Raw genomic sequence first — 57,671 nt, forward strand, 5'->3', positions numbered from 1 at the left:
TTGAGTTTAATGATGAAAACACCTAATTTTATACATGAAAAAACCAGCCAGGTAAGCCTGACTGGTTAATATATTTTTATTCTAAAATCTGTCAACCTATTTTAGGACGACTCAATCAGGACAAGTTTGAACTATTTCCGGTATGATTTTTTAGAGCTTCCGGAACATTGTTAAGGAGAGCAACTTAAATAAACAAAAAAAGCCCTAACTTTCGTTAGAGCTTTTCGTCGGGGTGGCAGGATTCGAACCTGCGACCTCCTGGTCCCAAACCAGGCGCGATGACCGGGCTACGCTACACCCCGTGTGTTCTGTAATTGTGGGTGCAAATATAGAACTTAATTTTAATTTCCAAAATCTTTTTTTGAAATAAATCATTTTTATTTTAGAATAGTTAAAACTAATCTGTTTTGTGTAAAACTTTTTTAATTAAAACTTACATTTGCTATCTAAAAAAAATAAAGCAAAGAATTATGTCAGATACCATCGAAAGAGTAAAATGTTTGATTATCGGTTCGGGACCTGCAGGGTATACTGCAGCTATTTATGCAGCCAGAGCAAACATGAATCCTGTTTTATACCAAGGGACACAACCCGGCGGACAATTAACAACAACGAATGAAGTAGAAAACTTTCCGGGTTATCCGGATGGGGTAACCGGACCGGAAATGATGGTGCAGTTACAGGAGCAGGCAAAACGTTTTGGAACAGATGTTCGTGACGGCTGGGCTACCAAAGTTGATTTTTCCGGACCTGTTCACAAAGTGTGGATTAACGATACCAAAGAAATTCACTGTGAAACGGTAATTATCAGTACCGGAGCTTCTGCAAAATATTTAGGATTGCCATCAGAACAAAAATATTTACAATTAGGAGGCGGTGTTTCTGCCTGCGCTGTTTGCGACGGATTCTTCTACAGAAACCAAGAAGTAATTATCGTTGGAGCAGGTGACAGTGCCTGTGAAGAAGCACACTATCTTTCCAAGTTATGTAAAAAAGTGACCATGTTAGTGAGAAGCGAGAAATTCAGAGCTTCCAAAATCATGGAAGACAGGGTTCGCAAAACGGAAAATATCGAAATCCTGTTGAATACGGAAACGGATGAGGTAATCGGAGACGGACAGGTGGTAACGGCTGTTCGTGTTAAAAACAGAACAACCGGAGAATTAAAAGAAATTCCGGTTACAGGGTTCTTCGTAGCGATTGGTCATCAGCCGAACACGGAAATCTTTAAAGAATATATCCGGTTGGATGAAACGGGTTACATCATCAACGAGCCGGGAACGTCCAAAACCAGCGTACCGGGAGTTTTTGTTGCCGGTGATGCTGCCGATCATGTGTACCGTCAGGCAATCACTGCTGCCGGAACAGGTTGTATGGCGGCACTTGATGCCGAAAGATATTTGGCTTCTCAAGAGTAAATACTCCCAATAAAGCATAAAAAAGCCCCGGATTTCCGGGGCTTTTTTGTTATTGTAATTTCTTGTATAATGTCGCGTTATCGGCAAAGTTTTTCATATCTACCTTAGGCGTTCCGAATAGTTGTATTTCCGATTTTCCTGTGGCAAAAATACTGATCGTTTTTAAAGCATTTACATAACTGCTGGTATACGATTCACTGATTAGCTCCATATCGGTAACAGCGAATTTTTTAGCATTTAAAACAGCATTATTGTCCAGTCTTATTTTAGAGATACCGGAATCACCTTCCAATGTGGCGGTAGCTTTCTGGTACAGGTCAATTTTAGATTCTGCTGCGGCAATTAAAGCTTTTAATTCGGCATTTTTGCTTAATTCAATCGTTGCCGATTCTGCTTTAATGTTTAGCTCTGCTTTACTTTTGTCATTCATGATCAGCGCAAAAACAGAAGACTTTACATTCAGGTATGACTTGGAATAATCAAAATTCTTAACGGTCACATTATCCAGCTGCAAATCTGCCAGGGCATTTAACTTGGTTTCATTTTTAGCAGAAATCATTTTAAGATTGTCGGTATAGGTAACGCGAACGCTTAGTTTTTTAGCATTGGTGATGTCTTTATCGGTATATATCCGTAAAGTACTGCCGTACATTTCGGCTTTAATCGCTTCGTGCAGGTTGTCATCGGCTTCAATTTCCAAAGCCTGTTTGTCGCCTTTTACAAGGAATACTTCAAGATTGTCTTCGAATTCCAGGCTTTCAAATTTATCAACGTCTTTTTGGGTAACCGTTACAATTTTAGAACCTTTTAGTTTTTCTTTTTTCTGAGCAAAAGAAAAGGCAGTAGTAAGCAGTAGGGCAAATAATAAAATCGTTTTTTTCATGAACTATAAATATTTGAAGCGCAAATTTAGGCAAAAAAATATCCGTTTCTAAATGTTTTGAAACGGATATTCGGAAGTTATTCGGTTACTGATTTGATATTATCATCCGGTATACGGTCTATCAGATAATTGTAAGGATCAATACCGGCCTGTGCAGGTATTTCTTTTGTTTTGAATGTGAAGGTGTTATCCTTTTTGGTAATCTTATAGCGTTTGTAGGCCAGCACTTTTCCGGTGGTGGCTTCTCCTTCCGGTTTGGCAAAAACAGCCACGTCGATATAATCGGCTATTGGCATTTTTGTTTCGATACCTAAGGAATCCGAACGGAATTTTTCGGAAGACGTTTTAAAGGTCACTTCATATTCTGCGCCCAGTTTTTTATACTTAGCTTCGGTCACCCTGTTTGAAAATAAAGTAATGTTTTCAAACATATCACGAATCAGGTATTTTAAACTGTCCGGTGTTACTTTCCGGAATTCGTTAACCGCATTGATGGAAGTCGGGTAAGGCGGATTTTTATAGGCATAGGATTTAATCAGGTTGGCTAAAGCTGTATTTACATTTTGCTCACCCACCATTTCCTTAAGGTAGTACATCACCACACTGGCTTTGTTGTAATGGATATACTGCTGGCTTTCTGTTTTCATCAAAGGACGTTCTGCTTCAAATTCGGAACTTCTGCCGCTTAAATAACGGTCCATTTCATATTTCAGGAATTTCTTCATTTTGTCTTTTCCATATTCTTTTTCCATCACCATTAAAGCCGAATACTGCGAGAATCCTTCGCTCATCATTTCGCTTCCCTGCATATTAGCTCCACAAACCTGGTGTGCCCAGTATTGGTGTCCCATTTCGTGTGCAACTACATAGAATACCTGGTCAATGTCGTCTTTGGTAACTTCTCTAAGATCAACAATAAAACCAATCCCTTCACTATAAGGCATCGTACCCGGAAATGCCTGCGCAAAACTGGCATATCGCGGGAATTCAATGATGCGGCATTGTTTGTGGTAATACGGACCAAAGTTTTGCGTGTAGTATTCCAGTGATTTTTTCATGCTCTTCATCATGTTCGGAACATTATAGGCATGTTGCTTGTCATAGTAAACTTCTAAATCGATACCGTTCCATTTTTCGCGGGCCACCTGGTATCGGGCAGAAATAAAGGAATAGAAATTTAAAGACTGTTTGTCCAGTTTGTAACGGAAATATTTTCTGCCGTTTGCATCCCAGCTTTTTAATAAGGTACCTGGTGCAATGGCAATCTGATCCGGTTCGGTGCTTAAAGTAGTGGTTACTTCAACCCAGTCCGAATCGTTGCTGATGTATGTATTACTTCTGGCCACCAGATCCGATTCGTTTAGTTTCGGCATTCTGTTGCGTTTCGGAAGTTTCAGTTTGACACGTTTGTTTTTATCGGAAATTTCATAACCGTTATTGTAGCCGAAAGTAGGCATGAAATCGCTGTTGTTAAAGAACGTTCCGTTTTGCGTTAGCTGGGTAAAGCTCACTTCGTTTTCAAAACCTTTGGTGATTTTAGATAACGCAATACTGATTTTTATCGAATCATTCGGAGCCAATGGTTTTTCCAGCGTATAAATCCGGTAGCTTAAATCGGTATCCTTTACTTTTAATTTCGCTCCCGGAATGCTTATGGTAATGCTGTCCGTTAGTTCCGGCATTGTAAAATGCAGTTCTTTAATTGGTGTATTCGATTTGTTTTTGGCCCAGGCTTCTACTTTTGCCGACATGCTGCGTTCTTTCGGTATAAGGTCGATGTTGTAATCAAATTTGTAAAAACGCGGCTGGATAAGGTGTTCGAATTTTTTGTATTTCTTTTCGTAGGCCACCTGTTTGTTTTCCATTTGTTTGGAAGAATCGTAAGTGTTCAGGACCTGGGTGTTGTAATACACAAAACCACCGCAAAGCAGGAACGCGAGTATGCTTAGTGAAAGCGGCAGTTTGCTTTCGCTAAAAGAAACTTTGGCCTTTTTCCAGCGGTATTTGAATTGTGATTCTTTGCCGCGAATGTAAAAAGCAGTAATGACAAAGCATAAAATAAGGCAGAACAATGTCCAGTAAATACGAAACCATGTTATGGAAGGAATAAAAGGTCCGTAGCCATTCATGTCAGAGTATTTAATATCCGGTGTTGCCCCAAACGATAACATGTTGCTGTCAATCTCCAGTAGGCCCCAGATAAAACTGTTTACGACTACAAAAGCCACAAAGGCAAAATAGGCAATATAACGGTTGTTAATCAGGTAGTGGAAGAAAAGGGATAGTACGATCATAAAGGTAAAACGGGATAATTTCAGGACTAATAAAGACTTGATATATACACCCGGTTCGTATTTGTAATACCCCTGGAAGGTTTGGGCAATGATCCCGATAACAATAGCACAGCACAGCACCAGCGCAAGCGAAAGAGTGATGGCTAGCAGTTTTGAAGAAAACAGGAAACCCGTTTTTACAGGAGTAGCATCCTGTATTTCGTTAATTTTGGCATCGCGTTCTTTCCACACCAAAACACCGGTATAGAACGTAATAAAACCGATAACAAAAATATCGAATGAACCGGAAATAGTATCGACCACATCATAGGTCACCGGATATTGTTTTACTCCATACAGGCTTGTAAAGCTCGTCAGACCTGCTACCAGGTTCGCAAGACCAATTACAACAATGATGATAAAAGTCGGGTTTTTAATGATCGCCTTTAACTCAAATACCGTCAGTTTCCAGAAGCTGCCCATCGAAAACCGGAATGTTTCCGGTGTTTTAAGAATAAAACTCGGATTTAATTTTGACAGCTCATTAGGTGTTTTTTCCTTTTCTTTTTTAGGCTTTTCCTTTTTGGTATTGAATGAAAAACGGAAATAGATAACAAACAGTATCGCAAGACTTATTCCCAGCCAGATCAAACGGTTTATTAAAACATCGCCTTCAAGTCCTATGGCATGCAGGTTTTTCTCGGCAACGGTCATGTATTTGGTCATGATGCCAAAAGGCTGCGTACCAAACGGATCCAGGATGTTTGCCAGCCATTCTTTTTGAATATCTCTGGTATAACCTTGTGAAACCCCGTAGAACACCAGGATCAGCATGGCGCCTATAAAAGAAATGATATTGCTTCTGAAAATAATAGCCAGTCCGTATAGCAATACTCCGGAGATGATAACATTCGGAATTCCGAAGACTAATAAGCCCTGAAGGTGTCCGTCCCAGATAATGGCACCGAAACGTTCCGGCGGACTCATGTCGAATACCTGTGCCAGTGGCGGAGCCAATAAAGCCCCGATGGAGACTCCAAGCATCGGAATAAGGGAAACAAGGGTTGCCCCGATGAATTTTCCAAAATAATAATCCCTTTTCTGAATCGGAGAAGAGAAAACAAACTGGTGCATGCCGTATTGAAAATCTCTGTTTGCAGTGGCATTCATAAAGGCTGTTGTCATTAGCAAACAGATGGTAGACATTACCGCATAATAGTTCTGGATAACAAAAGGAGAATTCTTTAAAACATTCCCTACACCGCCGCCAATACTGACATTGTCTGATGCAATGGCAAAAAATACCAATAGTGTATTGATAAAAAGAAAGATCCAGGTCATTGGCGATTTAAGCCAGTATTTTAATTCGTATCGTATAAATTTCCACATAATTTTACTGTTTAGTTTCGGTTAGGCAGTTAGACAAGCTCGTTTAATTTTGCAAAAAATACATCTTCAAGATTCTCTTCGGCTGCAACAAAACCGTCACCCGGTGTTGTTTCGGAAAATATGTGGATAAGGGGCTGACCGCCCACTAATTTGTTCGAGATTACTTTGTACTCATTCTGATAATCCTGTAACGTATGTTTGGCGATTTTGCGTTCCCATACTTTTCCTCTGATCTCCAATAAGGCATCATCGGTATCACCGCTAAACAGTACCTGACCTTTGTTCATGATCGCCATTTGGGTACACAATTCCCGTACGTCCTGTACAATGTGTGTGGAAAGGATAACGATGGTGTTTTCTCCAATTTCACTCAGAATGTTGTAAAAACGGTTTCTTTCTCCCGGATCCAGTCCGGCTGTTGGTTCGTCAACAATAACCAGCTGCGGATTACCGATCAGGCACTGTGCGATTCCAAAACGCTGGCGCATACCGCCGCTATAGCTGCTCACGGCATTTTTGCGGTGATCCCAAAGGTTTACATTCACTAATAATTGTTCAACGATTTCCTTACGGTCGGATTTATTGCTAAAGCCCTTCAATAGGGCAAGATGATCTAATAATTCTACAGCGGAAGTTCTGGGATAAACGCCAAACTCCTGCGGCAGGTAGCCCAATACTTTACGAACCGATTGTTTGTCGTTCAGTACGTCGATGTCGCCTAAGGTAACCGAACCGCTGTCGACATCCTGTAAAGTAGCCAGTGTTCGCATTAAGGAAGATTTCCCGGCACCGTTAGGGCCCAGTAATCCGAACATTCCTTTTTTGATGGTTAATGAAACATTATTTAAGGCATGTACACCATTGCTGTATTTTTTGTCTAAATCTTTAATAACTAATTCCATAATGATATATTGTTTTTTGATTGAGTGTATAAGGATAGGACTTGATTTTAACTTTTTTGTTACACTTATGTAAGTTAATATGTATTTTTTTATTTAGAAAATGTAATTATTCTGAGGAAAAGGTAAAAAAAAACATCCCTGAAGCAGAGATGTCTTTAGCTATTTAGGATGTGGCTTATTCCTGGGAAATACTGCCTCCTGAACTTAATTTTTTGATAAGGTTGTTGGGAGTTCCGATATAGTTTACAGAACTTCCGCTGGATGCTTCTGCTGTTAAACTCTGTGAGGTATTTAGCGTAATGCTGCTGCCGCTGGAGGATTCGGCTACGGCATCTTTTACAGTCAGTGCTTTGGCATCGATACTGCTTCCGCTGGAAGAGTCAGAGTCTAAACGGGAGGCTTTTCCGCTGATTTTGATACTGCTTCCGCTGCTGCTTTCACAGCTAACGGTTTCGGCTTCCACTTTAATGACAATCCGGCTGCCGCTGCTGGAAGAAAAAGCCATTGCATTATTTTTCAGTACATTTTTACTGCTCACGGAAGAACCGCTTGAAGCTTCAAAAGAATCTAATTTCGGAAGGCTTACATATACTTTTTTTGCTTTCTCATTTTTGATATTGGCATCGGAAGTTATTCGTAATTCGCCGTTTACAACTTCTGTTTTAATGTGGCTTTGCAGGTTTTCATCTGCTTCTACCGTCACTTTTGTATCCGGACTCTGTTCAAGGATCACTTCTAATCCGCGGCTGGCAGATATGGCAGTGAAATTGGACGGAACATTTCTTGTTTTAGTAACGACATTACCATTGCCTTCAACTTTGTTAAGTCCGCTGATGGAGAAGTTGTTACAGGAACTGAAAAGTAAAGCAACTATGGCTGCTACGATTACTTTGGTGATGTGAATGACTAATTTGACCATGACATTTGTTTTTTGATTGATTAATGATTCATTCCGGTATTCCTGATTTGTTTTGTGAAAAGAAAGCTATCCGCAGCAATTGTGTTTCGGGATAGCTGTCCTTTCAGGTAGTTATTCTTTATTTTGTATTGATAATGATTTTGTTGTCTTTGATCTCAACACCTTCAACACTTTTGGTCACTTCTTTTTTAGAAGCCTCTTTGATCTGAACGCCTTTTCCGTTAATGGTTACCGTCGTTGAGGTAGAAGTGCTGTCCGGGTTTTCTTCATCTGATTCCTCGCTGTTTTCTTCCGGCGGGCAGTTCAGGCATTTTAATTCTTCTTTTTCTATTCTGTAATAATACTGGTCACTGTCCTCGTTTAAATAATAGTTTGAATAATGGTTTTCCAGATAATTGTCTACATTTTCTGAAGGGTGGATAATGGCACCTTCCGGAAGATAAAGATAAATAAGGACTTTCTGGTGACGGTATTTATTAGCCATACCGGTTAATAAATAATTATCTAAAATTAAAGTATTTCCTTGATTTTCAAAATTATATTTTATTTTTTCAGCTCTTTGTCTGGCATCAGAAAGCGATTTTCCTTCCGATATTTTTTCAATCTGCATGTACGGTTCTTCCGAAGTCTTTAAGATATGGATCTCAATGTTGTTCGAATAGATCACATCATTCTGAGCAGAATCCTGTACAAAACGGAAGTCGGTATTACTGTCGGCTGTTTTAGAGAAATAATCATTAAAACGCATTTTGATATTTAAGGTATCGTTTGCAGCAATAGCTAAGTTTTCTTTTTGAACAACTTTACCTTCAAAGCCCACTTCGGTTGCCTGACGGATTCCTACATAGATGAACACCACTATCGAGATGATCCAAACACCTAGCAAGGTAAATTTCGCAATACTTCCGATGGATTTCAAATTGTTCACTAAAATCTTTAATCCCAATAAGAAGAAGAAGAAAAGTGGAATACCAATAGCCAGCAGCATCAGGATGCCTAAAAACCACATCGGCAGATCGGTATAGTTTGAAGCGTTCATATAACTAAACCAGGGTGTATCCGGCATTGTTGCCGTAAAGATCATCATTATGGAAGCAATAGCAACCCCGATTAAACTCATGAATGAGAAAAGCACAATGAAAGCGCCAATGGCTTTGGCAAAAACTCTAAAGATCGTCATGAAAACATCTTCAATGGTTGTTGCTACTTTCGTGGCTCCGGTTTTGGCATTATCGGCTATTTTCTGGTGATCCAGATTGTTGATTTTTTCGGAAATCTCGCCAAAACCTTCACGAACCTTCTTTTCGATATTCGAGATTGTGATCGGTTCACCGGTCATTTCTAATTTCTCAGAAGTTGTTTTGGCTTCCGGGATTAAAATCCATAGAATGATATAGGCAACGATACCTGTTCCGAATCCGGCGAAAACCAATACGATTAACAGGATTCGCAGCCAAAGCGGATCAATTCCCAAATAGTGGCCAAAACCTGCCGCTACACCACCTAATAATCCTTTTTCTTTGTCACGGTATAGTTTTTTGGAACCGGACGTACTGTTATAGGTCGTATAAGTTGTATTGGATTCGTTAGCGTCATCTTCAATTCTGTAATCTTCAGGTTGTCCCATTACAGTGATTACCTGATCAATTTCGGTTAAGCCTACAACCTGTTTCTCACTTGAAAGTTTTTCAGATAAAAGTTCGGCAACTCTACTTTCAATGTCATTCATGATTTCATCTCTGCCATCCGGAGAAAGCGAGCGCTTAATAGCATCGAAGTAGCGGTTTAATTTCTGATAGGCGTCTTCATCCATATAAAAGAAAAAACCTCCTAAATTTATACTTACTGTTTTGTTCATGACTATTAGTTTTGGCTAGTTATAATGTTTACTGCATCAGATAATTCTGTCCAGGTATTATTCAATTCTTTTAAAAATTCTTGTCCTTCTTCTGTCAGACTGTAATACTTTCTCGGCGGACCGGAAGTGGATTCTTCCCAACGATAATTAAGAAGACCGTCATTTTTTAATCGTGTCAGCAACGGATATACTGTTCCTTCAACTACTAAGAGTTTTGCGTTTTTTAGAGTGTCCAGAATTTCAGAAGTATAGGCATCTTTTTCTTTTATTACCGAAAGGATGCAAAACTCCAGAATTCCTTTACGCATCTGAGCTTTGGTGTTCTCAATGTTCATAGAATTTCTTTTTTTGGATTAAACTGTTCATTTTTTGATTGATGATTGATGTGATTGATGATTGTATTTTTATTTTAAAAAATTAATGGCTAACGGGTAGTGGTAGCGTTGTCCGTTGCTGCTTTTTACAGCGGCATAAATGACAAGGAAAAACTCCACTACTTTTAATACCCCGAATAGAATCGCCGCTGCTACTGCGATGATAACGATCCCGGTTATGTTCCCGGTTGAAATGTGATCCATTATAAAGTCACCGTTTTCAAAGCTGCTGAAGGATACATTTTTAAATACTACATAAATAAGTATCGGAACAGCAATTAATAATAAAACCAGTGAATATAATAACATGCTCAATTGAAAATTCAATGTTTGTTTTCCATTATAGTCTACAAAATCCGATTTGTCTTTTTTTAAAGCCCATATTAAAATAGGAAAGAAATAATTGCCAAACGGAATAAAATACTGAGTTAAAGTACTCAAGTGTAATATTGTAGCGGTGTTCTTTTCATTAGTTGTTGTCATAATAGTTCGTTTTTTGATTGATGATTGATGATTGATTGATGATGATTTCAAATAATACTATTGATTAGCTATTATTTTCTTATGCAAATATATGGCTAAAAGAAAGTATCTTGCAATGCATAGTACATTAATTTAACTTTTATTTAACATTTTTAAATTTTGTATGATTGCATAGTATTTTTTGTATTTTTATAGAAAAAACAACAGCTATGGAATTTACCCCGTCAAAATTAAATACCTTTTTATTCTTTAAATTACCATCGGCATTTTGGAGTGGTGTCAGGGTTAAAAAGATCTCGGCTGCTTCCTGTCAGGTTTCGGTAAAGCATCGCTGGATTAACCAGAATCCTTTTAACTCGATGTATTTTGCGGTTCAGGCCATGGCGGCCGAATTGACAACAGGTGCATTGGTGATGTACCAGATACAGCAAAGCGGCAAAAAAATATCCATGCTGGTGGCGAATAATAAAGGGAACTTTTCCAAAAAGGCAAAAGGGAGAATAACTTTTGTGTGCAATGACGGTCATTTAATTGAAGAAGCGATTAAGCAAACGGTCGCTACCGGTGAAGGGCAGACCTTCTGGATGAAATCGATCGGAACCGATGAAAAAGGGGATCAGGTTTCTGAAATGGATTTTGAATGGAGTGTGAGAATCAAGTAGGATTCTGCTGCTGATTTTATAAAGTTAAACCTAACTTAAATAGCTTTCATATTATTCTTATTGCATATAAATTTGTAATAAAAAGCTGAAAATGAAATGGATGAAGCAGTTTTGAAAGCAGGCTCGAATCATTTTATAATCAGTAAAAAGAAAGAGGAAATATGAAAGTTTTAATTACAGGAGCTACCGGTTTAGTAGGGAAAGAATTGGTTTCGTTGCTGTTACAAAACGGTGTAGCGATTCATTATCTTACCACTTCCAAAAAGAAAATTGAAGGAGAAGCGTTGTATCAGGGGTTTTTCTGGAACCCGGAACAGGGGCTAATCGATGAAAACTGCCTGCTGGGTGTGGATGTCATTATCCATCTGGCTGGAGCCTCGATATCCAAACGCTGGACAAGTTCCTATAAAGAAGAAATTATCGAAAGCCGGATCCTATCGGCTAATGTGCTGTATAAGGCACTTAAAAACAATCCCAATCAGGTTAAACAGATCATCAGTGCTTCGGCTGTCGGGATATACCCGGATAGTCTAACGGCAGTATATGGCGAAGAGGAAAAAGCGGTGAGCGATACTTTTCTGGGTAATGTGGTCCTGAAATGGGAAGAAGCGGCAGAGCAATTCAAAAGACTGGATATTGCGGTCTGTAAGCTGCGTTTCGGTCTGGTATTGTCCGGCCAGGGTGGTGCTTTACCCAGTATGGTAAGGCCGGTAAAAATGGGAATCGGTTCCGGTTTCGGCTCCGGCAAACAATATTTTTCCTGGATACATATACACGATCTGGCAGACATGATCTATTTCGCGGTTCAGAACAACTGGAGCGGTGTGTATAATGCTGTGGCGCCCAATCCGGTTACCAATAACGAATTGATGAAGGCGATAGCAAAAGCCCTTCAAAAAGATATCGTGCTGCCCAATACGCCGCGTTTGTTAATGAAACTGCTGCTGGGTGAAATGCATCTTTTGCTGTTTGAAAGTCAAAAGGTGAGTGCGCAGAAAGTTTTGGATAACGGCTTTCAGTTCAAATACAAAAACCTGGATAAGGCACTGGACAATCTGTTATAGCCGGAAACAAAAAAAGTGCTGAAATTTTCAGCACTTTAGTGGAATTATAATCGTAAGTAAGATGAAGTAATAAATTATTTTGTTGCTTTTACGCTAACTTTTAGTTCGATATCGTCATTGATAAATTTGTCACCTAAATTGTCAAAAACAGATTTAGAGCCATAATTTACATTCCATAATGTTCTGTTAATGGTAAAAGAATCACTGTCAATGCTGATGCCTTTATCGTCAACCGTAACGGTTGCAGGGAACTTAACGCTTTTGGTAATATCTTTTAAGGTTAAGTTACCTTCTATCATTTTCTTGCCGGCTTCGTCGGTTACTTTTGTAATCTCGAAAACACCTTCAGGGTATTTTTTTGTATTGAAGAAATGATCAACATCGCTTTCTTTTCCAAGACCTTTTAAATGTCCTTCCAGTGATGCTTTGTCATCACCTTTTAAATCGGTTACAGTAATGGAAGTCATGTCGATGAAAAACTTACCGGTTTCGATAATGCCGTCTTTGGCATACAATTCACCATTTTTCAAAGCGATGGTTCCGGTGTGCTTTCCTGTTGGTTTGGTTGCTACCCAGTTTATAGTAGAAGCTTTTGCGTCAACATTAAACTTTACGGCTTCGTTTGAAGTTACCGGTGCCTCAACAGTTTCTTTTATTTCTGCTTCATTAGCCTTGTCTTTTTTACAGGAAACAACGGATAATGTTGCCAAAACCAATAAACTTAAAATGCCTTTTTTCATAGAAATTAATTTTTTAGTTTCCACAAACTTATCGAAATCAAATTGAAAACTTCTTAAAATTATATTAAATTTCTTTTATAAAATACTATGAAAGCATACTTTTTTATCGTTTTTGAGTCGCTTTTACATTTTTTATAAAGGCTGCCGGAAGCAGGAATTACGCCAGATCCGGCCTGAAAAAACGGCTACTTATACTGCCTTAAACAATGGAAAATGAAAATAGTAGGTGACAAATTGACATTTTTAAATATTTGGCAATACTTTTGCAATCCGAAAATGACACGATTATAGCATAATGTTCAAGAAAATATTTAAAAATATGAGCCAGGAAAATACTGAAAACATAGAAAAAGAGCAATTACAAGGAGATAATGTTTCAGAAAACCAAGCAATTCCTCAGCCGGAACTTACCGTTGAGGAGCAGTTACAGGAAGAAGTAGCCAAAGAAAAAGACAAATTCCTGAGATTGTTTGCGGAATTTGAAAATTATAAAAAGCGTACTTCAAAAGAACGCCTGGAATTGTTTAAAACGGCCAATCAGGAAGTATTGCAGGCAATGCTGCCGGTAGTGGACGATTTTGACAGAGCCTTGCCGGAAATTGCAAAAACATTGGGTGATGAAAACCTGATGAAAGGCGTGAGTTTGATTTATGAAAAATTAAAATCCACTTTAGTTGCTAAAGGACTTGAGGAAGTAGCAGTAAAAGCAGGCGATGCTTTTAATGCAGACTTTGCTGAGGCAATTACATTAATCCCGGCACCTTCAGAAGACCTGAAAGGTAAAATAGTGGATGTAATTGAAAAAGGGTATAAACTTGGGGATAAGATTATCCGATTCCCTAAAGTAGTGGTAGGACAATAATAAAAGAATAGCAATAGAATTACAAAAAGCAAGCCGAAAGAGGGACTACCGACAGCGATTTGCTTTTTGTGATTTGATATTTACGAACGTAATCAGTTTATGAAAAAAGATTTTTACGAAATATTAGGAATAGATAAAAGCGCTACGGCAGAGCAGATCAAAAAAGCTTACCGTAAAAAAGCTATTGAATATCATCCTGATAAGAATCCGGGAGATAAAGAAGCGGAAGAAAAATTCAAAGTAGCAGCCGAAGCTTATGAAGTGCTGAGTGATCCTGACAAAAAAGCACGTTATGACCAGTATGGTCATGCAGCCTTTGACGGTGCAGGAGGATTTGGCGGCGGCCACATGAATATGGATGATATTTTCAGCCAGTTCGGAGATATTTTCGGAAGCGCTTTTGGCGGCGGATTCAGTGGATTCGGTGGCGGATTCGGCGGTGGCGGTGGTCAGCGTCGTATGAAAGGAAGCAATTTGCGTATTAAAGTAAAATTAACTTTGGAAGAAATTGCGAACGGTGTTGAGAAAAAAGTAAAAGTAAAAAGAAAAGTTCAGGCTCAGGGCGTTACTTATAAAACCTGTCCAACCTGTCACGGATCGGGTCAGGTAACCAAAATTACCAATACGATTTTAGGAAGAATGCAAACTGCTTCTCCGTGTCATACCTGTAGTGGTACCGGTCAGATTATTGACAGCAAACCTTCGCAGGCAGATGCTCAGGGAATGATTTTGGAAGACGAGACCGTATCGATCAAAATCCCGGCAGGTGTTGTGGATGGCATGCAGTTAAAAGTAGCCGGAAAAGGGAACGATGCTCCGGGAGCAAACAGCGTACCGGGTGATTTAATTGTTGCCATTGAAGAAGTAGAGCATGAAAAACTAAAGCGTGAAGGCGAAAATTTACATTATGACCTGTATATCAGTTTTGCGGAAGCAGCCTTAGGGACTTCCAAAGATATAGAAGCCGTAAACGGTAAAGTTCGTATCAAACTGGAAGAAGGAATTCAGTCCGGAAAAATATTACGTCTCAAAGGAAAAGGAATACCAAGCCTAAACAGCTACGGAAGCGGTGACTTACTGGTTCACGTTAACGTATGGACGCCAAAAACACTAAACAAAGAACAAAAACAGTTCTTCGAAAAGATGGTGGATGACGAGAATTTTATTCCAAATCCTGAGAAATCAGACAAATCATTTTTTGAAAAAGTTAAAGACATGTTTTCATAATGATTATAAAAGTTATACTTTTGAGAATCACTAGTTAAGGCTGGTGAATTCTTTTTCATAGCAATTTTTCCCATCCTTGCGAAAATCGAGGGTGGGTTTTTTGTAACAATTGGAGCCAGTGCGTGTCTAATTTATTACTTTTACAAAAATCTATTCTAACAAATGAGTTCAATCTTAGAGGTTAAAAATGTAGTAAAACAATATGGTGATTATACTGCATTAAATAATGTTTCCTTACAAGTACCCAAAGGAAGTATCTACGGACTTTTAGGCCCTAACGGAGCCGGAAAAACATCCCTGATTCGTATTATAAACCAAATTACACTGCCGGATAGCGGAGAGGTGATCCTTGACGGTGAAAAACTGTCGCCGCATCACGTACAGCATATCGGCTATATGCCGGAAGAAAGAGGACTGTATAAAACCATGAAAGTGGGAGAACAGGCCTTATACCTGGCACAATTGAAAGGATTGTCAAAAGAAGAAGCGAAAAAACAGCTGCAATACTGGTTTGAAAAATTAGAGATCCAGGGATGGTGGAATAAAAAAATCCAGGAACTTTCTAAAGGGATGGCACAAAAAATCCAGTTTGTGGTAACGGTATTGCACCAGCCAAAACTGTTGATTTTTGATGAACCGTTTTCGGGATTTGACCCGGTAAATGCCAACCTTATCAAAGACGAAATATTAGAATTAAAGAAAAAAGGGGCTACCATTATCTTTTCGACCCACCGTATGGAAAGCGTGGAAGAAATGTGTGACGATATTGCGCTGATCCACAAATCCAACAAACTGATTGAAGGCAAACTGGTGGACGTTAAAAAAGAACACAGAACCAATTCTTTCGAAGTAGGCGTATTGTCAGACAATGTAGAACGCTTAATGTATGAGCTAACGCAGCAGTTTACGCTACAGCAAACCAATTTTAAATCGTTAAACGACGAGTTGAAACTGGAAGTGCAAATCGGAAATCAGACGCCTAATGCGCTTTTAAACATACTGACGCAAAACGGGCAGGTAACCCATTTTGTGGAAAAAATTCCAAGTGTGAACGATATTTTTATTCAAACAGTAAGTCAGAAATAATGAGTGTTTTAGCCTTAATCATAAAGAGAGAATTTATCGCCAAAGTGCGTAATAAGTCATTTATTGTAATGACGTTCCTGAGTCCGTTATTAATTGTTGGGATGTCATTCTTAATCGGCTATCTGGCGAGTATGAATGATGATGAAGTGAAAAAAATTGCCATTCATGATGAAGCCGGAATTTTAAAACAGGACTTTAAGAATACCAAAAAAATAACTTACGTTGACCTGTCGGCTATGCCGCTGAAAACCGCTAAGGATACCGCCAGTAAAAATTATGAAGGAATGATCTACGTTCCGAAAGTGGCCGATCCGAAAGAATTACTGAACAAAGTGGAATACATTTCCGATGACAGCCCGAATATGGATTTCATTGTCGAGGTAGAAAAGGTTATCGATAATCAGCTGACAAGAGGAAACCTGAAAGCGCTGGGTTTTGACTATGATAAAATTGAAAAAGCCAAAACAAATGCCAACATCCATTTAACCAGCTTTAATGGAGAAGAGCGTTTTAAATGGCTGAATATCATGAAAGTTGTTATTGGCGGTGCTTTTGGTTACCTGATTATGATGTTCATTATCATCTACGGAAACTTTGTAATGCGCAGCGTTATTGAAGAAAAAACAAACCGTATTATCGAAATTATTATATCGTCTGTAAAACCTTTCCAGCTGATGATGGGTAAAATCATCGGGAACTCGCTGGCCGGTATTCTGCAGTTTGCAATATGGGCGATAGTGGGAGTGATCCTGTTGGTTGGGGTTTCCTCATTCTTTGGCATCCAGACCGGTACGCAGGCAACTGTGGATCCGGAAATGCTGAATGCAGCACAACAGGAAATGGGTGGAACGATCCAGGCATATATCAGAGAAATTTTCAACCTTCCTTTGGGAACACTGGTAAGCTGTTTTGTAATCTACTTTATTGGCGGTTACTTTTTATACAGCTCCCTTTATGCGGCAATCGGCGCTGCAGTAGATAGCGAAACCGATTCGCAACAATTTTTACTGCCTATCCTGATGCCGATGATGTTAGGGGTTTATGTTGGTTTTTTCACGGTGATGAACGATCCGCACGGAACCGTTGCAACGGTTTTCTCCATTATACCGTTAACCTCACCAATAGTTATGCTGATGCGGATTCCGTTTGGTGTGCCTTGGTGGCAATTAGTGCTTTCCATAGCATTGCTGTTCGGAACATTCCTGTTAGTGGTGTGGTTTGCATCAAAAATATACAGAGTCGGAATCCTGATGTACGGTAAAAAACCAACCTGGAAAGAATTATTCAAATGGTTAAAATATTAAACTAAGGAATGTTGGATGAATTAAAAGACATACTCGGATTTAAATTAATAGACACCAGGAATATCGATTTTTCGGTGGTGAATTTAATTGTCCTGGTGGTGGCTTTAATGATGACGGGAGTCGTTTTAAAATTCATCCTGAAAGTAATTACCCGGAAGATACCGGCAGAAGACAAAAACAAATTTGTAAGCGTATTCCAGTTTTTCAAATACATCGTTTACCTGTTCGTAGTCATGTTTACACTCCATTCATCCGGAGTGAACATGAATGTCTTTCTAACTGCTTCGGCGGCGCTTTTTGTAGGGATCGGACTGGCATTGCAAACCTTTTTTCAGGATATTATTTCCGGAATACTGATGATCCTGGACCAGTCGTTGCACATTGGCGATATTATTGAAGTAGACGGAAAAGTGGGACAGGTAACGGAAATCCGGTTGCGAACAACAAGAGCCGTAACCCGTAACGACAGGGTGATGATCATCCCGAATCATAAGTTTATGAGTGAAACCCTGTTTAACTGGACACAGAACAACAGTACAAACCGGGATCAGGTATCGGTGGGAGTGGCTTACGGAAGTGATGTGCGGCTGGTTAAAAAATTACTGGAAGACTGTGTGAGGGAAACCGAAGGCGTTTTAACAGACAAAGAGGTGATTGCGATCTTTGAAGATTTCGGAGATTCTGCCCTCAATTTTTCCGTTTTCTTTTATGTGGGCAACGGAATGAGAACACCGAGGGTTCAGAGTGAGATCCGCTTTAAAATAGAAGAGGCTTTTCGGCAACATAAAATTTCGATTCCTTTTCCGCAGAGTGAGGTTACCATTATAAACCGGCAAAATGAAGCCTGATGAAAGCAGTTTAGCATAAACTTCACAAACTTTATTTTGCTTTTTGCTATTTTAGCAAGAGATAAATATTCAAAAACGAATCATAAAATGCCTAAGATATTAATAATAGAAGACGAAGCAGCTATCCGGAGAGTATTGACAAAAATACTGTCTGAGGAGAATGATACCTATATCGTTGAAGAAGCGGAAGACGGACTTAAGGGATTGGAAAAGATTAAAAATGAAGATTACGATCTGGTACTTTGTGATATCAAGATGCCCAAGATGGATGGAGAAGAAGTGCTGGAAGCGGTAAAAAAGATAAAACCGGAAATTCCGATGGTGATGATCTCCGGACACGGCGATCTTGAAACAGCGGTTAATACCATGCGTTTGGGAGCATTTGACTATATTTCCAAACCGCCCGATTTAAACCGTTTGCTAAATACGGTCCGCAATGCCTTAGACAGAAAACAACTCGTTGTTGAAAATAAAATACTAAAGAAAAAAGTCAGTAAAAACTACGAGATGATCGGGAATAGCGAGCCTATTAACCACATCAAGGAGATTATTGACAAAGTAGCGCCCACAGAAGCGCGGGTACTGATAACCGGACCTAACGGAACCGGGAAAGAACTCGTTGCCCACCAGCTGCATGAAAAAAGCGAACGGGCTGCGGCACCGCTGATAGAAGTGAACTGTGCTGCGATTCCGTCCGAATTGATCGAAAGTGAATTATTCGGTCACGTAAAAGGAGCTTTTACTTCGGCTGTAAAGGATCGTGCCGGAAAGTTTGAAGCGGCCGATAAGGGAACCATCTTCCTGGATGAAATAGGCGATATGAGCCTTCCAGCCCAGGCAAAAGTACTGAGAGCTTTACAGGAAAACATGATTACCCGTGTAGGGGCGGATAAAGACATAAAAGTAGATGTCCGTATTGTGGCAGCAACCAATAAAGACCTTAAAAAAGAAATTGAAGAAGGACGCTTTAGAGAAGATTTATACCACCGTCTGGCGGTAATCTTAATTAAAGTACCGGCGCTAAACGACAGAAGAGACGATATCCCGTTGCTGGTAAAACACTTTGCCGAAAAAATTGCTTCCGAACAGGGAAATACGGCAAAGAAATTTTCGGCTGCCGCAGTAAAACTGTTACAGGAATACGACTGGACCGGAAATATCCGGGAACTGCGCAATGTGATTGAACGGTTAATCATTTTAGGCGGAGCGGAAATATCGGAGAATGACGTGAAAATGTTCGCGAGCAAATAGCAATAAGTAGTAAAAAATAAAAGACAGCAGCGCAAGCCTCTGTTCCTTTCTTTATACAGATGAAATTAAAAAAGATAAATGAAAAACTGGCATTAGCCTTGTCAGAAAACGGGATTCAAACGCCTAACGAAATACAGAAAGACTGCTTCGGAACCCTTAAAAGCGGAGCCGATGCGGTAATTATCATGCCGTCAAAAGGAGGTAAAACCACCACAATTGTTTATACCGTTATCCAGAAACTGGAAAAAGCCGAAGGCGAATCGACCAGAGCCCTGATCATGGTGAAAGACAAGGAAGAAGTGCTGAAAATGGTTGAACTGTTTAAAAAGTTTGGCAATTACCATGACCTTCGTGTTTTCGGAACACATGATAAAGGCGATATCGATTATGATAAAAACCACATTTCACTGGGAATTGACGTTCTTATCGGGACACCGACAAAAATCAATGCCATGTTCTCTTCGGCAGGATTCAACATGAACACGATTAAGATGTTTGTGATTGATGATTCCGATGAACTTTTCAAACTGCGTATGGATGCCATCGTATTGCGCCTGTCGAGCAGTATTGAAAAAACACAGCGTTTGTTCTTCTCGGAAAACCTGACCGAAAGAGTAGAAGTGCTGGCTGATAAAATCATGATCGAACCGTATCTGTTCGGTGTAGACGATTATGAAGAGGATGAAGACGAAAATTTATACATATAATTATGGGAATGATGAAAGTGTTTTCAGGGGGTGAAACTTTAGCACTCACTTTGCAAACAAAACTGGAAGAAGCCGGCGTGGATACCATTGTTAAAAACAATGTTCAAACGGCAAAAGTGAGCGGTGCCGGAGCAAAAGGCCTGGCGGTTGAAGTGTTTATCAATGAAGCTTATTTTGCAAAAGCAAATCCCGTTATTGAAGCCTTCAGGATGAGTCTTGGATAGCCAGAAGAATACAGTAGTACAACAAAAGCCGGTCGATAAAGCCGGCTTTCGTTTTTCAAACAGCCGGAAATTTCAGTAAAGAATAAAAAAGCTGTAAACTCTGCTGTTAAGAAACTGAATAACTGTTCAATAAAAACTATCTTTGCGCCTTTAAAAATAAAAAGCATAACACATTCATAAAACCATACAATGATTACAGTTAACGATATTTCGGTACAATTTGGAGGAACCACATTATTCAGTGATGTGACTTTCGCCATCAATGAAAATGATAAGATAGCTTTAATGGGTAAAAACGGAGCTGGAAAATCTACTTTACTTAAAATTATTGCAGGTGTGAACAAACCTTCAACAGGAAATATTTCTGCACCCAAAGAAGCCGTAATAGCCTATTTGCCACAGCATTTATTAACGAAAGATGATGCGACCGTTTTTGAAGAAACTTCCAAAGCATTTGCCACCATTTTCGAAATGAAAAATGAAATTGATGTCATTAACGAACAGTTAACCGTTCGTACGGATTATGAAAGTGACGAGTACATGAAATTAATTGAAAGAGTTTCCGAGTTAAGTGAGAAATTCTATTCGATTGAAGAAGTAAACTACGAAGCGGAAATCGAAAAAGTACTGAAAGGTTTGGGATTTGTAAGAGAAGATTTTACAAGACCTACTTCGGAGTTCAGTGGTGGATGGAGAATGAGAATCGAGCTGGCAAAAATCTTATTGCAGAAACCCGATTTGATTTTACTGGATGAGCCAACGAACCACATGGATATTGAAAGTATCCAGTGGCTGGAAGATTTCCTGATCAATTCTGCCAAAGCAGTAATGGTAATTTCCCACGACCGTGCTTTTGTTGATAACATTACCAATCGTACTATTGAAGTAACAATGGGACGTATCTATGATTATAAAGCCAAATATTCCGATTATCTGGAATTGCGTAAAGACCGTCGCGTGCACCAGCAAAAAGCATACGATGAACAGCAAAAAATGATCGCGGAAACACAGGAATTTATTGACCGTTTTAAAGGAACCTATTCCAAAACCTTACAGGTACAATCCCGTGTGAAGATGCTGGAAAAACTGGAAATTGTAGAGGTAGACGAAGTGGATACTTCGGCACTGCGTTTAAAATTCCCGCCCTCACCGCGTTCCGGGCAATATCCGGTAGTTGTGGAAGGATTGTCCAAAGCCTATGACAACCATGTGGTTTTTAACGATGCCAATATGGTTATTGAAAGAGGGGAGAAAGTAGCCTTTGTAGGGAAAAACGGAGAAGGAAAATCGACGATGATCAAAGCGATCATGAACGAAATTAACTTTGAAGGAAAACTGGAAGTGGGACACAATGTTAAGATCGGATACTTCGCACAGAACCAGGCGTCATTATTGGACGAGAACGTAACTGTTTTTGAAACAATCGACCATATTGCCGTGGGTGACATCCGTACCAAGATCAAGGATTTGTTAGGAGCATTTATGTTTAGCGGTGACAACACCACTAAAAAAGTAAAAGTATTGTCCGGAGGAGAAAAAACCCGTCTGGCAATGATCAAACTGTTGCTGGAGCCGGTTAATGTCCTGATTCTGGATGAGCCTACGAACCATCTGGATATGAAAACCAAGGATATTATCAAAGATGCGTTAAAAGATTTTGACGGAACGCTGATCCTGGTATCGCACGACCGTGACTTCCTGGACGGACTGGCGACAAAAGTATTCGAATTCGGAAACAAAAGAGTTAAAGAACACTTTGAAGATATTAAAGGATTCCTGGAATTAAAGAAAATGGAAAACCTGAGAGAGATTGAAAAATAAGCTATTCAGGGAATATAATAAAAAGGGCGGTTAATCTAATAACCGCCCTTTTTTATTCGTTTTTCAAAATGCTTTTTCGTTTGTAGTATAAGGCAATATAGGATGCAATCCCGCAAACGAGCCCGATGATAATCATGTTGCGCAGCGCACTAACCGTTTGGGATAACTCCCCGTTTTCGATAATCAGTATCCGGAAAGCCTTCAGGAAATGCGTCAGCGGAATCACATCGGCAACACATTGCACCCAAAACGGCATCTGGCTTAAAGGCCACGTAAAACCACTCAAAATAAAACTGGGTGTGGCAATTACCATTAAAATTTCGGTTGCTTTAAGCTGGTTCGGAACCAGTATGCTAACCAGTATGCCGATAAAGCAGACGGAAATCACAAAGATGCCGGCCACAAAAGTAAGCGGTAACAGGTTGTCAAAAAACGGAATCCGGAACCATAATGTAAACAGCCAGTACAGGATCCATAATCCGAAACTCATAAGCAGATACGGAATGATTTTAACAGCCATCAGCTTTAACAGGGACGGACATTTCTGAACCAGTTCCCGGAATGTTCCGTTTTCATACTCGGAGGCAAACGATAGCGCAAGCCCTAACAGTAAAACCTGCTGTAAAACGGTTGCCAGTACGCCCGGCCAGAGGAAATACATATAATTCGTGCTGCGGTTGTATTTTTTGATAAAAGTCGTTCTGAACGGTTCGTATTGCGTCATGACGAGGTTTTCGGGAGTACCTTGCTTGCGCAGGGTTTCAATCTGCACGCCGGCTTTTAAAGTACCCAGGCAGACCTGTAAAGCCGAAGAAGCATAATTGGCCGTCAGCACATTTGAAGTGTTGACGATCGTAATGATTTCCGGATACTTTTTAGTGAGTACCTTCTTTTCAAACCCTTTCGGGATCATGACCACACAGGCAGCTTCTTTGTCGATGGTGACTTTTGATAAATTGTTCTGATCATACAGCGTTGCGGCAACATTCAGGACCTCATTGTCTTCAAACATCTGAATGGCTTTCGCACTCATCTCGCTGCGGTCTTCATCTACCACTACAATCGGCAGGTCGGTTACCTTACCTTTACCGTAAACATAACCCAATAAGATACCGTATAAAAGCGGTGCTCCGATAAACAATAACCGAAGGACCTTATTTTGCCAGAAGAACCGGAACTCTCTTTTAAAAAGGGACCAAAAGTTTTCCATAATTATAAGGATAAGGTTACTGTGGTTTTGGTAATCAGCTCTTTTGACGCGTTAACGTCTACAGGCGTAATCCTGATTTCAAACAGGCTTTCCTGCATTTCATAATCCGGATAGGCGGTAGCGATATTGCCGTAGGCTCCCAATTGTTTTATGGTAGAAACCCTGCCTTTTATTTCTTTCTTTTTATACGGGACATATACGGACAGCTCCTGACCTTTTTTTACTTTATCCAGCTGGCTTTCCGGTAAGGTAAAACGGAAATAAGTAGTATTGTCCAGATAGCCGTTAAACAGGGTATAACCCGGTAAGGCTAATTCGCCTACATTGAGCGTAATGGTTTCAATGCTCATATCCTGCGGGGCGATGATATAGCGTTCCTTGTCGGCTGTTTCCACTTCCTGCAACGCGCCAAGTGCGCGGTCCTGTTGGCCTAAAGCCATTGTTTGCTGTTCAATTCGCGCCCCTCTTCGGGCATCGTCAAGTTCAGCCTGAACGGCAATGTACTGCGATTGGGCACCCTGATATTTGGCAAAAGCCTCGTCATAGGTTTGCTGCGACACCAATGAGTCTTTGAGCATATTACTCAACCGGCGGATGGATTTTTGTGCAAAATCATATTGTTCCTTTAAGGCTTTTTGTTTGGCTTCCAGCTGTTTGATCTGGTTGTCGGTAGCGCCTTTTACCGCCATTTTATATTGTGCTTTGGCGGAAACCACAGCACCTTCCGCCTGATTTTTTTTAGCGTCTACTTCCGGAATATCCAACAATGCCAGCGTATCGCCTTTTTTGACCAGATCGCCTTCTTTAACGAAGACCTTTAGTATTTTTCCAGGAATCTTGCTCACCACGGCAATTTGTTCTTTTTCGACTTTGCCCTGGATTTTTCCATCATTTTTTGATTGACCACATCCAATGATTAAGGCGGTTAGTGTCAGTAAAGTGATTAATTGTCTCATAGGTTCCTGATTTTATTTGGATAACTGTTTGGTTAGTTCCCCGGTTGCTATTATGGTTTCGATGGCGGCTAAACGCTGCTCGATTAAAGTGTTTACTTTGTTTAAAGAAGCTTTGTACAAATCGTTCTCGGCTTCCAGGCGTTCTGAAATATTGATTAAGCCTTCTTTATACTGTTTGACAGCCAGATTCAGGTTGTTGCCGGCTACCTTTTCCTGCTGGCTGGCGATTGCTGTTTTCTGATTCAGTACCGTGTAATTGACGAAATTGTTTTCCAGAAGCAGTTGCAGTTTTTCTTTGGTATCATCTATCTGGTTCTGTACCTGTTCAATATTGATCTTGGCTTCGTGTACTTTGTGTTTTCGTTCAAACCCGCTGAATAATTCCCATTTTAAGGCAGCACCGATAATCCAGTTCTGGCTGATGGTCAGCTCATTTAAACCCAGATTCAGCGGCTGGTTCAGCAACGGAAGCGGCGGCGTGGTCGCATTGGCGTCAAATAAACTGGAATAGGTCATCCCGCCAAAAGCACCCAAAGTGGGTAAATAGGTTCCTTTTTCTTTTTTCAGCGCATATTCATAAGCCGATTTGAACGATTGCAACGCTTTGATTTCCTGTTTGTTTTCGGTGCTCAGGTTTTCATCCTGGATGAGATAGGGAACCAGATTGTACTGAACGTTTTTGATCTCACTATCGGAATAACCGGTAAGGTAATTGATCTTTTTATAGACAACTTTTCGTTTTCCTTCCAGTTCTATCTTTTTCGAACTCAGTTCCAGTGTGGCCAGCTTGATTTTATCCCGGTCATACGGAATGGCAAGTCCCTGTTCGATTGCTCTGCTAACGCGCAGTGTTTCGGCATTGAGTCTTTTCTCGCTGTCGTTGATCAGTTGTTCCACTTCGTTTAAAAGTGCCAGCTGGTCGAAAGTATTGATTACATCTTTGATGATGCCGTCTTTTTCAGACTCCGTCAGGTAGGCAGTCCCGATGGCTTTCTGTTCGATGGCTTTGGCGCCGTTCGGAATTTGAAAACCGCTGAACAAAACCGTTTTTGCCATGATACCGCCGTGGAAAATATTGCCATAATTGTCAAAGGAAGTTTTGCCTTCCAGCAACGGATAATTGACAATGGGTACGTTTACGGTTGGAAAATCAACCGTCAGCCGGTTGTCAAAGTACATATAAAGTGCTGTGGCTTCAACGGTGGGAATGTATTTGTTCCAGACACTTTTTTTCTGAAGATTCAGCTTTTCAACTTCAAGATTTTTATTTTTTAGCGAACTGCTTTTTTCAATGGCTTTGGTAATGGCATCCTCCAGTGAAGTAGACACTTCAATCTGGGCATGAGCCTGGAAAAACAGGAATAGCGAAACGAAGGAAAGGAGTATGTTTTTTTTCATCTTATTTCTTTATTTCGAGGTTATCGTATATTTTTAAGAAAGTCTCCCGGACAATGCGGAGTTCATCCGGATCGATGCCCTTTACCGCTTCATTCACGGTAGCATCGACTACTTTCATAACCGTATTTTCAATAGATTTTCCTTTGTCGGTCAGGAAAATCAGGTTCAGGCGACGGTCTTTGGCGTCCGGTTTGCGGGTCACCAATCCTTCTTTTTCAAGATTGTCTACTAAACGGGTAATGCTTGGTTTATCCCTATAGGTTTCATCGGCAAGTACCTGCTGGGAACAACCGTCATTTTTCCAGAGTACTGCCAGTATGGACCATTTCTCTTTTGTTAAGCCAATATTGTTAGCCTTGAAATTATTCAGCAAAGCCCGGTTAAAAGCCGACTGTATTCTTCCGGATAATATATTGTATAAATTTTCTGTTGTAAAAATAGTTTCCATGACAATAGTTGTTTAAACAACTACAAAAATAGCAACTTTTACCGGCTAATTCCTTATTTTTCTTGTTATTAACATTTTTTTATAAGAAATACGTTCCTATAAATGTAAGATATATTTTTCTAAAAACGATTCCTGAGTTGTGATTTTTTGGTTAATAATCACAGATTTAATCGCATTTTGAATGGTATTGTTATAAAGATGCTGACTGTAACAGCAGATTAAAAAAAGGCATGAAGTTATCCTCCATGCCTTTTTTGATTTTGCGGGTGTGCCGGAATTTATTTTTTCAGGCTTAATTGGTAAATGTCTGCCTGTAGTTTGTCGGTGTCATTGTCTTCACATAGCAGGAAGGTAATATCATCAGCCGACTGGCGGTAAAGGGTTAAACCTTCAAACTTATGCGTATCGGTGATTTTTCGGGTAAAATCAACTTTCATCTTTTCAATATCAATACAGCCGATAACGCTTCCCAAAACGGCACCGTCATTATAGGTTGAGGTCGTGTTTTCGGCAGCTGCCAAAAAGTATAGCTTATCATTCACGTGTACAGCATCGGTAAACCCGGTACGGACACCTTTAATTTTTGGCAATTTCAATTCGCTGAAAATAATGCTGAAATCATCGATAAGGTTTTTGCCCTGGATGGTAAAAACGATATTTTTCCCGGAACTTCCGTTGCCGCGGTTAAAAAAGTACCAGCTTTCCCCGGTATAGGCAACTCCTTCAATGTTGAAATTTTCCGGACTGATGGCGGCAAAACTTTGCATAGCCAGGTACAGATCGGAAAGATCGGTTTCGGAAATGACTTCTTTTGTTTTAGCATTAACTTTTACCATTTTGTTTCGGTTTTGTGTCGAACCGGAACCAAAAAGATAAAGCGTGTCCGCATAGGACGCTATTGCTTCAAAATCTGGTTTGATTTTTTTAGCAATGTTCTCAGCCGGATTATCCGCTAACGGATGGCGTTTCAGTTCGGAAGATTTCAGTTGGTATTCATATAAATAAGAACTGTTGTCGCTAATGATGTTTAACGTATTGTCCTTAAAAAACAAACCGGATGCCGAACCTACTCCGATAATTTGAAAGAGTAATTCCAATGTGAATCTATTCATGATTTTGCTGTTGAATTTGCTGTGTTCAAAGTACTGCAATATTTCCAGAATAAGGAAAAAAGTCGCCTGAAATTACAGCAGTCGGATTAAAAATATTCTTATTTTTATAGAAATGTAAAAGTCCAGTGCTATGAAGAATATTAAATGTGATGATTTTAGAGTGGATAAAAAAATAAAATTATCCGATATACCCACGGTGTACAATGTTGATACTTCAGAGAAAAAGAAGTCGAAAGCATTGGAAAAAACAAGGGAAAAACTAAGCAGGCTTCAGGATAAAATGTATGCCCATAACCGTTATGGTGTGCTGATCTGTCTGCAGGGAATGGATACTTCGGGGAAAGACAGCCTGATCCGTGAGGTTTTTAAGGAATTTAATTCCCGCGGTGTAGTGGTGCATAGTTTTAAAACGCCAAATTCCACAGAACTGGAACACGATTATTTATGGCGCCATTATTTAGCGCTTCCGGAAAAAGGCAAGTTTTCGGTTTTTAACAGAACGCATTATGAAAATGTACTGGTTACAAGAGTGCATCCTGAATACATACTCAATGAAAATTTACCGGGTATTGAAAGGGTGGAAGACATCCCGGAAGATTTTTGGGAAGACCGCTATGAGCAGATCAATAATTTTGAAAAGCATATTACCCGGAACGGGATTATTGTCCTGAAATTCTACCTGCATCTGAGTAAGGAAGAACAGCGCCTGCGATTGTTAAGACGCCTGAATATTGAAGACCACAATTGGAAATTTTCCCCCGGAGATTTAAAAGAAAGGGCTTTGTGGGAGCAATATCAGGAATATTATGAAGAAGTTATCAATAATACTTCCAAAAAGCATGCGCCCTGGTATATAGTTCCTGCAGATAATAAAGAAACCTGCCGTTATATCGTTGCCAAAACAATATTGGATGAAATGGAGAAATATACCGATATCAAAGAACCGGAGCTGGATCCTGAAATTAAAAAGAATATAGCCGTTTATATTGAACAGCTGGGAAAAGAATAAGCATAAAAAACGCCTTACTTATAAGGCGTTTTTTTTATTTATTTTACGGCTTCAAACTTCGCCAGCGGTGCCATTCGGGCACGGTTGAGCTGCAGGGTTTTACCGTTATGATTGTAGTTGTCTACCGTTTGTAAGGCTTTTAAAAATTCACTTTCTGTTGTCATGTCTTCACAAGCCATAAGCGTACCCATTAAATGGGAAAGCGAGATACGGCTTCCTTCTTTCAATTCATAGGTTCCGCCAAAGCCATTACATCCGCTGAATCCGGAAACACGATGATCCTCTTTGTTCAGTTGCAGGTAAATGTCTTTACCGTTTTTTGTTGTGGTTACGGGTTTACCCATTAATTCGGTCAGTTTCCATTTCGTGCCTTCTAAGGCAACGGCTGTATCGGCTTTTTTATAAGAATTACATCCTACAGTGATAAAAGCGAAGGTTACTAAGGCTAATACTATTTTTTTCATATCTGTTACATTTGTTTGTTGAGAACATATTTTTTAGCTAATGCTCCCGTAATTTTGTTACCGTTCATATCCAGCATGATCAGTTGATTGGCGCTGACAAGGAACTGGCTCGGACCGTTTTTGATATTGTCTAACTTGATGGTGCTGCCATCACTGCTCCATGAAAAAGTACCTGTTATCTGAAAAATATCATTGCCCTTACCCAGGTATTTTGTTGACATCGCAAAAGTTTTGTCTTCATTTACAGTAATGGATGTTTCAATACCTTCACAATCGGCACAAGGAGTAACGCCTATATAGGTTCCGCTCCAGTCCAATAAATTCTCACTGCTTTTTTCCGGTACTGTCGTTCCTTTCATTTCTGTCTCTGCGCCAGTACTTTCCGCTTTGTTTTCCTTTTTACAGGATGTCATTGTCAATGCTATACATGCAACGGCAAGGATTACTTTTTTCATGGGAATTGATTTAAAGTTTATGACTATTTTTCAAGAAATACACTTTAAAGGTAGTGATATTTTTTTAACATTTTTTAAAAATCAGTTAAAAAAACATCACCTTTTTCCTATTATAATTTAAAACCATAGGCCAGTCGAAGCGAAAGCTGTCCTGTATTGAAATGGTTATAATCTTCGTATCGTAAGCTGATATCGATGTTTTTGGTGGCGATACCAACACCGGGAGCCCATAAAAAGGAAGTACCCATGCCATCGTTCACCCCGATTCCGGCACCCACTTCACCCAAAACATAAATCTGGTCCCCTAAAAAGGATTTGAATCCTAATTTTGCAGGAATAAAGCCCGCATCTTTTTCTTTATTGAACAAATGGGTGTACCCCGTAGTTGCTGCCAATGAAGTTTTTTGCGTCAAATCGTATTGCAGCCTTGCATCAGCCCCCAAACTGAAATCATACGCGCTGTTAATTGGAATACCTCCGTTTAACCCAAACCCAAGTCGCCATCCTTTTTCATACCCCTGAGTCTGTGCCTGGGAATCTGTGGAAAAGAATAGTGCTGCAGCTATCGCAGTCAGTCCTAAAAGCTTTTTTACATTTTTCATAATGAATACGTTTAATGTTTAACATTTGCTATTCAAACAATAATTGCGCCATTTTGTTTTGCCTCAAAAGATAATTTTATGTTAAATTAATATAAAAATACATCATAAATAGTGTTATCTGTTTGGTTGTTAGGTTTTTGTAATGTTTTTTGGAAAGGCTAAAAAATTAAGTTTTTTGTTTATTTTATGGAGAAGCAAGTTCTTACCTTTGCCGGAAATGTGGAGAAAATGAGATTGTCGGTATACACAAAAGAGTTCAGATATAATTTAAAATTAGCCTATCCTATTATTCTAGGAATGCTCGGGCACACACTTGTAGGAATTGTAGATAACATTATGGTTGGTAAATTAGGACCAACCGAATTGGCTGCCGTTTCTTTAGGAAATAGTTTTGTTTTTATCGCCATGTCTCTGGGAATCGGTTTTTCTACAGCGATTACACCGTTAATTGCAGAAGCCGATGGTGAAAAGAGTATTGAAAAGGGGAGAAGTGTATTTCATCACGGTTTGTTCCTGTGTACTATTCTGGGAATTTCGCTGTTTACCCTGATCTATTTTTCCAAACCGATCATCAGTTATATGGGACAGCCTGCCGAGGTTGTTGAAATGGCGAAACCGTTTTTAGATATTGTCGCTTTTTCATTGATTCCGTTAATCATCTTCCAGGGATACAAACAATTTGCCGATGGGAAATCGGAAACCAAATATGCCATGTGGGCCACCATTTTGTGTAATGTGGTACACTTGATTATCAATTATTTCCTGATTTACGGGATCTGGATTTTCCCCAAAATGGGAATTGTAGGCGCAGCGGTAGGTACTGTTTCCTCCCGGTTTGTGATGCTCATTTACATGCATTATGCTTTGAAAGCAAAAGAAAAATTCAAACCATATTTTGAAAACTTCAGCTTTGGAGAGATCCGGAAAACCATGATCAATAAGATTGTAGGATTGGGCTTGCCTTCTTCCATGCAGATGTTTTTTGAAGTAGCCTTGTTTACCGGTGCAATATGGCTTTCCGGCCGATTGGGGACAACCAGCCAGGCTGCAAACCAGATTGCGTTGAGTATGGCTTCCCTGACCTTTATGTTTGCATCCGGACTGAGTGTTGCCGGAATGGTGAGAGTCGGCAATCAGAAAGGTATGCAGGATTATAAAAAACTGCAGATTGTTGCCCGTTCCATATTCCTGCTGGCCGTGGTGATTGAAACGGTATTTGCCTTGTTGTTTATTGCACTGCATAAAGTTTTACCGGGTTTGTTTGTAAACGTGGAAAATGCCCTGCACCTGAAAGACACGGCTGAGGTTATCCTGATTGCTTCCCATTTGTTATTGGTGGCTGCGGTTTTCCAGATTTCCGATGGTGTACAGGTAGTGGTTCTGGGAGCTTTGCGAGGCATACAGGATGTTAAAATACCAATGTACATCACTTTTGTAGCCTATTGGGTTATTGGTTTCCCGATCTCTATTTATCTGGGATTGTACACCAAACTGGGCGGTGTGGGTATCTGGATCGGATTGTTAGCAGGTTTAACGATAGCCGCAATATTTTTGTATCTTCGTTTTAGCCGCCTGACGAACAAACTGCTTTTGGAAGATAAAGCAAGACAGGCAGAAATAGTTAATTAAAAAGACATAAATACGTATTGAACATGGAATTACCAAAATTTGTATTGGCCGATAACACTGATTTTCCGGATGATATTTTTATCATTCACCTGGAATATCCCCGTTTTTTGATCAACCTTAAAGATGATGAAATCGAGTTCCTGGAAGAACTGGATGAAGAAGAGGAAGATGAACTGGAAGCGGAAATGGAGAAATTAATCACTCTTGCCGGAGAATTTTACGACAGAGAGATGGAACGTTATGAAGAATAACGAACCGGTTATTTAAAATACTTTTCCAATAATAACTGAGCGGCTGCAAACGGTGATATTTCATTGTTTTGCACCGCTTTTTTGTTTTCGTCCAGTAATATCTGGATATCCGGATGATTGTAAAAGTTGCGTTTCAGCTGTTCGTTGATGGTTTCCAGTAACCAGTACTGATTTTGTTCCCTGCGTTTTTTACTGAAATAGTCATTGTCCTGCGTTAGCTGGAAATAAGCTGTTATGGTATCCCATACATCGGCAATGCCTTCATTTGTCAGTGCGCTGCAAGTAGTTACTTTAGGCGACCAGCCGGAATTTTTCATTGGGAAAAGGTGTAAGGCACGATTGTATTCCGTTTTAGCGAGACGGGCACGTTTGATGTTGTCGCCATCGGCTTTATTGATCACAATCGCATCAGCCATTTCCATAATACCGCGTTTGATTCCCTGCAGTTCATCGCCGGCTCCGGCTAAATTGAGCAGTAAGAAGAAATCCACCATACTGTGTACGGCTGTTTCGCTCTGGCCCACACCAACGGTTTCTATCAGGATGGTATCAAATCCGCAGGCTTCACAAAGAATGATCGTTTCCCTTGTTTTACGGGCTACACCACCCAGGCTTTCTCCGGAAGCAGAAGGGCGGATATAGGCATTTTCATCCTTTACCAGTTCTTCCATCCGCGTTTTATCGCCTAAAATACTGCCGTGCGACAGCGAACTGCTCGGATCGACAGCAAGAACCGCTACTTTTTTTCCTAAACTGGTCAGGTATTTACCAAAAGCTTCAATAAAAGTACTTTTTCCAACACCGGGAACTCCGGTAATGCCTACGCGAACCGATTGATTGGCATGCGGCAAACAAGCTTTGATGACCTCATTTGCCTTTTCCAGATGGGCAGGGCTGGTACTTTCCACAAGGGTAATGGCGCGGCTCAGGGCGATTTTGTCTCCTTTCAGGATACCGTCTATCAATTGCTGGGCAGACGGCTGCTTACGGCGAAATTGCTGAATCTGGGAAACGGAAGCCGAACTGATAATTTCAGGTTGTTCGATGCCGTCTTTTTCGTGTAAAGCGGAAGGATGCATTTTCTTTTGAGCCACTGGAATAAATTTGAATGGTAAAATTAAAGAAAAAGTGCACACTGTTCAAGCTCAAATTGACAATGTGCACTTTTAGTATAAAAAAAGAAGGAATTAATATGCTGCTGTAAAGCGTACCTGGTGGTGTTTCGGTGTTTCTGCCTCATCGGCAATAACAACGGCTAAATCTTCAACAGAAAGAATACTTCTCTGGTTGTCGTCAAAAACCGGATTGTCTAAGCCCAAACGGTATTTACCGGTTCTTCCGGTGGTGATTCCCTGGTGCATTTCGAATGCCGGACTAAAGAAAGCCCAATCCAGTTCTTTTTCCTCTTTTAAGATGTTCAGGTAATCTCTTGCGGCTGAGGCACCGGCATAATATTCTTTCGGAAAATCAGGTGTGTCAACAGCTTGTAAACCAGGCGCTACAAATAAGCTTCCGGCACCGCCAATTACGATAAAACGGTTTACGCCTGATTTTTTTACAGCTTCCTGTATGGATCTGGAACCGGCAATAAAATCATTATACAGGTCCGGGTTGGTCCACCCGGAATTGTAGGCACTGATCACGATATCGTTTCCGGCCAAAACAGACGCCAGTTCTGCGGCATTAAAAATATCCGCTTTTACCCAGCTGATATTTTGTGCTTCCGAAGTTTTCGGATTTCGGGCAATGGCGGTTACCTCGTGGTTACGGCCTGCTATTTCTTTTAAAATGTTTGAGCCTACAAATCCTGTGGCTCCGATGATTGCTATTTTCATAGATATAAAATTAATATATAATAAAATTTGTTACAGTTTTGGGTAAAAAAAACCGGTCAGAATTTTTCACTGAATTCTGCCAGCGAAATTGTCTTTAATTTGCTGATAATGGAATCGTTAATATCGTCATATAAATGCGTCAGATTAGTGTTGATTTGTTTGCCAACCGGACAAAGCGGGTTGGGATCATTTTTAGAAAAACCGAAGTTGACCTTTTCGAAAGTGATATTGAAAATCTCTTCCATAGAGATGGCTTCGGGCGATTTGAGCAGTTTGGTACCGCCGTATTTCCCTTCACGGCTTTCCACCAAATGGTTCTTTTTAAGATTTGCAATTTCTTTACGCACCAAAACCGGATGAATATTCAGGCTTCCGGCAATATAATCGGATGCCAGGTATTCTTCGGGGAATTTCGCCAGTAAAGTTAAAATGTGGGTTGTAATTGCAAATTTTCCGCTAATCATAACTGTAATAAAATATGTTACAAATTTATGATGTCTATCGGAATAAAAAAATATTTTGGCATTTTTTTAAGATAATTTAGTACGGCTAATCTCCGAACTATTGCCGAAATTTGCACGTTGAAATTTAAAAATGAAGATGACTTTTAAACAGAAATACACGATTCTCTTTATTCTTGCCGGCTTATCAGCTTTAGCCCCATTTAGTATCGACATGTATTTACCGGCTTTCCCGGCCATCGCAAAAGGACTGCAAACCGATATTGCACAGGTAACCTTGTCCTTAACCAGTTATTTTATCGGAATCAGTATCGGACAGCTTTTTTACGGCCCGATAACGGATAAATTCGGAAGAAAGAAACCACTGCTTTTCGGATTGAGTGTTTTTATGCTGGCTTCCGTTGGCTGTGCCTTATCGCCTTCGATTTCGTGGCTCATCACAATGCGGGTAATCCTGGCTTTAGGTGGTTGCGTAGGAATGGTTGTGGGGCGTGCCGTGGTAAGGGATTTGTTTCCGGTAGCGGAAATTGCTAAAATTTTCTCGATTTTAATGCTGATAGTGGGTGTCGCACCCATACTGGCGCCTTCAATAGGCGGATGGGTATTGACCGTTTCGACCTGGAGGACGATATTTTATTTTCTAACGGCATTCGGTTTTATTTTGACGCTGGCAGTATATTTTTATTTGCCGGAAAGTCAAAAGGAAGCAAACGATAAACCGCTGAATTTTAAAAATGTGATTCAGGATTATAAAACGGTTTTTAACGAAAAAACATTTCTGTTCTATGCTTTTTCAGGCAGTATTGCCATGGCCGGGATGTTTGCTTATATCAGCGGTTCGCCTTTTGTTTTTATGAAATATTTCGGTTTGACGGAAGCGCAGTACGGCTGGGTTTTCGGTACAAACGCGATGGGCTTTATACTGGGCAGTCAGCTTAACCGTTTGCTGTTGAAGCGGTTTTCGTCCCTGCAGATCATCACGTTGTCTTCCTGTACACTGTTCATTGTTGCCGTATCCTTAATCGTATTGTTCCAGAGTGAGCTGATTACTACCGGCGTTTTGATAGCCCATCTGTTTACATTTTTGTTCTGTTTGGGATTACTGGTACCCAATAGTACTGCTATGGCATTGGCTCCTTTTACAGAAAATGCGGGAAGCGCCTCTGCTTTAATCGGGTTTATACAAATGGTTAGCGGCGCAATACTCTCGGCAGTTGTGAGTGCCCTGCACAATGAAACCCTGTTCCCGATGATTTTCGGAATGGCCTTGTCCGGAATTTTAGCCTTTATGATTGTCATGCAGCTGAATGCAAAAGTCAAAAAAGGAAAACTGGCTCCGGTGGCGATTCCTCTAAAAAAATAAAATAATTATAGCGTTATATGAAAACGAATGATATTACGATAACAGCTGTTGAATCCAAAGAACTGGCACAAAAAACAGCTTATTCCATACTATTTTCGATCAGTTTTGCCCATTTACTGAACGATTTGCTGCAGGCGGTGATCCCTTCGGTATATCCGATTTTAAAAGATAATTTCAATTTGTCGTTCACACAGATCGGACTGATTACGTTCTCATATCAGATGGCTGCTTCGATTTTACAGCCATTTGTAGGCTTCTATACCGATAAAAACCCCAAACCGTTTTCGCAGTTGTACGGTATGTTGTTCACCATCGCCGGAATTGTGGTTTTATCCTATGCCGCGAATTTCTACCTGATCTTGCTGGCAGTTGTACTGGTTGGTATCGGGTCGTCCATTTTTCATCCGGAATCATCACGGGTATCGTATCTGGCATCGGGCGGAAAACGCGGACTGGCACAGTCGATTTTTCAGATTGGCGGAAACGCCGGAACAGCAATCGGACCGTTATTGGTAGCCATATTTGTTGTTCCTAAAAGTCAGCTGTACATCTTGTGGTTCCTGATCTTTGCCATTATTGCCATGTTCGTTTTAAGTAAAATTGCTTTTTGGTACCGCGATCACCTGAGCCTTCGTAAATCGAAAAAAACGGAACCTGAAATATTGCACAATCTTTCGCAGACCCAGGTTACCTTTTCCATCATTATCCTGTTATTGCTGATTTTCTCAAAGTTCTTTTATACGGCGAGTATGTCCAGTTATTTTACTTTTTACCTGATGGATAAGTTCCATGTTTCGGTTCAGGATGCGCAATTCCATTTGTTCTTATTCCTGATGTCGGTAGCGGCCGGAACCCTTTTGGGTGGACCGTTAGGCGATAAATTCGGACGAAAATACGTGATCTGGTTTTCGGTTCTGGGTGTAGCACCCTTTACACTGATGCTGCCTTTTGCCAATTTATTCTGGACCGGTGTGCTTTCGATGGTTATCGGGGTGATTTTATCGTCAGCTTTCCCGGCAATTCTGGTATATGCGCAGGAATTACTGCCTAAAAAACTGGGCATGGTTTCCGGTTTATTCTACGGATTTGCATTCGGTATGGGCGGATTAGGTTCGGCTATACTGGGGTGTTTAGCAGATAAAACAAGTATTACGTATGTTTACCAGATCTGTGCGTTTTTACCTTTGATTGGACTTATTGCTTATTTCCTTCCGAATATTAAGAAGAAATAGGTAATTTCACCGTATAAAATGATAACAATGACTCCCGAAATAATAGCAAAACTTCAAGAGATAACAGGTGTTTCTTTTGTTTTTACCGATGATGAAACCCGTAATAGCTACGGACATGACGAAACCGAAGATTTTGTTTTTCCGCCCCATGTCGTGGTAAAACCGGCTTCGGCCCAGGAAATTTCCGCGATTGTAAAAATTGCCAATGACTATAAGATCCCGGTTGTTCCAATTGGCGGCAGAACGGGACTGAGCGGAGGCGCTTTGAGCATTCACGGCGGAATTGCGATTTCAACCGAAAGATTGAACAGGATTCTGGAAATTGATGAAAGAAACTTACAGGTTATCACCGAACCGGCTGTAATTACGCAGGTTTTACAGGATACTGTTCTGGAGAAAGGCTTGTTTTACCCGGTTGATCCGAGCAGCAGGGGAAGCTGTTTTATTGGCGGTAATGTAGCCGAAAATGCAGGTGGTGCCAGAGCGGTAAAATATGGAGTTACAAAAGATTATGTGCTAAATCTGGAAGTGGTTTTGCCAACCGGTGAGATAATCTGGACCGGGGCGAATACTTTAAAAAATTCTACCGGTTATAACCTGACACAGCTCATGGTGGGCAGTGAAGGGACGCTGGGTATCGTTACCAAAATTGTTTTAAAGCTGCTGCCGAAAAACAATCACAATGTCCTGATGCTGGTTCCTTTTTATAAAGCAGGGCAGGCATGTGAAGCGGTTTCTGCCATTTTCAGAGCCGGTATCGTTCCGAGTGCGCTGGAGTTTATGGAGCGGGATGCGATTGACTGGACACTGAAATTTATTGACGGTTTAAATGTAGCCGTTAAAGCCGATATTCAGGCACATCTGCTGATTGAAGTTGATGGTAATTATCCGGATATACTTTTTGCCGAAGCCGAAAAAATCATGCAGGTTTTGGAACAGTTTGACATTGATGAAATTCTTTTTGCCGATACAGACGACCAGAAAAATGCCTTGTGGAAAATGAGAAGAGGTGTGGCGGAAGCGGTAAAATCCAATTCGGTTTATAAAGAAGAAGATACTGTTGTGCCGCGATATGAGCTGCCAAGACTATTGGAAGGTATCAAAACGATCGGGAACAAATACGGATTCAAATCGGTTTGTTACGGACATGCCGGTGACGGTAATTTGCATGTGAATATCATTAAAGGGGATATGACGGATGAAAACTGGAAAACGGAAGTGCCGAAAGGAATCCGTGAAATTTTTGAACTCACCGTTGCCTTAAAAGGGACTTTATCCGGAGAGCACGGTATTGGTTATGTGCAAAAGAATTTTATGGACATTGCGTTCAGCAAACAACAGCTGCTGTTAATGAAGAGCATTAAAGCTATTTTTGACCCGAATAATATCCTGAATCCGGGGAAGATATTTCCGGACTCGCTATAACGTTAAATAAAAAAGCGGCTGTATTTACAGCCGCTTTCTTTATTATTCTTTCGGTAAAACCCTGTTGGCAAGTTTTCCGATCGTCAGTCCCTGCACGATGATGGAAAAGACCACTACAAAATAGGTAATTGCCAGTATCATTTGCTTGTGCGGACCTTCTTCTATGGAAAGTGCCAGCGCGATGGAAACACCGCCTCTTAAACCACCCCAGACTAAAATCTTGATGGTACCGCGGTTGAATTTCTCTTTAAACGGAATGACCAGCGTAGGGATCCAGATGGATAAAAAGCGGGAAAATAAAACCAGTAAAATACAGATCAACCCGATTTGCCAATATCCGAGAATGTTCGGAATCAATAGCAATTCAAATCCGATGAAAAGGAATAAAATCGCATTCATGATTTCGTCGATCAGTTCCCAGAATTTATTCAGGTAGTCTTTGGTAACGGGTGACATGGCTGTTTTCTTTCCGTAATTTCCAATGATCAAACCGGCTGCTACCATTGTTAATGGTCCGGAAATGTGCATGGTATGAGCAATAAGATAACCGCCCATAACTACCGATAGGGTAATTAAAACGGAAACCTTGTAATCGTCAATTTTACGCATGGCATTGGAAGCGGTGATTCCCAACAGGATTCCCAACAGGAAACCGCCGAGGGCTTCTTTTATAATCAGCCAGGAAATGTGTCCGAATGAAAGGTCAATTGCCCTGCCTTGTGCCAGTTGCAAAATTACGGCAAAGACCACAACGGCAACCCCGTCGTTAAAAAGGGATTCTCCGGCTACTTTTGTTTCCAGCGATTTTGGAACGTTGGCATTTTTAAGGATTCCCAAAACGGCAATAGGATCGGTAGGGGAGATCAAAGCACCAAACAGCAAACAATAAATGAATGGCATGTCGATGGACAATAACGGAAATATGTTGTATAACAGTACGCCTACAAGTAACGTAGACAGGATTACACTAAATGTGGAAAAGACCATAATGGGCCATCGCTGTTCTTTTAAATCCACGAGGTTAATGTGGATTGCACCGGCAAATAACAGGAAGTTTAACATGGCACCCATCAGGACTTCGGTAAAATCCACCTCACTGATGAGTTTGGAAAACCGGGTTAAGGTGTCGGGGAAAATATGCCCGAAAACAACTAAAATAATGGAGGTAATCATGGCGATTATCATTACCCCGATAGTGGAAGGCAGTTTTAAAAACCGAATGTTTAAATAAGCGAAAAATGAGGCTAAAACGAGTAAAATTGAAAAAGAATAGTATAACTCCATACTAATAATTTAAGGGTTAAAGGATTATTTTATAGGCAATAAATTTTATGCTGTAAAAAGGTAAGGAAAAAATATAAAAAAGATGTTAAGCCTATTATAAAAATAAAAAAACCCGATGATTATCGGGTTTTTTTAACTATTTCGAAAATTAGATTATTCGTTTACAATAACCCATTCACCGGAAGCCAACAGGCTCTCCGCTTTTTTGAATTTCATGGTTTCTGATTTTCCGGTCATGACATGTTTAATGGTAACATTGTCATTACGGTTAATTTTCGGCGCATCGCGAACAATAGTTTCCGTTACCGGTTGTTGTTGCTGTGCCTGTGAAGCCTGGTAGTTTTTCTCCGCAATTTCTTCCGAGTTTAAAACTTCTTCTTTTGAAATCGTGTACTCTTCCTGTACCTGTACTTCTTCGGCTTCCTGGATGTTGTTTGGATTTTGTGACGGTAAATCTCCTTTGAAAAGGAATGAAATTACTTCTTTGTTTACGTTGTCTAACATGTTTTTGAACAGGTTGAACGCTTCGAACTTATAAATAAGTAGCGGGTCTTTTTGTTCGTGAACGGCTAACTGAACGGATTGTTTTAATTCGTCCATTTTACGTAAGTGTTTTTTCCAGGCCTCATCCACAATCGCTAATGTGATGTTTTTCTCGAAATCACCAATTAACGATTTTCCTTCTGTTTCGTAAGCTTTTTGTAAATCCGTGTAAACATTCAAGGATTTGATACCGTCTGTAAACGGAACGACAATACGCTCAAACTGACCGTTGTTGTTTTCGTATACGTTTTTGATTACCGGATATGCTTCTTTAGCACTTCTTTCCGATTTATCAGTATAATGCTGTAAAGCTGCTTTATATACTTTTCCGATTACTTCACGCTCTGTTAATCGTGCGAAGTCGCTTTCTGCAACAGGAGAACTGATTGCGAAATAACGGATTAGTTCAAATTCGAAGTTTTTATAGTCTCCGGCCGCTTTGTTTTGTTCTACGATTAGTTCGCAAACGTCATACATCATGTTTGCTAAATCTACTTTCAGACGCTCTCCGTGTAACGCGTGTTTTCTACGTTTGTAAACTACTTCACGTTGTGCATTCATAACGTCGTCATATTCTAACAAACGTTTACGAACACCGAAGTTGTTTTCTTCCACTTTTTTCTGAGCTCTTTCGATAGACTTGGTCATCATGGAGTGCTGAATTACTTCCCCATCTTTTAATCCCATTCTGTCCATAACTTTTGCTACTCTTTCGGAACCGAACAAACGCATTAAGTTGTCTTCCAGAGAAACATAGAACTGAGAACTTCCCGGATCTCCCTGACGTCCTGCACGACCTCTTAACTGACGGTCTACACGACGGGAATCGTGACGCTCGGTACCGATAATTGCCAAACCACCTGCTGCTTTCACTTCTTCGGTTAATTTAATATCCGTTCCACGACCAGCCATGTTGGTAGCAATTGTTACTACTCCCGGTTTACCGGCTTCGGCAACAATTTGTGCTTCCTGTTTGTGTAATTTCGCATTCAATACGTTGTGGTTAACCCCGCGCATTTTCAGCATTCGGCTTAATAACTCGGAGATCTCTACCGAAGTAGTACCGATCAATACCGGTCTTCCAGCCTGTGAAAGTTCTACAACGTCTTCAATTACCGCGTTGAATTTTTCACGAACTGTTCTGTAGATTAGATCTTCTTTATCTTTTCGGGCAATTCCTCTGTTTGTAGGAATTTCAACTACGTCTAATTTGTAGATTTCCCAGAACTCACCTGCTTCTGTTACAGCAGTACCGGTCATACCGGATAGTTTGCTGTACATTCTGAAGTAGTTTTGCAGGGTAATCGTAGCAAATGTTTGTGTAGCCGCCTCAATTTTTACATTTTCTTTAGCTTCAATCGCCTGGTGTAATCCGTCAGAATAACGACGGCCATCCATGATACGTCCTGTTTGCTCGTCAACGATCAGAATTTTGTTATCCATGATAACGTATTCCGTGTCTTTTTCAAATAGGGTATAGGCTTTTAAAAGCTGTGTTAAGGTGTGGATACGCTCGCTTTTTACACCGAAATCCTGGAATAGTTTTTCTTTTGCTTCGGCTTCTTCTTCTTTTGAAAGTTTTTGTTTTTCAATCGCAGCGATTTCCGTTCCGATATCCGGTAAGATAAAGAACGTTTCGTCTGTATCTTTAGAAAGGAATTTGATTCCGTTATCGGTTAATTCTACCTGATTGTTTTTCTCTTCGATTACAAAGTATAAAGCTTCGTCAACTTTTGGCATCTCACGGTTGTTGTCTGCCATGTATTGATTCTCTGTTTTCTGAAGGATTTGTTTCATTCCTTCCTCACTCAGGAATTTAATTAAAGCTTTATTTTTTGGTAAAGCACGGTGCGCTCTTAATAACTGGAAACCACCGTCTTTTGTATTTCCTTCTTTTAACAGACGTTTTGCTTCGGTTAAGAATCCGTTTGCCAATTGTCTTTGAAGGCTGTATAAGTTTTCTACTTTTGGTTTTAGTTCGTTAAATTCATGACGATCTCCCTGCGGAACCGGACCGGAAATGATTAACGGTGTACGGGCATCATCGACTAATACGGAGTCAACCTCATCGACAATAGCATAGTTGTGTTTTCTTTGTACCAGTTCAGCCGGCGAATGCGCCATGTTGTCTCTCAGGTAGTCAAAACCAAATTCATTGTTTGTTCCGTAGGTAATGTCTGCTTCGTAGGCTTTTTTACGACCTTCCGAGTTGGGTTGGTGGTTGTCAATACAGTCAACAGTTAAACCGTGGAATTCAAATAAAGGTGCTTTCCACGAGCTGTCACGTTTGGCAAGGTAGTCATTCACGGTTACCAGGTGAACACCGTTTCCGGTTAAAGCATTTAAATAGATTGGTAAGGTTGCAACCAACGTTTTACCTTCACCGGTTTGCATCTCGGCAATTTTACCCTGATGCAATACAACACCACCAATTAACTGAACGTCATAGTGGATCATATCCCAGGTGATTTCTTTTCCGGCAGCATTCCAGGTATTTGCCCAAACGGAGTTGTCCCCTTCAATAACGATATAGGGTTTTGAAGCCGACAATTCGCGGTCTCTGGATGTAGCTGTTACGGTAATATGGGTGTTTTCTTTGAAACGACGTGCCGTTTCTTTTACAACAGCAAAGGCTTCCGGCAGGATCTCTAATAAAGTCTTTTCAGAAAGATCGTAAGCTTCTTTTTCAATAGCGTCTATAGAAGCATATAGGTCTTCTCTTGCATCAATGTCATCCGTTTTTTCAACCTCTTGTTTTAAGGCTTCTATTTTAGCGTCTTTTTCAGCTCTCGCTTTCTTAAGCTGATCCTTAAAATAGGTCGTCTTATTTCTTAAGTCATCATTTGATAAAGCTGCTAATGCTCCTTCAAATGATTTGATTTTGTTAATAATCGGTTGAATCGCTTTTACGTCTTTTTGAGATTTGTCTCCCACAAAAGCTTTTAATATGCTGTTTACGAAACTCATAATTTTTTAGTTTTCTAATAAAGGTGTGCAAATTTAAGCAAAAAAAAAGCCTCTTTGAGAGACTTTTTCTTTGCTTCTTATTTTTTAATATTCATCCTCATTCCAAAGATAATCTTCGTCTGTAGGATAGTCGGGCCAAATCTCTTCCATTGATTCATAGATTTCTCCTTCGTCTTCTATAGATTGCAGGTTTTCCACTACTTCTAACGGAGCTCCTGTTCTGATAGCATAGTCGATAAGTTCATCCTTTGTGGCTGGCCACGGCGCATCGCTTAAATAGGATGCTAATTCTAATGTCCAATACATCTTATTATCGATTTATAGTTTTATGCAAAAATAAATTTTCTACTGAAATAGTCAAGTAAAATTTCGTTTATTTTAAAAAAAGTTAAGAACGTTTTTTTCGTTTCCCATTTTTGAAAGGTTTTTCATCAGTAATCTGATCAAAACAAATCTTCATAATGAAACAAAACGAATGCCTATGATTTCCGTGGAATCCATTTTACTTCATCGGCCTGCAGGTCAAATGACAACTTTCGTGCCAATACGAACAGATAGTCAGAAAGTCGGTTCAGATAGGTTAAAACTAACGTATCAATAGGTTCCAGTTCATGTAAATGTGTCGCTAATCGTTCTGCACGGCGGCAAACGCAGCGGGCAATATGACAATATGACACGGTTGTGTGTCCGCCCGGTAAAACAAAATGTGTCATAGGAGGCAGAGCAGTATCCATACTGTCGATTTCTTTTTCTAAGAATTCAATGTCTTCCGGAGAAATCCGGTTGATGTTCAAACGCTGCTGACCGTTTTTTAAAACTTCTTTTTCCGGTGGTGTGGCTAAAATAGCCCCCAGAGTAAAAAGACGGTCCTGGATTTCAATTAAAACGTTTTTATAAAGTGTATTGATATCCTGGTCACGGATCAGTCCGATGTGGGAATTCAGTTCGTCTACGGTGCCGTAGCTGTCTATCCGGATATGGTGTTTCGGAACACGTGTGCCGCCAAATAAGGCAGTGGTTCCTTTGTCTCCGGTTTTAGTATATACTTTCATGATGTTATCGTTATTGTTTATGCATGTTGTCACTTTCTATTACACCGTCTCTCAAACGGATAATGCGGTGGGCGTGTGCGGCGATGTCTTCTTCGTGGGTAACCAGGATAACAGTATTGCCGTTTGCATGAATGTCATTGAAAAGATTCATGATCTCAACAGATGTTTTACTGTCCAGGTTTCCCGTTGGTTCATCGGCAAGGATAATGGATGGTTTGTTGACCAACGCTCTAGCCACGGCAACACGCTGACGCTGTCCTCCGGATAGCTGGTTTGGCTTGTGGTCCATACGGTCACCCAAACCTACCTGTTTCAGAACTTCTGTAGCTCTTACATCTCTTTCGCTTTTGGAAAAACCGGCATAGACCATTGGCAGGGCTACGTTATCCAAAGCCGTTGTTCTGGGTAATAGGTTGAACGTCTGGAAAACGAAACCGATTTCTTTGTTCCGGATTTCTGCCAGTTCATCATCTTCCATTTTACTAACATCTTTTCCGTTCAGGATATACCCGCCGGAGGTAGGTGTGTCCAAACAGCCCAATATGTTCATTAATGTTGATTTTCCGGAACCGGAAGGGCCCATTAAAGCAACATACTCTCCTTTATTAATCGTTAAGTCAATACCTTTTAAAACATAAACAGTTTCATTGCCAAGAGGGAAATCTCTTGTGATACCTTTGATCTCTATAATTGGTGTAGCCATTGGAATAGAAGAATAGTTATTTAAATTTTAGTTTTTAAAATTACTAAAAAGGATTTCGTAATATCCTATAAGTTGGATAAACTTTCGAAATGTTACAAAATAATCCTGTTAAACACGAATTGTAAAATGTTCTTTTTCCTGTTCCCTGCGGAAGAATACCAATCCCCATTGGAAAGTATCGATGGTTACCGTTACTTTAGGATGATTTTTGATGTGCTGCCAGGCTTCGTCCATTTGTTCTGACCAGTGAATGTCGTCGAAAATCCAGACCGTATCGTTGGTAATGGTGGGTAACAGTAATTCAAAATAATGCAGTGTTGCTTCTTTTTGATGGTTGCCGTCAAAATAGATACAATCGTATGTTGTGTCGCCGGTCAGGTTTTCTTTAAAGTAGGCGTCAAATTCCGATACAACGGAATGGATATTATTAAAGTTAAATTGGCTGAAATTTTCCCGGGCAACCTTTGCTGTTTCCGGACAGCCTTCAAGGGTGGTTATGGCTGCTTTTTTATTGCCTGATGACAATGCGGATGTCGCTAATCCGACCGATGTTCCTATTTCCAGGATGGTATCGGGTTGGAAATAATGAACTATCCGGTATAATAGCTTTGCTCTTTTCTTTGTAATGCCTGCAGTTTTGGCAATCTGAGCGATCTGCCTGTTATCCGATTTGAAGACTCTTGATCCGGCACCGAAATCGGTTATCCGGATATGCGTTTTATTGTTTAAAAGGGCTTGTCTGTACTTTTTTAAAATCCCGTATTCCGCTTTTGCTTTGCTGTCATAAAAGCATTTGGTTATCAGGCTGAAAACAAAAGGAGAGTGAACTCCGTGCTGATTTTTGGAGTTCCGGAGGAATTTTAAATAGGATTGTATTTGAAATAGCATAAAAATGTTTACAAAGAAGTGCGAAGATACAAATTAGGAAAGATAATAGTGAAAGGCGATTAGTAAAAGGCAAATGACAAAAGGCAAATGGCAATGGGCAAATGGCAATGGGTAAAAGGCAATGGGTAAAAGGCAATAAGGATGAAGACGTTTTATCGCTACTTTAAAAGATTATATTTGCGACCTTGAAATAATACACATTTTATGATGTTGAAGGAAGAAATAGAGGATAATACTATAATAACTCCGGAAGAAATTGATCGCTGTATTGCTGTATTGGCACAATTGAATACGGATACAGATCAGATATTTGATATTCCTAAAGCGCAAAGAATTGCTTTGCTTAAAGAGGCTGGCAGGTTTTCCAGACCGGATAGAGACGAGTTTTCCAGAAGGATTAAAGATGGTAAAGAAGCCGCCAAACGTAAAAAGGAAAAGAAAGATAAAACGGCACGTAAAGAAACCGGGATTCGCCATGCCCGTGAAGCCAGTATATTTGTTGCGCCAAAATTATTGTCGTATAACGATCTTGCTCACAAGGAACAATTAGAGTTGGAAACACCCAGAAATTGTTATGTGTGTAAAACGAAATTCACGAAGATGCACCACTTTTATGATACAATGTGTAGCGATTGTGGTGATTTTAATTATGCCAAACGTTTCCAAACGGCAGATGTAAAAGGACAGGTAGCAGTTATAACAGGTTCTCGTTTAAAAATAGGATATCATATTACTTTGATGCTTTTGCGTGGTGGAGCGACTGTAATTGCTACAACCCGTTTTCCCGTTGATTCTGCTTTGAGGTTTTCTAAAGAAGAAGATTTTATGGAGTGGGGGCATCGTTTAAAAATCCATGGATTGGATTTGCGACATATTCCCAGTGTGGAGATCTTTTGCAATTTTATTGAGCAAAAGTACGAACGATTGGATATTTTGATCAACAACGCTGCACAAACCGTGAGACGTCCTGCTGGATTTTATACCCATTTAATGGAAAATGAAGAGCGTGTAATCAATACTTTACCGAGACAAGTGCAGGATTTATTGCAAGATCATACAAATTGTTTGGATGAATTAAAAATATTGACTTCAGGCGCTTCTCCCAATCAAAATATGCCGGTAACCTGGCATGGACCTGAACCCGGAATTGGACTGCGCGCTTCGGCGAAATTATCTCAGATTCCTTATTCTTTTGATAATGCTTTGGTGGCCAATGAAGTTTTCCCGGAAGGAGAACTCGATGCGGATTTACAACAAGTGGATTTGCGAAAAACGAACAGCTGGCGTTTGCGATTAGGACAAATAGAAACAACGGAAATGATTGAAGTGCAACTGGTAAATTCGGTTGCGCCTTTTGTATTGTGCAATCGCCTTTCGGAAGTAATGAAGAAAGAAAATACGGGGCAAAAACACATTATAAATGTTTCGGCTATGGAAGGTAAATTTCATCGCTTTTTTAAAGAAGACCGCCATCCACATACAAATATGGCAAAAGCGGCTCTGAACATGTTAACACATACTTCATCAGGAACGTTAGCAAAGCATGGTATTTTTATGAATGCTGTAGATACCGGTTGGGTAACGGATGAAGATCCTGCCGAATTAGCGAAAAAGAAACAAGAACAGGAAGATTTTCAGCCGCCATTAGATATTGTAGATGGTGCTGCAAGAGTTATGGACCCATTATTTGATGGAATCAATACCGGAAAACACTGGTGTGGGAAATTCTTAAAAGATTATAATCCGATTCCCTGGTAGTTTTTTACAGGCAGTAAAAATAAAAACCACAACAGTTATAATACTGTTGTGGTTTTTATTTGCTTAAATCGGATTTTATTGGTTTACTCAGGCTTTATATGATTGCTTAAGTAATGATATGGTGAAAAATGGATTTAATTTATTGAAATTAATTTAATATCAAAAATAAGTACTGAACCTCCCGGAATAGAGCTGTAGTCATTGTTTCCATATCCTAAATGAGCAGGTACCAAAAGGATACCGCTGCCTCCGGTTTTAAAATAAGGGATGCCTTCTGTCCATCCTTTTACAACTTGATCCAGGCCAAAAGAAATCCCGTCGGGACTACTTTGGTCAAATACTTTCCCGTCTGTAAAATAGCCTTTATAGGCTACTGTTACATTGGAGGATGCGGTTGGTTGTGATCCGGTTCCGGGTTCTTTGATCACATAATATAAACCGGAATCACTTCTGTGTGCATCTAATTTATTTTTAGCTATATAATCACTTATTTCCTGTTCGTTTTGGGCAACATAATCAATCATCTCTGTTTTTTTGTTTTTAGAACAAGAAACAAAAAGGGTTAAGGCTAATAGTGCTGATAAAAGGTGTTTCATATAAAAAATATTTTTTTTAAGGTGTAAGTATATTTGTTTTCTCCTTTGAGGGTTGCGGAAATTATCCTTCCAGTTTTGCTGAAAGTTCAAACCAGCGTTCTTCTTTGGCCTCTATTTTATTGATGATGTTTTGCAACTCATTTGCTTTCTTTTCGATGCTGTCATCGGCAACTTTTCCATCGGAGAATAATTGCTCGATTTTAGCTTTATCCATTTCTAAATCCTTGATTTCCCGTTCAAGTTTTTGATATTCTTTTTGTTCGTTGAACGATAAATTTCCGGTTGGATTATTTTGCTTCCAATCTTTCTTTTCGGCTTTGTTTTCTTCTTTCTGTGCAACATCAGCACTGTCTTCATAAGCTCTGAAATCGGAATAGTTTCCGGGGAAGTTTTCAATTTCACCATTTCCTCTGAAAACGAATAAATGATCCACAATTTTATCCATAAAATACCTGTCGTGCGATACAACAAGCAGGCAGCCCGGATAATCTAAAAGGAAGCTTTCCAAAACGTTTAGCGTTACAATATCCAAATCGTTTGTAGGCTCATCGAGAATTAGAAAGTTTGGATTCTGAATTAAAACGGTACATAAATACAGCCGTTTTAATTCACCACCGCTTAATTTTTCGACATAATCATATTGCTTTTTTGGATCAAAAAGAAAACGCTCCAATAATTGTGAAGCAGAAATCATACGTCCTTTTGCAAGCGGGATATATTCGCCGTATTCCTTGATGACATCAATAACACGCTGACCTTGTTTCGGATTGATTCCGCTTTGGGTGTAATAACCAATTTTAATGGTTTCCCCTTTTACAACACGACCGCTATCTAACGGAAGTGTCCCTGTAAGAAGGTTTAAAAAAGTTGATTTTCCGGTTCCGTTTTTACCGATGATTCCGATACGTTCTCCCCGTTGAAAATCAAAACTGAAGTTATCAAGAATAACGTGGTCTTTAAATTTTTTCGAAATTTTGTGAAGCTCGATGATCTTGCTTCCCATACGCTCCATATTGATTTCCAGCTCAACCTGGTTTTCTTTACGTCGGCTTTGTGCCTTTTCCTTGATAACATAAAAATCATCCTGACGGGATTTCGATTTTGTGGTTCTCGCTTTTGGCTGACGGCGCATCCATTCCAATTCTTTTACGAATAAGTTTTTGGCTTTATCAATACTGGAATTTTCAGAAGCAATCCGTTCTTCTTTTTTCTCTAAATAATAGGAATAGTTTCCTTTGTACTGGTATAGTTTTCCGTTGTCTAATTCAAGGATTTCGTTGCAAACACGTTCTAAAAAGAAACGGTCGTGCGTTACCATAAACAACGTGATGTTTTCTTTTGCAAAATAACTTTCAAGCCATTCGATCATTTCAAGATCCAGGTGGTTCGTTGGCTCATCCAGAATCAGTAAATCCGGGCGGTTGATCAGAATGATGGCTAATGAAAGACGCTTTTTCTGTCCACCGGAAAGATTTTTTACTTTTAGTTTAAAATCCTCCAGTTTTAATTTGAATAAAATTTGTTTGTATTGCGTTTCGAAATCCCAGGCATTATGCTGATCCATTCCGTCAAAAGCTTTCTGATAAGCTTCTTCGTCATCCGGATTTTCCAGCGCTTTTTCATACGCTTCAATTATTTTAAGGGTTTCATTATCGGAAGCAAAAATGCTTTCTTCGATCGTGAGCTCTTCCTGCAAATTATTATTTTGCGACAGAAACGCCATCCGGATTCCTTTTCTTAAAACTACCTGACCGGTATCCGGTTCTTCCAAACCATTAATAATACTCATAATAGTTGTTTTTCCAGAGCCGTTTTTGGCAATGAAAGCAATTTTTTGATCTTTATTGATTCCGAACGAAAGATTCTCAAACAAAACACGTTCGCCAAATGATTTGGATATATTTTCTACAGAAAGGTAATTCACGATGGATATTTTTTGCAAAAGTAAGCTTTATTTGTTATTTACTTTTTGGAAATTTTTAATAATCGTAAAGCAGGAAAATTTTTACTTTTGACACCATTTTTAAAAGCATTTATAATGAAAAAGAAGTCTTTAGCCGTGTTGGCTTTGGCAGTCAGTACTTTAATGCTGCATTCCTGCAGTTATGGAACCTATACAAAAGAAACGTTTACCCCATTAATGGACTCTGCTCCGGTTTGTGAAAAGCTGCCGGAAACCGTAGCGTTGTATTTTGAAGGAGAAAAAACAGATTTTGATTATATTAAAATAGGACTGATACAGGTAGAAGGTGCAAAAGATACTCCACAGGAGAAATTGTTAGCAGAATTTAAAGCACTGGCAAAGCGTAACTGTGCCAATACGATTATCCATATCAAAAAGCTGTATAAAACCAGAACACAGGGATGGATTTTGAGCGATGATAAACCGGAGGAGTATGAGGCGGAAGTTTTTCATGGTATTGCTGTAAGCAAAGGTTAAAAAATGCAGCAGTTGTATATATTCTTTCCGTTTTGAAAATTTACTAATTATATTTGTTGCATGCAGTTATCGGTTATCATCCTTAATTATAATGTCCGTTATTTTTTAGAACAATGTGTTTTGAGTGTCCAGAAGGCATTGCAGCATATTGATGGTGAGATTATTGTAGTCGATAATGCTTCACCGGATAACAGCTGTCAGATGATGCGGGAGCGTTTTCCCGACGTTACTTTAATCGCGAATAAAGACAATCTGGGTTTTCCGAAAGGGAATAATATTGGTGTTGCGATAGCCAAAGGAAAATACGTTTGTATTTTAAACCCGGATACGGTAGTGGCGGAAGATACTTTTGAAAAAGTACTGGCTTTTGCTGAAAAACAACCCGATTCCGGAATTATCGGCTGTAAGCTCATTGATGGAACCGGAAATTTTCTGCCGGAATGCAAACGGGGTGTGCCTACGCCCTGGGTCGCTTTTACCAAGATTGCCGGCTTGTATAAAATCTTTCCGGCATCAAAATACTTCAATAAATATTATGCCCAGCACATAGCAGAAAATGAAACCGGGAAAGTCGATATACTGGTAGGCGCTTTTATGGTTTTAGAAAGGAAACTGTATCTGGAAGTGGGCGGATTTGACGAGGACTGTTTTATGTATTCGGATGATATTGACCTGTCTTATCTGGTTTTAAAGACCGGAAAATCCAATTATTACTTTCACGACACTACTGTTATACATTATAAAGGAGAAAGTACCGTAAAAGATGGTACCTACATGAAGCGTTTCCGGGAAGCGATGCAGTTCTTTTACAAAAAACACTTTAGAACGTCACTTTTCTTTGATGTTTTTATGCGGCTGGGAACGTTTGCTTTTGCAACGTTTAAAAAGAACCAATCGAAAAAAACAGTCCGGAATATTGCAGAATACGCCTTGATTTCTACCAGTGAAAGCCTGAAAAAGAAATTGGAAAAGCAACTGCAAAAAAAGCTCTCCGTACATAATGATATTAATGAAAATGCGTTATTTTCGCAAGCGGTTAGCGATAAAAAGCAAATCGAGATACTATTGGATAATACCGGTGTCCGTTTTAAAGATATTATTGCTTTTCTGGAAGAAAATAAAAATAAGAATTTCACTTTTAAAATCATTCCGGCAGGCACTTCTTATGCTATAGGAAGTAACAGTAGTAATGACAGAGGTGAGATAATAGAAATCGTGTAAAAAATTGCATTTTGTGGAATTATAAATTAAAATAATTAGTAATTTTGCAAACCAAATAGGAAAACACAACTTTAGTTTAAAGATATGGCAAAGTTTGAATTGAAATTACCCAAAATGGGGGAAAGTGTTGCGGAAGCAACGATAACCAACTGGTTGAAAAAAGTAGGAGAAACCATTGAAGCGGATGAAGCGGTTTTGGAAATTGCTACGGATAAAGTAGATAGTGAAGTACCTTCGGAAGTTTCCGGTACTTTGGTTGAAATTCTTTTCAATGTTGACGATGTAGTACAGGTTGGTCAGACGATTGCTATCATCGAAACTGAAGGTGGTGCTGTAGAAGCGCCAAAACAGGAAGCGGCTCCGGCTGCTGTTGCAGAAATTGCCAAAACAGTTGAAGCTGCCGTTGCGGTTGCTGCTCCGGCTGATTTTTCGGATTCTGATAAATTCTTCTCACCATTAGTGAAAAATATCGCTAAAGAAGAAGGTGTTTCAATAGCAGAATTAGAAGCGATCAACGGAACAGGAAAAGATGGACGCGTTACTAAAAATGATATTTTAGAGTATGTTAAAAATAGAGGAAACCAACCGGTAGCGGCTCCTGCAAAAGCAGTGGAAGCGCCTAAGGCGGCTCCTCAGCCACAAGCTGCAGCTCAAAAAGCGGTTCCGGTTTCGGTTAACGGCGGTGACGAGATTGTGGAAATGGACAGAATGCGTAAGCTGATTTCAGGTTATATGGTTCAGTCTGTTCAGACTTCGGCACACGTTCAGTCGTTTATTGAAGTGGATGTGACGAACATCGTAAAATGGAGAGATAAAGTTAAAAGTGCTTTTGAAAAGAGAGAAGGAGAGAAATTAACATTCACACCAATCTTTATGGAAGCAGTTGCCAAAGCTTTAAAAGATTTCCCGGGAATGAATATTTCTGTAGATGGCGACTATATCATTAAAAAGAAAAATATCAATTTAGGAATGGCTGCTGCATTACCAAACGGAAACCTTATTGTTCCGGTAATTAAAAATGCAGATCAGTTAAACCTTGTTGGAATGGCTAAGGCGGTTAACGATCTTGGAAACCGTGCTAAAGCCGGTAAATTAAAACCGGACGATACTCAGGGTGGAACATATACGGTAACGAATGTGGGAACTTTTGGCAGTGTTTTCGGAACACCAATCATCAACCAGCCGCAGGTAGGTATCTTAGCTTTAGGAGCGATCAGAAAAGTACCGGCTGTTATTGAAACTCCTGAAGGAGACTTTATCGGAATCCGTCAGAAAATGTTCTTATCACACAGTTATGACCACAGAGTTGTTGACGGTGCCTTAGGAGGAAGTTTCGTTAAACGCGTTGCAGATTATTTAGAAGCATGGGATATTAACAGAGATGTGTAATATCTGATAAATACTAAAAAAAGACCCTGAATTTAATTCAGGGTTTTTTTATGCTGTTTCGTAAAGGTTCGCGGCTTTCCCTAATCGGCGTTGGATCTGCCGGACTAAATGTTTCGGGGTTAATACTTTTACGGATTCGCCGAATCCTAAAATTTCGCGCTCCAGTTCAAAATTTAAAACCACATCGATCCGGATGAGTATTCCCTGTTTATTATCACTGAGAACCTGCTGGGAATGGTGCAGCGGCTTGGTCACCACATAGGGCGCCATATTCCTGTCGAATTGTAAAACTACTTTTTGAGCCCTGTCTTTATACGTTTTTGTCACACCCAGCGTATCGTCAAAATAACGGTCAAAATCGACACCTTCATAGTCAATAAAAATATCTCCGGGTGAAGTGTGGAACTCTTCAATCCGGTCTAATGCCAGCGTAATAAGATAAATCCCTTTTTTGGGCTTGGCAATTAAAAACCAGCGGTTCCGGTATTCTTTTAATAAATAAGGATGATAGATGTCTTTCCTGGATGCTTTTGCCCTGAACGAACGGTATGTTATCAATAAAGGTGTTTTATTTAAAATAGCCTGATACAGCGGATTGATATGTTCAATTCCTTTTAACTGCCTGTTGTTTTCAAACTGTATATAATTCTTGGTCTTATCGGAAGATTTGTGGAGATTGTTTTCCAGTTTGGCAATCATATCACTCATTTCATCAAAATAACTGAAACCGTTTAACTGTTTTAAAACACTAACGATCTCTTTCATTTTTTCCATGTCTGCCGTGTTGATGGGAGAATTGGTAATGCTGAAATCCGGATCTTCATACGTATAGAACTTCTTGTCGGTTACGATTATCGGGGCATTATAACCCAGACGGTCACTGCGCATCATCTGGATATCGCCCTGAATGGTGCGTTTGCTGATTCCGGAAGTTATGCCTTCATATTCGTATAAGGCATCGGAAACCTTTTCGATCAAATCTTCCAGAGTCCATTTTCGGAACCGGTTTTTTAAGCAATTGTCGATGGTTTTGTAGCGGATTAAGGCCAGTTTGTTGGTTGCCATAACTCAGATAGGTGCTGTTTAAGCGTTATTTCTTCAAATGTATCACTTCAAATATATTTAAAAAATAAAAACATGCGCAATGTATTTGCGTAGTTTTTGTTCATGTTTCTTTTGAAGAATTGCTGGCAATAGCGGAAAGTTATATAAACCGGATTGAATGCTTTTACAGAGCGAGTTGTTTAAAGGATCAGCCGGATGAAAAACTGGCGAAAGAAATATTAGTTAACATGCGAAAAGAATTGTATGCTGAATAGTAACAATTATATAGCAAAATGTTGTTTCCAAACGGGCGGGAAAATCAAATAAAATTATTATATTTGATTCTCCCGCCTTATCTTTTCAATCCCCAGAAAAAAGAAAAAACTAAAGTACAAAGAAACGCTCTTTGTGTGTTCGTATGCTTAAAAACGATAGAATGGAATTAAATATAGTTGTTAAACAAATAGGTAAAAAACGTCCGGTAATCGAAAGGCAAAAGATTGTATTGGACAATTCGGATGTTTTGGTAAGCTTAAAGGAGCTGATCTTAAAAATCGTTCAGATTAAAGCAGAAGAATATAATAATAAAACTATCGATACCGAAGAATACGATACAACACATTCGCCGTCGGAAGAATATCTTTCGGCATTAACACAAACCGGAAAAGCAGGATTTCAAAATATCTATAACGGGAACAAAGTAGATATTGCGGCTGCTCAGGAAAATGCATTATTGTCCTATGAAGATGGATTATATGCTGTTTTTTATGGAGATGATGAAATGTCAGACAGTAATCAGGTCATTGATTTAAGCGAAAAAAAAGAACTAACATTTATAAGGCTGACTTTCCTTGTGGGAAGTTATTGGTAGTAATATTTAAATTATGTAATCATGTCGATTGAAACTTTTTTAAAGCAGAGAGAAATTAAGAATCCTATTGATCAGTATAAGGAAGAACTTCAGCAAATTGTTGAGGAAACCGGGATTTTCAAATTGTTCAAAAAGAAAAAGCTGTCTAAAAAAGCGGCCGCTTTAGGATTGGAATTGATAAAGAAAAATAAAAGCGGATATTATGGAAATGCGGCTATTACTCTTGGCTCATCAAGAGCTGAGGTGTTCAAAAATCTGATTCCGGAAAAAATCTGGGATATCCGCGAGTATTATGACTTACTGATTTATTTCTTTGGAGAAGAAAAAGCAGTATATGTGAAATATGCCTGGGAGCAAATGCCATATAAAATATACCAGAGCAGTTATTTAAGGAGATCGTTCAGAGCTCCCAATGATGAAAATTTTGCAATAATCAATCAGGTTAATTTTCTGATCAATATACTACAGCCGCTATCGAAGTACGATTATAAAACAGGAAAGACCAGTTATTATAATCTGAATATGGAGGAGCATATAGCCTATACTCATGAGTTTTATGGCAATGATAACTTTTATATATGGTCGGCTGCCATCGATTTGAATAACGAAAAAATATTCAGGCTGTTAGAAGAGATTATACAGAATAAAAGTGAAACCGGAAAAGTTTCCAGGGAATGTATTTTAGCATTGCTTAACGCTAAGAACAAAGCCGGCTGGCTGCTGGTAGAGAAATTACTGCTGGCGGCACAACGCCAGGAAGGACTTCGGCAGGTTATCGTGGAAGCTTTGGATGAAGCCAATGTGGAAGCCTTGAAATACATGATAGACGTTATTTTAGAACATAAACTAACCCGCTTTTCTTCAATCGTCAGAGCGGTTGATGTCTGGACCGGTTTAGGCTGGGAGGCCGAAAAGGAAAGCACAATTAAAACAACCTTACAATTTGCTAAAGAATTTTTAAATCATCCTGAGAAAATAGCCCAGGCAATAAAAAGTACCAACAATATTGAGGTTTATATGGCGCTTTGGGCACAGGGAGTGGAGGATGTTGATAAAACCGCAGTATACTTACAGGAACTTCTTGACAAAGGAACAATTGAAAAAAAATGTCTGGCGTTAAAATTCGCAAGTGAATTATACAATCCGGCTATAGAAATGCCTTTATACTATCAGGCCGTAAAAGAACCAAATTTACAGATTCTGGCCTTTTGTTTTAAAGGAATGAATCCCCTTTTAAATGCTAATGCGAAATCGGAGTTTTATATTAATAATGACGATTTCCCTGCTTTTTTTGACCAATTAGATGCGCTTTTAGGGCAGATAAGCGAGAAAGAAAAAGTATTCGACGGAAAGGTATTTTCCTGGCTGAAAGCAAAATTCAACAGGAATGATATTTATGAAGCGATGATCTTATTAGTAGGACAGGACAGGGGAAAACTGGACAGGATAATGGAGAACTTCTCCGGGATGGCTATAAGCCTTAGGGAATCACTAACGCGAAACATCCTGAAAGACTTCTATCAGTATTCGTTTTCGTATGGTGAAAAAAACAATAAAAATATACCTTCTGATTTTCAAAGAGAATTTGCCTTTAAGCTATTAAAAGACAGGGGCGAGGCCATAGTGGCAACAGCCATTAATACATTAAAGCCTCTTAAATTAAATGAAAAGGAATTAAACCTTTTTTTTGAACTGTTTAAAAGAAAAGGAGCGACCCTAAGAATGCACCTGATCGACCTGATATTAAAGCAGGATGACGAACAGCTCAACGCCTTTATCGCAAATCTGTTAACAAACGGTGACAGCGAACAGCGAATGGCCGGTTTGGAACTAATGATAAAATTGAAAGAAGCATCGAGGCTGCTGCCGGAAATTGAAAATTGGACTGCAGCATTCAATAAAAGAGCAAAAATATCTGAAAAAGAGCAAAAAATAATCCGGCAACTTTCAGATCATAACGAAACAGCGATTCTTTCGGCAGCAAATGGCTATGGTTTATACGATCCGGAAAAAATAAGCCCTTTTGCCTTGCCGGTAATAGAAGAAGATAGTTACTATAAAAAAGCGGTAAAAGAAAATAAATATGGTTTTTCAAAACCATTGCACATCATTAAATCTGATTTGGAACAATTGAGTGCGCTTTATTTGAACAATAAGGAATATGAATATACCAGTGAAGATTATTACGGAAAAAAAGAGAAAATACTGTTAGGGAACCGGTTCTCACCAACGAGGTACTCATTTGAAGGACTTTCCTTGAGGGAGAAGTACGAATGTTATCCGTTGTTTGAGCTATGGGAAAAGTGGTATCTGGATTCAAAATTACAGCCTGTAGATTTATTCCTGCTCACATTTGCAGAGCGAAATGACCGGAAAGCCTGGCGGGACATATTGGAAGATGAGGTGTTCTATTTTGCCGACTTTATCCCTAATCCTGATAACAGCCGTTATCAATGGAATAATCCGATCAGTAAAATTTTAGTAGCTTTAGGCGGGATTTACCCGTTTGAAGAGAAAAATAAATACCTGGTGGATGCCTGTATTCAGGTATATTCCAAATTGCCGGATACGGTATTGAAGTATAAAAGAAACCAGGAAGAAACGAGCTATTACAGTTGGAGTCATGATGAGCATGAATATGGCAGCGGATGGCAGGCTGAGCGCTGTTTTAATGTTTTTCTCAATGGCATCGAACTTAAACCTGATGATGAGCTCGCTAAAAAAGTCTGGAATTTATACCGATGGAAACAGTATTCGGGACTTGCTGAAA

52 protein-coding genes and 1 tRNA gene (1 of these 53 running past the window's edge) are annotated in these 57,671 nt (G+C 39.7%); 24 read left to right on the forward strand and 29 right to left on the reverse strand.

The window, feature by feature from the left end:
- Positions 1–227 precede the first annotated feature (227 nt).
- Positions 228–302 (reverse strand) — tRNA-Pro (locus BGO42_RS08680).
- 168 nt (positions 303–470) lie between these two features.
- On the opposite strand from BGO42_RS08680, the gene trxB reads away from it, so the two are divergent.
- Entirely contained in the window at positions 471–1,418 is a 948-nt protein-coding gene (trxB, locus tag BGO42_RS08685) for a thioredoxin-disulfide reductase (protein ID WP_273246784.1), read from the forward strand.
- A gap of 49 nt (positions 1,419–1,467) precedes the next feature.
- Here the strand turns inward: trxB and BGO42_RS08690 are convergent, their stop codons facing one another.
- The 7 genes from BGO42_RS08690 to BGO42_RS08720 form a co-directional block, all read right to left on the reverse strand.
- Entirely contained in the window at positions 1,468–2,301 is an 834-nt protein-coding gene (locus BGO42_RS08690) for a GIN domain-containing protein (RefSeq protein ID WP_273246785.1), read from the reverse strand.
- 77 nt (positions 2,302–2,378) lie between these two features.
- Positions 2,379–5,963, reverse strand: a complete 3,585-nt coding sequence (locus BGO42_RS08695; protein ID WP_273246786.1) for an ABC transporter permease/M1 family aminopeptidase — start codon at positions 5,961–5,963, stop codon at positions 2,379–2,381.
- A gap of 29 nt (positions 5,964–5,992) precedes the next feature.
- Complete coding sequence (locus BGO42_RS08700; RefSeq protein ID WP_177732938.1) at positions 5,993–6,865, reverse strand: ABC transporter ATP-binding protein; 873 nt, start codon at positions 6,863–6,865, stop codon at positions 5,993–5,995.
- A 175-nt stretch (positions 6,866–7,040) separates the two neighbouring features.
- A complete protein-coding gene (locus BGO42_RS08705) occupies positions 7,041–7,784 on the reverse strand; it encodes a head GIN domain-containing protein (RefSeq protein ID WP_273246787.1) in 744 nt (247 codons plus the stop codon).
- Positions 7,785–7,902: 118 nt separating this feature from the next.
- A complete protein-coding gene (locus tag BGO42_RS08710; RefSeq protein WP_273246788.1) occupies positions 7,903–9,642 on the reverse strand; it encodes a PspC domain-containing protein in 1,740 nt (579 codons plus the stop codon).
- Positions 9,643–9,647: 5 nt separating this feature from the next.
- Positions 9,648–9,977, reverse strand: a complete 330-nt coding sequence (locus BGO42_RS08715) for a PadR family transcriptional regulator (protein ID WP_177732944.1) — start codon at positions 9,975–9,977, stop codon at positions 9,648–9,650.
- Positions 9,978–10,046: 69 nt separating this feature from the next.
- Positions 10,047–10,499, reverse strand: a complete 453-nt coding sequence (locus BGO42_RS08720; RefSeq protein WP_177732946.1) for a DUF4870 domain-containing protein — start codon at positions 10,497–10,499, stop codon at positions 10,047–10,049.
- Between the two features lie 209 nt (positions 10,500–10,708).
- Between BGO42_RS08720 and BGO42_RS08725 the strand changes: the two genes are divergently transcribed.
- Both BGO42_RS08725 and BGO42_RS08730 read left to right on the forward strand, forming a co-directional pair.
- Complete coding sequence (locus tag BGO42_RS08725; protein ID WP_273246789.1) at positions 10,709–11,161, forward strand: DUF4442 domain-containing protein; 453 nt, start codon at positions 10,709–10,711, stop codon at positions 11,159–11,161.
- Positions 11,162–11,322: 161 nt separating this feature from the next.
- Complete coding sequence (locus BGO42_RS08730; protein WP_177732950.1) at positions 11,323–12,225, forward strand: TIGR01777 family oxidoreductase; 903 nt, start codon at positions 11,323–11,325, stop codon at positions 12,223–12,225.
- A gap of 74 nt (positions 12,226–12,299) precedes the next feature.
- On the opposite strand, the gene BGO42_RS08735 is transcribed toward BGO42_RS08730, so the two are convergent.
- A complete protein-coding gene (locus BGO42_RS08735; RefSeq protein ID WP_273246790.1) occupies positions 12,300–12,965 on the reverse strand; it encodes a YceI family protein in 666 nt (221 codons plus the stop codon).
- 319 nt (positions 12,966–13,284) lie between these two features.
- On the opposite strand from BGO42_RS08735, the gene BGO42_RS08740 reads away from it, so the two are divergent.
- The 9 genes from BGO42_RS08740 (at position 13,285) to BGO42_RS08780 (ending at position 22,295) form a co-directional block, all read left to right on the forward strand.
- A complete protein-coding gene (locus BGO42_RS08740; RefSeq protein ID WP_394353040.1) occupies positions 13,285–13,827 on the forward strand; it encodes a nucleotide exchange factor GrpE in 543 nt (180 codons plus the stop codon).
- Positions 13,828–13,926: 99 nt separating this feature from the next.
- On the forward strand, positions 13,927–15,054 hold the full coding sequence (gene dnaJ, locus BGO42_RS08745; protein WP_177732956.1) for a molecular chaperone DnaJ: 1,128 nt from the start codon (positions 13,927–13,929) through the stop codon (positions 15,052–15,054).
- Between the two features lie 162 nt (positions 15,055–15,216).
- Positions 15,217–16,140, forward strand: a complete 924-nt coding sequence (locus tag BGO42_RS08750) for an ABC transporter ATP-binding protein (RefSeq protein WP_177732957.1) — start codon at positions 15,217–15,219, stop codon at positions 16,138–16,140.
- A complete protein-coding gene (locus BGO42_RS08755; protein ID WP_177732959.1) occupies positions 16,140–17,444 on the forward strand; it encodes an ABC transporter permease in 1,305 nt (434 codons plus the stop codon). The genes BGO42_RS08750 and BGO42_RS08755 overlap by 1 nt, the downstream gene beginning before the upstream one ends.
- An 8-nt stretch (positions 17,445–17,452) precedes the next feature.
- Complete coding sequence (locus BGO42_RS08760; RefSeq protein ID WP_273246791.1) at positions 17,453–18,292, forward strand: mechanosensitive ion channel family protein; 840 nt, start codon at positions 17,453–17,455, stop codon at positions 18,290–18,292.
- An 87-nt stretch (positions 18,293–18,379) separates the two neighbouring features.
- On the forward strand, positions 18,380–19,543 hold the full coding sequence (locus tag BGO42_RS08765) for a sigma-54-dependent transcriptional regulator (RefSeq protein WP_177732963.1): 1,164 nt from the start codon (positions 18,380–18,382) through the stop codon (positions 19,541–19,543).
- 59 nt (positions 19,544–19,602) lie between these two features.
- Complete coding sequence (locus BGO42_RS08770; protein ID WP_273246792.1) at positions 19,603–20,250, forward strand: DEAD/DEAH box helicase; 648 nt, start codon at positions 19,603–19,605, stop codon at positions 20,248–20,250.
- 2 nt (positions 20,251–20,252) lie between these two features.
- Positions 20,253–20,474 (forward strand): putative signal transducing protein, encoded by a 222-nt coding sequence (locus tag BGO42_RS08775; RefSeq protein ID WP_273246793.1) that lies wholly within the window; start codon positions 20,253–20,255, stop codon positions 20,472–20,474.
- 189 nt (positions 20,475–20,663) lie between these two features.
- On the forward strand, positions 20,664–22,295 hold the full coding sequence (locus tag BGO42_RS08780; protein WP_273246794.1) for an ABC-F family ATP-binding cassette domain-containing protein: 1,632 nt from the start codon (positions 20,664–20,666) through the stop codon (positions 22,293–22,295).
- Between the two features lie 52 nt (positions 22,296–22,347).
- Here BGO42_RS08780 and BGO42_RS08785 read toward each other — a convergent pair whose 3' ends face one another.
- The 5 genes from BGO42_RS08785 to BGO42_RS08805 form a co-directional block, all read right to left on the reverse strand.
- On the reverse strand, positions 22,348–23,505 hold the full coding sequence (locus BGO42_RS08785) for an ABC transporter permease (RefSeq protein ID WP_273246795.1): 1,158 nt from the start codon (positions 23,503–23,505) through the stop codon (positions 22,348–22,350).
- 2 nt (positions 23,506–23,507) lie between these two features.
- Positions 23,508–24,461 carry an HlyD family secretion protein gene (locus BGO42_RS08790; RefSeq protein ID WP_273246796.1) on the reverse strand — a complete coding sequence of 318 codons (954 nt, stop codon included), beginning with the start codon at positions 24,459–24,461 and terminating at the stop codon, positions 23,508–23,510.
- A 12-nt stretch (positions 24,462–24,473) separates the two neighbouring features.
- Positions 24,474–25,859 (reverse strand): TolC family protein, encoded by a 1,386-nt coding sequence (locus BGO42_RS08795; RefSeq protein ID WP_273246797.1) that lies wholly within the window; start codon positions 25,857–25,859, stop codon positions 24,474–24,476.
- 1 nt (position 25,860) lies between these two features.
- Positions 25,861–26,307 carry a MarR family winged helix-turn-helix transcriptional regulator gene (locus BGO42_RS08800; RefSeq protein ID WP_177732977.1) on the reverse strand — a complete coding sequence of 149 codons (447 nt, stop codon included), beginning with the start codon at positions 26,305–26,307 and terminating at the stop codon, positions 25,861–25,863.
- Positions 26,308–26,585: 278 nt separating this feature from the next.
- Positions 26,586–27,419: a DUF6929 family protein gene (locus tag BGO42_RS08805; protein WP_273246798.1), complete on the reverse strand. Its 834-nt coding sequence runs from the start codon at positions 27,417–27,419 to the stop codon at positions 26,586–26,588.
- A 130-nt stretch (positions 27,420–27,549) separates the two neighbouring features.
- Here BGO42_RS08805 and BGO42_RS08810 point away from each other — a divergent pair, with 130 nt between their 5' ends.
- Positions 27,550–28,428 carry a PPK2 family polyphosphate kinase gene (locus BGO42_RS08810; RefSeq protein WP_273246799.1) on the forward strand — a complete coding sequence of 293 codons (879 nt, stop codon included), beginning with the start codon at positions 27,550–27,552 and terminating at the stop codon, positions 28,426–28,428.
- Between the two features lie 38 nt (positions 28,429–28,466).
- Here the strand turns inward: BGO42_RS08810 and BGO42_RS08815 are convergent, their stop codons facing one another.
- The 3 genes from BGO42_RS08815 to BGO42_RS08825 form a co-directional block, all read right to left on the reverse strand.
- On the reverse strand, positions 28,467–28,892 hold the full coding sequence (locus tag BGO42_RS08815) for an META domain-containing protein (protein WP_273246800.1): 426 nt from the start codon (positions 28,890–28,892) through the stop codon (positions 28,467–28,469).
- A gap of 5 nt (positions 28,893–28,897) precedes the next feature.
- Complete coding sequence (locus BGO42_RS08820) at positions 28,898–29,347, reverse strand: copper resistance protein NlpE (RefSeq protein WP_177732986.1); 450 nt, start codon at positions 29,345–29,347, stop codon at positions 28,898–28,900.
- Positions 29,348–29,457: 110 nt separating this feature from the next.
- Positions 29,458–29,949, reverse strand: a complete 492-nt coding sequence (locus tag BGO42_RS08825; protein ID WP_177732988.1) for a hypothetical protein — start codon at positions 29,947–29,949, stop codon at positions 29,458–29,460.
- Between the two features lie 228 nt (positions 29,950–30,177).
- On the opposite strand from BGO42_RS08825, the gene BGO42_RS08830 reads away from it, so the two are divergent.
- Positions 30,178–31,578, forward strand: a complete 1,401-nt coding sequence (locus BGO42_RS08830; protein ID WP_273246841.1) for an MATE family efflux transporter — start codon at positions 30,178–30,180, stop codon at positions 31,576–31,578.
- Positions 31,579–31,601: 23 nt separating this feature from the next.
- Positions 31,602–31,829 carry a DUF8828 family protein gene (locus BGO42_RS08835; RefSeq protein ID WP_177732989.1) on the forward strand — a complete coding sequence of 76 codons (228 nt, stop codon included), beginning with the start codon at positions 31,602–31,604 and terminating at the stop codon, positions 31,827–31,829.
- 8 nt (positions 31,830–31,837) lie between these two features.
- Here the strand turns inward: BGO42_RS08835 and meaB are convergent, their stop codons facing one another.
- The 3 genes from meaB to BGO42_RS08850 form a co-directional block, all read right to left on the reverse strand.
- Entirely contained in the window at positions 31,838–32,908 is a 1,071-nt protein-coding gene (gene meaB, locus BGO42_RS08840) for a methylmalonyl Co-A mutase-associated GTPase MeaB (protein ID WP_273246842.1), read from the reverse strand.
- A gap of 108 nt (positions 32,909–33,016) precedes the next feature.
- Entirely contained in the window at positions 33,017–33,664 is a 648-nt protein-coding gene (locus BGO42_RS08845; RefSeq protein ID WP_273246801.1) for an NAD(P)-dependent oxidoreductase, read from the reverse strand.
- A gap of 56 nt (positions 33,665–33,720) precedes the next feature.
- Positions 33,721–34,128: an RrF2 family transcriptional regulator gene (locus tag BGO42_RS08850; protein WP_177732993.1), complete on the reverse strand. Its 408-nt coding sequence runs from the start codon at positions 34,126–34,128 to the stop codon at positions 33,721–33,723.
- A gap of 130 nt (positions 34,129–34,258) precedes the next feature.
- Here BGO42_RS08850 and BGO42_RS08855 point away from each other — a divergent pair, with 130 nt between their 5' ends.
- From BGO42_RS08855 to BGO42_RS08865, 3 genes are read left to right on the forward strand one after another with little or no spacing between them, the layout of a single operon-like run.
- Entirely contained in the window at positions 34,259–35,488 is a 1,230-nt protein-coding gene (locus tag BGO42_RS08855; protein ID WP_273246802.1) for a multidrug effflux MFS transporter, read from the forward strand.
- Positions 35,489–35,505: 17 nt separating this feature from the next.
- Positions 35,506–36,720 (forward strand): MFS transporter, encoded by a 1,215-nt coding sequence (locus BGO42_RS08860; RefSeq protein ID WP_273246803.1) that lies wholly within the window; start codon positions 35,506–35,508, stop codon positions 36,718–36,720.
- A gap of 27 nt (positions 36,721–36,747) precedes the next feature.
- On the forward strand, positions 36,748–38,145 hold the full coding sequence (locus BGO42_RS08865; RefSeq protein WP_273246804.1) for an FAD-binding oxidoreductase: 1,398 nt from the start codon (positions 36,748–36,750) through the stop codon (positions 38,143–38,145).
- Positions 38,146–38,187: 42 nt separating this feature from the next.
- Here BGO42_RS08865 and BGO42_RS08870 read toward each other — a convergent pair whose 3' ends face one another.
- The 6 genes from BGO42_RS08870 to BGO42_RS08895 form a co-directional block, all read right to left on the reverse strand.
- Positions 38,188–39,429 (reverse strand): cation:proton antiporter, encoded by a 1,242-nt coding sequence (locus BGO42_RS08870; protein ID WP_177733000.1) that lies wholly within the window; start codon positions 39,427–39,429, stop codon positions 38,188–38,190.
- A gap of 153 nt (positions 39,430–39,582) precedes the next feature.
- Positions 39,583–42,939, reverse strand: coding sequence for a preprotein translocase subunit SecA (gene secA / locus BGO42_RS08875; RefSeq protein ID WP_273246805.1), 3,357 nt, complete (start codon positions 42,937–42,939; stop codon positions 39,583–39,585).
- An 84-nt stretch (positions 42,940–43,023) separates the two neighbouring features.
- Positions 43,024–43,245 carry a DUF2795 domain-containing protein gene (locus BGO42_RS08880; RefSeq protein ID WP_002986941.1) on the reverse strand — a complete coding sequence of 74 codons (222 nt, stop codon included), beginning with the start codon at positions 43,243–43,245 and terminating at the stop codon, positions 43,024–43,026.
- Positions 43,246–43,418: 173 nt separating this feature from the next.
- The gene (locus BGO42_RS08885) at positions 43,419–43,991 is read right to left on the reverse strand and encodes a cob(I)yrinic acid a,c-diamide adenosyltransferase (protein WP_273246806.1); all 573 of its coding nucleotides are present in this window, start codon (positions 43,989–43,991) and stop codon (positions 43,419–43,421) included.
- A 10-nt stretch (positions 43,992–44,001) separates the two neighbouring features.
- Positions 44,002–44,694 carry an ABC transporter ATP-binding protein gene (locus BGO42_RS08890; RefSeq protein WP_273246807.1) on the reverse strand — a complete coding sequence of 231 codons (693 nt, stop codon included), beginning with the start codon at positions 44,692–44,694 and terminating at the stop codon, positions 44,002–44,004.
- Positions 44,695–44,802: 108 nt separating this feature from the next.
- Positions 44,803–45,582 carry an O-methyltransferase gene (locus BGO42_RS08895; protein ID WP_273246808.1) on the reverse strand — a complete coding sequence of 260 codons (780 nt, stop codon included), beginning with the start codon at positions 45,580–45,582 and terminating at the stop codon, positions 44,803–44,805.
- Positions 45,583–45,789: 207 nt separating this feature from the next.
- Here BGO42_RS08895 and BGO42_RS08900 point away from each other — a divergent pair, with 207 nt between their 5' ends.
- On the forward strand, positions 45,790–47,340 hold the full coding sequence (locus tag BGO42_RS08900) for an SDR family NAD(P)-dependent oxidoreductase (RefSeq protein ID WP_273246843.1): 1,551 nt from the start codon (positions 45,790–45,792) through the stop codon (positions 47,338–47,340).
- A gap of 134 nt (positions 47,341–47,474) precedes the next feature.
- Here BGO42_RS08900 and BGO42_RS08905 read toward each other — a convergent pair whose 3' ends face one another.
- Positions 47,475–47,936: an FKBP-type peptidyl-prolyl cis-trans isomerase gene (locus tag BGO42_RS08905; protein ID WP_273246809.1), complete on the reverse strand. Its 462-nt coding sequence runs from the start codon at positions 47,934–47,936 to the stop codon at positions 47,475–47,477.
- Between the two features lie 61 nt (positions 47,937–47,997).
- Positions 47,998–49,860 (reverse strand): ABC-F family ATP-binding cassette domain-containing protein, encoded by a 1,863-nt coding sequence (locus tag BGO42_RS08910; protein WP_273246810.1) that lies wholly within the window; start codon positions 49,858–49,860, stop codon positions 47,998–48,000.
- A 114-nt stretch (positions 49,861–49,974) separates the two neighbouring features.
- On the opposite strand from BGO42_RS08910, the gene BGO42_RS08915 reads away from it, so the two are divergent.
- From BGO42_RS08915 to BGO42_RS08925, 3 genes are all read left to right on the forward strand, one after another.
- The gene (locus BGO42_RS08915) at positions 49,975–50,376 is read left to right on the forward strand and encodes a hypothetical protein (protein WP_273246811.1); all 402 of its coding nucleotides are present in this window, start codon (positions 49,975–49,977) and stop codon (positions 50,374–50,376) included.
- A 60-nt stretch (positions 50,377–50,436) separates the two neighbouring features.
- The gene (locus BGO42_RS08920) at positions 50,437–51,597 is read left to right on the forward strand and encodes a glycosyltransferase family 2 protein (RefSeq protein WP_273246812.1); all 1,161 of its coding nucleotides are present in this window, start codon (positions 50,437–50,439) and stop codon (positions 51,595–51,597) included.
- An 84-nt stretch (positions 51,598–51,681) separates the two neighbouring features.
- On the forward strand, positions 51,682–52,986 hold the full coding sequence (locus BGO42_RS08925) for a dihydrolipoamide acetyltransferase family protein (RefSeq protein WP_273246813.1): 1,305 nt from the start codon (positions 51,682–51,684) through the stop codon (positions 52,984–52,986).
- A 48-nt stretch (positions 52,987–53,034) separates the two neighbouring features.
- Here the strand turns inward: BGO42_RS08925 and BGO42_RS08930 are convergent, their stop codons facing one another.
- Positions 53,035–54,051: a helix-turn-helix transcriptional regulator gene (locus BGO42_RS08930; protein WP_273246814.1), complete on the reverse strand. Its 1,017-nt coding sequence runs from the start codon at positions 54,049–54,051 to the stop codon at positions 53,035–53,037.
- Between the two features lie 415 nt (positions 54,052–54,466).
- Here BGO42_RS08930 and BGO42_RS08935 point away from each other — a divergent pair, with 415 nt between their 5' ends.
- Entirely contained in the window at positions 54,467–54,901 is a 435-nt protein-coding gene (locus BGO42_RS08935; protein ID WP_273246815.1) for a hypothetical protein, read from the forward strand.
- A 21-nt stretch (positions 54,902–54,922) separates the two neighbouring features.
- Positions 54,923–57,671: the 5' portion of a DUF4132 domain-containing protein gene (locus BGO42_RS08940; protein ID WP_273246816.1), read on the forward strand. The gene runs 2,330 nt beyond the window's last position; only the first 2,749 of its 5,079 coding nucleotides appear in the window; the start codon lies at positions 54,923–54,925; the stop codon falls past the right edge of the window.

This window comes from Flavobacterium sp. 40-81 (assembly GCF_001898245.1).
In the GTDB taxonomy this organism is placed as follows: Bacteria; Bacteroidota; Bacteroidia; order Flavobacteriales; family Flavobacteriaceae; genus Flavobacterium; species Flavobacterium inviolabile.

Coding starts and splice junctions, on each gene's coding strand:
- trxB (WP_273246784.1), top strand. CDS start 471: ATGTCAGATACCATCGAAAGAGTAAAATGTTTGATTATCGGTTCGGGA.
- BGO42_RS08690 (WP_273246785.1), bottom strand. CDS start 2,301: ATGAAAAAAACGATTTTATTATTTGCCCTACTGCTTACTACTGCCTTT.
- BGO42_RS08695 (WP_273246786.1), bottom strand. CDS start 5,963: ATGTGGAAATTTATACGATACGAATTAAAATACTGGCTTAAATCGCCA.
- BGO42_RS08700 (WP_177732938.1), bottom strand. CDS start 6,865: ATGGAATTAGTTATTAAAGATTTAGACAAAAAATACAGCAATGGTGTA.
- BGO42_RS08705 (WP_273246787.1), bottom strand. CDS start 7,784: ATGGTCAAATTAGTCATTCACATCACCAAAGTAATCGTAGCAGCCATA.
- BGO42_RS08710 (WP_273246788.1), bottom strand. CDS start 9,642: ATGAACAAAACAGTAAGTATAAATTTAGGAGGTTTTTTCTTTTATATG.
- BGO42_RS08715 (WP_177732944.1), bottom strand. CDS start 9,977: ATGAACATTGAGAACACCAAAGCTCAGATGCGTAAAGGAATTCTGGAG.
- BGO42_RS08720 (WP_177732946.1), bottom strand. CDS start 10,499: ATGACAACAACTAATGAAAAGAACACCGCTACAATATTACACTTGAGT.
- BGO42_RS08725 (WP_273246789.1), top strand. CDS start 10,709: ATGGAATTTACCCCGTCAAAATTAAATACCTTTTTATTCTTTAAATTA.
- BGO42_RS08730 (WP_177732950.1), top strand. CDS start 11,323: ATGAAAGTTTTAATTACAGGAGCTACCGGTTTAGTAGGGAAAGAATTG.
- BGO42_RS08735 (WP_273246790.1), bottom strand. CDS start 12,965: ATGAAAAAAGGCATTTTAAGTTTATTGGTTTTGGCAACATTATCCGTT.
- BGO42_RS08740 (WP_394353040.1), top strand. CDS start 13,285: ATGAGCCAGGAAAATACTGAAAACATAGAAAAAGAGCAATTACAAGGA.
- dnaJ (WP_177732956.1), top strand. CDS start 13,927: ATGAAAAAAGATTTTTACGAAATATTAGGAATAGATAAAAGCGCTACG.
- BGO42_RS08750 (WP_177732957.1), top strand. CDS start 15,217: ATGAGTTCAATCTTAGAGGTTAAAAATGTAGTAAAACAATATGGTGAT.
- BGO42_RS08755 (WP_177732959.1), top strand. CDS start 16,140: ATGAGTGTTTTAGCCTTAATCATAAAGAGAGAATTTATCGCCAAAGTG.
- BGO42_RS08760 (WP_273246791.1), top strand. CDS start 17,453: ATGTTGGATGAATTAAAAGACATACTCGGATTTAAATTAATAGACACC.
- BGO42_RS08765 (WP_177732963.1), top strand. CDS start 18,380: ATGCCTAAGATATTAATAATAGAAGACGAAGCAGCTATCCGGAGAGTA.
- BGO42_RS08770 (WP_273246792.1), top strand. CDS start 19,603: ATGAAATTAAAAAAGATAAATGAAAAACTGGCATTAGCCTTGTCAGAA.
- BGO42_RS08775 (WP_273246793.1), top strand. CDS start 20,253: ATGGGAATGATGAAAGTGTTTTCAGGGGGTGAAACTTTAGCACTCACT.
- BGO42_RS08780 (WP_273246794.1), top strand. CDS start 20,664: ATGATTACAGTTAACGATATTTCGGTACAATTTGGAGGAACCACATTA.
- BGO42_RS08785 (WP_273246795.1), bottom strand. CDS start 23,505: ATGGAAAACTTTTGGTCCCTTTTTAAAAGAGAGTTCCGGTTCTTCTGG.
- BGO42_RS08790 (WP_273246796.1), bottom strand. CDS start 24,461: ATGAGACAATTAATCACTTTACTGACACTAACCGCCTTAATCATTGGA.
- BGO42_RS08795 (WP_273246797.1), bottom strand. CDS start 25,859: ATGAAAAAAAACATACTCCTTTCCTTCGTTTCGCTATTCCTGTTTTTC.
- BGO42_RS08800 (WP_177732977.1), bottom strand. CDS start 26,307: ATGGAAACTATTTTTACAACAGAAAATTTATACAATATATTATCCGGA.
- BGO42_RS08805 (WP_273246798.1), bottom strand. CDS start 27,419: ATGAATAGATTCACATTGGAATTACTCTTTCAAATTATCGGAGTAGGT.
- BGO42_RS08810 (WP_273246799.1), top strand. CDS start 27,550: ATGAAGAATATTAAATGTGATGATTTTAGAGTGGATAAAAAAATAAAA.
- BGO42_RS08815 (WP_273246800.1), bottom strand. CDS start 28,892: ATGAAAAAAATAGTATTAGCCTTAGTAACCTTCGCTTTTATCACTGTA.
- BGO42_RS08820 (WP_177732986.1), bottom strand. CDS start 29,347: ATGAAAAAAGTAATCCTTGCCGTTGCATGTATAGCATTGACAATGACA.
- BGO42_RS08825 (WP_177732988.1), bottom strand. CDS start 29,949: ATGAAAAATGTAAAAAAGCTTTTAGGACTGACTGCGATAGCTGCAGCA.
- BGO42_RS08830 (WP_273246841.1), top strand. CDS start 30,178: ATGAGATTGTCGGTATACACAAAAGAGTTCAGATATAATTTAAAATTA.
- BGO42_RS08835 (WP_177732989.1), top strand. CDS start 31,602: ATGGAATTACCAAAATTTGTATTGGCCGATAACACTGATTTTCCGGAT.
- meaB (WP_273246842.1), bottom strand. CDS start 32,908: ATGCATCCTTCCGCTTTACACGAAAAAGACGGCATCGAACAACCTGAA.
- BGO42_RS08845 (WP_273246801.1), bottom strand. CDS start 33,664: ATGAAAATAGCAATCATCGGAGCCACAGGATTTGTAGGCTCAAACATT.
- BGO42_RS08850 (WP_177732993.1), bottom strand. CDS start 34,128: ATGATTAGCGGAAAATTTGCAATTACAACCCACATTTTAACTTTACTG.
- BGO42_RS08855 (WP_273246802.1), top strand. CDS start 34,259: ATGAAGATGACTTTTAAACAGAAATACACGATTCTCTTTATTCTTGCC.
- BGO42_RS08860 (WP_273246803.1), top strand. CDS start 35,506: ATGAAAACGAATGATATTACGATAACAGCTGTTGAATCCAAAGAACTG.
- BGO42_RS08865 (WP_273246804.1), top strand. CDS start 36,748: ATGACTCCCGAAATAATAGCAAAACTTCAAGAGATAACAGGTGTTTCT.
- BGO42_RS08870 (WP_177733000.1), bottom strand. CDS start 39,429: ATGGAGTTATACTATTCTTTTTCAATTTTACTCGTTTTAGCCTCATTT.
- secA (WP_273246805.1), bottom strand. CDS start 42,939: ATGAGTTTCGTAAACAGCATATTAAAAGCTTTTGTGGGAGACAAATCT.
- BGO42_RS08880 (WP_002986941.1), bottom strand. CDS start 43,245: ATGTATTGGACATTAGAATTAGCATCCTATTTAAGCGATGCGCCGTGG.
- BGO42_RS08885 (WP_273246806.1), bottom strand. CDS start 43,991: ATGAAAGTATATACTAAAACCGGAGACAAAGGAACCACTGCCTTATTT.
- BGO42_RS08890 (WP_273246807.1), bottom strand. CDS start 44,694: ATGGCTACACCAATTATAGAGATCAAAGGTATCACAAGAGATTTCCCT.
- BGO42_RS08895 (WP_273246808.1), bottom strand. CDS start 45,582: ATGCTATTTCAAATACAATCCTATTTAAAATTCCTCCGGAACTCCAAA.
- BGO42_RS08900 (WP_273246843.1), top strand. CDS start 45,790: ATGTTGAAGGAAGAAATAGAGGATAATACTATAATAACTCCGGAAGAA.
- BGO42_RS08905 (WP_273246809.1), bottom strand. CDS start 47,936: ATGAAACACCTTTTATCAGCACTATTAGCCTTAACCCTTTTTGTTTCT.
- BGO42_RS08915 (WP_273246811.1), top strand. CDS start 49,975: ATGAAAAAGAAGTCTTTAGCCGTGTTGGCTTTGGCAGTCAGTACTTTA.
- BGO42_RS08920 (WP_273246812.1), top strand. CDS start 50,437: ATGCAGTTATCGGTTATCATCCTTAATTATAATGTCCGTTATTTTTTA.
- BGO42_RS08925 (WP_273246813.1), top strand. CDS start 51,682: ATGGCAAAGTTTGAATTGAAATTACCCAAAATGGGGGAAAGTGTTGCG.
- BGO42_RS08930 (WP_273246814.1), bottom strand. CDS start 54,051: ATGGCAACCAACAAACTGGCCTTAATCCGCTACAAAACCATCGACAAT.
- BGO42_RS08935 (WP_273246815.1), top strand. CDS start 54,467: ATGGAATTAAATATAGTTGTTAAACAAATAGGTAAAAAACGTCCGGTA.